General features: G+C 35.1%; 76 protein-coding genes and 5 tRNA genes (2 of these 81 only partly in view). 76 read left to right on the top strand and 5 right to left on the bottom strand.

What is annotated here, in order from left to right:
* The 8 genes in view from FHQ18_RS04935 to FHQ18_RS04900 are tightly spaced (at most 60 nt apart) and all read left to right on the top strand, a layout consistent with a single transcriptional unit that may run on beyond the window.
* Positions 1-43: the final stretch of a F0F1 ATP synthase subunit B gene (locus FHQ18_RS04935; RefSeq protein ID WP_149266057.1), read on the top strand. Its footprint begins 518 nt before the window's first position; the window shows 43 of its 561 coding nt (coding positions 519-561); the start codon falls outside the window, past its left edge; it ends in the stop codon at positions 41-43.
* 2 nt (positions 44-45) lie between these two features.
* Complete coding sequence (atpH, locus tag FHQ18_RS04930) at positions 46-582, top strand: ATP synthase F1 subunit delta (RefSeq protein WP_246798664.1); 537 nt, start codon at positions 46-48, stop codon at positions 580-582.
* 22 nt (positions 583-604) lie between these two features.
* A complete protein-coding gene (gene atpA / locus FHQ18_RS04925; protein WP_149266055.1) occupies positions 605-2,113 on the top strand; it encodes a F0F1 ATP synthase subunit alpha in 1,509 nt (502 codons plus the stop codon).
* Between the two features lie 13 nt (positions 2,114-2,126).
* Positions 2,127-2,984 (top strand): ATP synthase F1 subunit gamma, encoded by an 858-nt coding sequence (gene atpG / locus FHQ18_RS04920; protein ID WP_149266054.1) that lies wholly within the window; start codon positions 2,127-2,129, stop codon positions 2,982-2,984.
* Between the two features lie 22 nt (positions 2,985-3,006).
* The gene (gene atpD / locus FHQ18_RS04915; RefSeq protein ID WP_149266053.1) at positions 3,007-4,413 is read left to right on the top strand and encodes a F0F1 ATP synthase subunit beta; all 1,407 of its coding nucleotides are present in this window, start codon (positions 3,007-3,009) and stop codon (positions 4,411-4,413) included.
* A gap of 2 nt (positions 4,414-4,415) precedes the next feature.
* Positions 4,416-4,832, top strand: coding sequence for a F0F1 ATP synthase subunit epsilon (locus tag FHQ18_RS04910; protein ID WP_149266052.1), 417 nt, complete (start codon positions 4,416-4,418; stop codon positions 4,830-4,832).
* Between the two features lie 25 nt (positions 4,833-4,857).
* A complete protein-coding gene (locus FHQ18_RS04905) occupies positions 4,858-5,559 on the top strand; it encodes a tRNA1(Val) (adenine(37)-N6)-methyltransferase (protein WP_246798648.1) in 702 nt (233 codons plus the stop codon).
* A 60-nt stretch (positions 5,560-5,619) separates the two neighbouring features.
* Positions 5,620-5,925 carry an MTH1187 family thiamine-binding protein gene (locus tag FHQ18_RS04900; protein WP_149266051.1) on the top strand — a complete coding sequence of 102 codons (306 nt, stop codon included), beginning with the start codon at positions 5,620-5,622 and terminating at the stop codon, positions 5,923-5,925.
* A gap of 143 nt (positions 5,926-6,068) precedes the next feature.
* Here FHQ18_RS04900 and murI read toward each other — a convergent pair whose 3' ends face one another.
* The 4 genes from murI to FHQ18_RS04875 all read right to left on the bottom strand — a co-directional run bounded on the left by murI (position 6,069) and on the right by FHQ18_RS04875 (position 8,962).
* On the bottom strand, positions 6,069-6,839 hold the full coding sequence (murI, locus tag FHQ18_RS04890) for a glutamate racemase (protein ID WP_149266049.1): 771 nt from the start codon (positions 6,837-6,839) through the stop codon (positions 6,069-6,071).
* A 135-nt stretch (positions 6,840-6,974) separates the two neighbouring features.
* A complete protein-coding gene (locus tag FHQ18_RS04885; RefSeq protein ID WP_149266048.1) occupies positions 6,975-7,235 on the bottom strand; it encodes a hypothetical protein in 261 nt (86 codons plus the stop codon).
* Between the two features lie 81 nt (positions 7,236-7,316).
* Positions 7,317-8,090 (bottom strand): nucleoside triphosphate pyrophosphohydrolase, encoded by a 774-nt coding sequence (mazG, locus tag FHQ18_RS04880; RefSeq protein ID WP_149266047.1) that lies wholly within the window; start codon positions 8,088-8,090, stop codon positions 7,317-7,319.
* 8 nt (positions 8,091-8,098) lie between these two features.
* Positions 8,099-8,962 (bottom strand): radical SAM protein, encoded by an 864-nt coding sequence (locus FHQ18_RS04875; RefSeq protein ID WP_149266046.1) that lies wholly within the window; start codon positions 8,960-8,962, stop codon positions 8,099-8,101.
* A 139-nt stretch (positions 8,963-9,101) separates the two neighbouring features.
* On the opposite strand from FHQ18_RS04875, the gene FHQ18_RS04870 reads away from it, so the two are divergent.
* The 54 genes from FHQ18_RS04870 to FHQ18_RS04605 all read left to right on the top strand — a co-directional run bounded on the left by FHQ18_RS04870 (position 9,102) and on the right by FHQ18_RS04605 (position 44,042).
* Positions 9,102-9,821, top strand: a complete 720-nt coding sequence (locus tag FHQ18_RS04870) for an SDR family oxidoreductase (protein ID WP_149266045.1) — start codon at positions 9,102-9,104, stop codon at positions 9,819-9,821.
* Positions 9,822-9,932: 111 nt separating this feature from the next.
* Positions 9,933-10,400, top strand: coding sequence for a universal stress protein (locus FHQ18_RS04865; protein WP_149266044.1), 468 nt, complete (start codon positions 9,933-9,935; stop codon positions 10,398-10,400).
* A 149-nt stretch (positions 10,401-10,549) separates the two neighbouring features.
* A tRNA-Thr gene (locus FHQ18_RS04860) sits at positions 10,550-10,622 on the top strand.
* A gap of 10 nt (positions 10,623-10,632) precedes the next feature.
* Positions 10,633-10,715: transfer RNA gene (locus FHQ18_RS04855), tRNA-Tyr, on the top strand.
* A 6-nt stretch (positions 10,716-10,721) separates the two neighbouring features.
* Positions 10,722-10,795 (top strand) — tRNA-Gly (locus FHQ18_RS04850).
* 66 nt (positions 10,796-10,861) lie between these two features.
* A tRNA-Thr gene (locus FHQ18_RS04845) sits at positions 10,862-10,935 on the top strand.
* 26 nt (positions 10,936-10,961) lie between these two features.
* A complete protein-coding gene (tuf, locus tag FHQ18_RS04840; RefSeq protein ID WP_149266043.1) occupies positions 10,962-12,152 on the top strand; it encodes an elongation factor Tu in 1,191 nt (396 codons plus the stop codon).
* Between the two features lie 13 nt (positions 12,153-12,165).
* On the top strand, positions 12,166-12,315 hold the full coding sequence (gene rpmG / locus FHQ18_RS04835) for a 50S ribosomal protein L33 (RefSeq protein ID WP_149266042.1): 150 nt from the start codon (positions 12,166-12,168) through the stop codon (positions 12,313-12,315).
* Positions 12,316-12,318: 3 nt separating this feature from the next.
* A tRNA-Trp gene (locus tag FHQ18_RS04830) sits at positions 12,319-12,394 on the top strand.
* Positions 12,395-12,414: 20 nt separating this feature from the next.
* Complete coding sequence (secE, locus tag FHQ18_RS04825; RefSeq protein ID WP_188020342.1) at positions 12,415-12,597, top strand: preprotein translocase subunit SecE; 183 nt, start codon at positions 12,415-12,417, stop codon at positions 12,595-12,597.
* Positions 12,598-12,600: 3 nt separating this feature from the next.
* Complete coding sequence (nusG, locus tag FHQ18_RS04820) at positions 12,601-13,125, top strand: transcription termination/antitermination protein NusG (protein WP_149266041.1); 525 nt, start codon at positions 12,601-12,603, stop codon at positions 13,123-13,125.
* 14 nt (positions 13,126-13,139) lie between these two features.
* Positions 13,140-13,565 (top strand): 50S ribosomal protein L11, encoded by a 426-nt coding sequence (gene rplK, locus FHQ18_RS04815; protein WP_149266040.1) that lies wholly within the window; start codon positions 13,140-13,142, stop codon positions 13,563-13,565.
* Positions 13,566-13,584: 19 nt separating this feature from the next.
* Positions 13,585-14,286: a 50S ribosomal protein L1 gene (rplA, locus tag FHQ18_RS04810; RefSeq protein ID WP_149266039.1), complete on the top strand. Its 702-nt coding sequence runs from the start codon at positions 13,585-13,587 to the stop codon at positions 14,284-14,286.
* A gap of 100 nt (positions 14,287-14,386) precedes the next feature.
* The gene (gene rplJ, locus FHQ18_RS04805; RefSeq protein ID WP_149266038.1) at positions 14,387-14,908 is read left to right on the top strand and encodes a 50S ribosomal protein L10; all 522 of its coding nucleotides are present in this window, start codon (positions 14,387-14,389) and stop codon (positions 14,906-14,908) included.
* Between the two features lie 14 nt (positions 14,909-14,922).
* Positions 14,923-15,309: a 50S ribosomal protein L7/L12 gene (rplL, locus tag FHQ18_RS04800; RefSeq protein WP_149266037.1), complete on the top strand. Its 387-nt coding sequence runs from the start codon at positions 14,923-14,925 to the stop codon at positions 15,307-15,309.
* 78 nt (positions 15,310-15,387) lie between these two features.
* Complete coding sequence (rpoB, locus tag FHQ18_RS04795) at positions 15,388-19,338, top strand: DNA-directed RNA polymerase subunit beta (protein ID WP_149266036.1); 3,951 nt, start codon at positions 15,388-15,390, stop codon at positions 19,336-19,338.
* 17 nt (positions 19,339-19,355) lie between these two features.
* Entirely contained in the window at positions 19,356-23,417 is a 4,062-nt protein-coding gene (gene rpoC, locus FHQ18_RS04790) for a DNA-directed RNA polymerase subunit beta' (RefSeq protein ID WP_149266035.1), read from the top strand.
* A gap of 99 nt (positions 23,418-23,516) precedes the next feature.
* A complete protein-coding gene (rpsL, locus tag FHQ18_RS04785) occupies positions 23,517-23,888 on the top strand; it encodes a 30S ribosomal protein S12 (RefSeq protein ID WP_149266034.1) in 372 nt (123 codons plus the stop codon).
* A 23-nt stretch (positions 23,889-23,911) separates the two neighbouring features.
* Positions 23,912-24,382 carry a 30S ribosomal protein S7 gene (gene rpsG / locus FHQ18_RS04780; protein WP_149266033.1) on the top strand — a complete coding sequence of 157 codons (471 nt, stop codon included), beginning with the start codon at positions 23,912-23,914 and terminating at the stop codon, positions 24,380-24,382.
* Positions 24,383-24,397: 15 nt separating this feature from the next.
* Positions 24,398-26,473 carry an elongation factor G gene (gene fusA, locus FHQ18_RS04775; RefSeq protein ID WP_149266032.1) on the top strand — a complete coding sequence of 692 codons (2,076 nt, stop codon included), beginning with the start codon at positions 24,398-24,400 and terminating at the stop codon, positions 26,471-26,473.
* Positions 26,474-26,490: 17 nt separating this feature from the next.
* Complete coding sequence (tuf, locus tag FHQ18_RS04770; protein WP_149266031.1) at positions 26,491-27,681, top strand: elongation factor Tu; 1,191 nt, start codon at positions 26,491-26,493, stop codon at positions 27,679-27,681.
* 11 nt (positions 27,682-27,692) lie between these two features.
* The gene (gene rpsJ / locus FHQ18_RS04765; RefSeq protein WP_149266030.1) at positions 27,693-28,001 is read left to right on the top strand and encodes a 30S ribosomal protein S10; all 309 of its coding nucleotides are present in this window, start codon (positions 27,693-27,695) and stop codon (positions 27,999-28,001) included.
* Between the two features lie 15 nt (positions 28,002-28,016).
* Complete coding sequence (rplC, locus tag FHQ18_RS04760) at positions 28,017-28,661, top strand: 50S ribosomal protein L3 (protein WP_149266029.1); 645 nt, start codon at positions 28,017-28,019, stop codon at positions 28,659-28,661.
* A 9-nt stretch (positions 28,662-28,670) separates the two neighbouring features.
* A complete protein-coding gene (gene rplD / locus FHQ18_RS04755; protein ID WP_149266028.1) occupies positions 28,671-29,300 on the top strand; it encodes a 50S ribosomal protein L4 in 630 nt (209 codons plus the stop codon).
* The gene (gene rplW / locus FHQ18_RS04750; protein WP_149266027.1) at positions 29,293-29,574 is read left to right on the top strand and encodes a 50S ribosomal protein L23; all 282 of its coding nucleotides are present in this window, start codon (positions 29,293-29,295) and stop codon (positions 29,572-29,574) included. Before rplD ends, rplW begins: the two co-directional genes overlap by 8 nt.
* Positions 29,575-29,586: 12 nt before the next feature.
* A complete protein-coding gene (gene rplB, locus FHQ18_RS04745) occupies positions 29,587-30,411 on the top strand; it encodes a 50S ribosomal protein L2 (protein ID WP_149266026.1) in 825 nt (274 codons plus the stop codon).
* Positions 30,412-30,422: 11 nt separating this feature from the next.
* Complete coding sequence (gene rpsS, locus FHQ18_RS04740) at positions 30,423-30,704, top strand: 30S ribosomal protein S19 (protein ID WP_149266025.1); 282 nt, start codon at positions 30,423-30,425, stop codon at positions 30,702-30,704.
* 11 nt (positions 30,705-30,715) lie between these two features.
* Positions 30,716-31,048 (top strand): 50S ribosomal protein L22, encoded by a 333-nt coding sequence (rplV, locus tag FHQ18_RS04735; RefSeq protein ID WP_149266024.1) that lies wholly within the window; start codon positions 30,716-30,718, stop codon positions 31,046-31,048.
* Between the two features lie 13 nt (positions 31,049-31,061).
* Entirely contained in the window at positions 31,062-31,736 is a 675-nt protein-coding gene (gene rpsC / locus FHQ18_RS04730) for a 30S ribosomal protein S3 (protein WP_149266023.1), read from the top strand.
* Entirely contained in the window at positions 31,723-32,148 is a 426-nt protein-coding gene (gene rplP, locus FHQ18_RS04725) for a 50S ribosomal protein L16 (protein ID WP_149266022.1), read from the top strand. Before rpsC ends, rplP begins: the two co-directional genes overlap by 14 nt.
* Positions 32,148-32,354: a 50S ribosomal protein L29 gene (gene rpmC / locus FHQ18_RS04720; RefSeq protein WP_149266021.1), complete on the top strand. Its 207-nt coding sequence runs from the start codon at positions 32,148-32,150 to the stop codon at positions 32,352-32,354. The genes rplP and rpmC overlap by 1 nt, the downstream gene beginning before the upstream one ends.
* Positions 32,344-32,613 carry a 30S ribosomal protein S17 gene (rpsQ, locus tag FHQ18_RS04715; protein WP_149266020.1) on the top strand — a complete coding sequence of 90 codons (270 nt, stop codon included), beginning with the start codon at positions 32,344-32,346 and terminating at the stop codon, positions 32,611-32,613. The genes rpmC and rpsQ overlap by 11 nt, the downstream gene beginning before the upstream one ends.
* A 12-nt stretch (positions 32,614-32,625) precedes the next feature.
* Positions 32,626-32,994 carry a 50S ribosomal protein L14 gene (gene rplN / locus FHQ18_RS04710; RefSeq protein ID WP_149266019.1) on the top strand — a complete coding sequence of 123 codons (369 nt, stop codon included), beginning with the start codon at positions 32,626-32,628 and terminating at the stop codon, positions 32,992-32,994.
* Positions 32,995-33,005: 11 nt separating this feature from the next.
* Entirely contained in the window at positions 33,006-33,335 is a 330-nt protein-coding gene (gene rplX / locus FHQ18_RS04705) for a 50S ribosomal protein L24 (protein ID WP_149266018.1), read from the top strand.
* A gap of 15 nt (positions 33,336-33,350) precedes the next feature.
* Positions 33,351-33,890: a 50S ribosomal protein L5 gene (gene rplE, locus FHQ18_RS04700; RefSeq protein WP_149266017.1), complete on the top strand. Its 540-nt coding sequence runs from the start codon at positions 33,351-33,353 to the stop codon at positions 33,888-33,890.
* A gap of 15 nt (positions 33,891-33,905) precedes the next feature.
* Positions 33,906-34,091: a type Z 30S ribosomal protein S14 gene (locus FHQ18_RS04695; protein WP_149266016.1), complete on the top strand. Its 186-nt coding sequence runs from the start codon at positions 33,906-33,908 to the stop codon at positions 34,089-34,091.
* A gap of 35 nt (positions 34,092-34,126) precedes the next feature.
* Entirely contained in the window at positions 34,127-34,525 is a 399-nt protein-coding gene (gene rpsH / locus FHQ18_RS04690) for a 30S ribosomal protein S8 (protein WP_149266015.1), read from the top strand.
* A gap of 9 nt (positions 34,526-34,534) precedes the next feature.
* Positions 34,535-35,071: a 50S ribosomal protein L6 gene (rplF, locus tag FHQ18_RS04685; protein WP_149266014.1), complete on the top strand. Its 537-nt coding sequence runs from the start codon at positions 34,535-34,537 to the stop codon at positions 35,069-35,071.
* 11 nt (positions 35,072-35,082) lie between these two features.
* Complete coding sequence (rplR, locus tag FHQ18_RS04680; protein WP_149266013.1) at positions 35,083-35,448, top strand: 50S ribosomal protein L18; 366 nt, start codon at positions 35,083-35,085, stop codon at positions 35,446-35,448.
* An 18-nt stretch (positions 35,449-35,466) separates the two neighbouring features.
* Positions 35,467-35,952 (top strand): 30S ribosomal protein S5, encoded by a 486-nt coding sequence (rpsE, locus tag FHQ18_RS04675; RefSeq protein WP_149266012.1) that lies wholly within the window; start codon positions 35,467-35,469, stop codon positions 35,950-35,952.
* Between the two features lie 12 nt (positions 35,953-35,964).
* Entirely contained in the window at positions 35,965-36,414 is a 450-nt protein-coding gene (gene rplO / locus FHQ18_RS04670) for a 50S ribosomal protein L15 (protein ID WP_149266011.1), read from the top strand.
* Positions 36,415-36,417: 3 nt separating this feature from the next.
* The gene (secY, locus tag FHQ18_RS04665; RefSeq protein WP_149266010.1) at positions 36,418-37,731 is read left to right on the top strand and encodes a preprotein translocase subunit SecY; all 1,314 of its coding nucleotides are present in this window, start codon (positions 36,418-36,420) and stop codon (positions 37,729-37,731) included.
* Positions 37,728-38,375, top strand: coding sequence for an adenylate kinase (locus tag FHQ18_RS04660; protein WP_149266009.1), 648 nt, complete (start codon positions 37,728-37,730; stop codon positions 38,373-38,375). Before secY ends, FHQ18_RS04660 begins: the two co-directional genes overlap by 4 nt.
* Positions 38,375-39,118, top strand: a complete 744-nt coding sequence (gene map, locus FHQ18_RS04655) for a type I methionyl aminopeptidase (RefSeq protein WP_149266008.1) — start codon at positions 38,375-38,377, stop codon at positions 39,116-39,118. The genes FHQ18_RS04660 and map overlap by 1 nt, the downstream gene beginning before the upstream one ends.
* A gap of 10 nt (positions 39,119-39,128) precedes the next feature.
* Positions 39,129-39,350: a translation initiation factor IF-1 gene (gene infA / locus FHQ18_RS04650; RefSeq protein WP_149266007.1), complete on the top strand. Its 222-nt coding sequence runs from the start codon at positions 39,129-39,131 to the stop codon at positions 39,348-39,350.
* Positions 39,351-39,359: 9 nt separating this feature from the next.
* Positions 39,360-39,473: a 50S ribosomal protein L36 gene (rpmJ, locus tag FHQ18_RS04645; protein ID WP_149266006.1), complete on the top strand. Its 114-nt coding sequence runs from the start codon at positions 39,360-39,362 to the stop codon at positions 39,471-39,473.
* An 11-nt stretch (positions 39,474-39,484) separates the two neighbouring features.
* Positions 39,485-39,853 carry a 30S ribosomal protein S13 gene (gene rpsM, locus FHQ18_RS04640; RefSeq protein WP_149266005.1) on the top strand — a complete coding sequence of 123 codons (369 nt, stop codon included), beginning with the start codon at positions 39,485-39,487 and terminating at the stop codon, positions 39,851-39,853.
* A gap of 20 nt (positions 39,854-39,873) precedes the next feature.
* On the top strand, positions 39,874-40,254 hold the full coding sequence (gene rpsK / locus FHQ18_RS04635) for a 30S ribosomal protein S11 (protein ID WP_149266004.1): 381 nt from the start codon (positions 39,874-39,876) through the stop codon (positions 40,252-40,254).
* A gap of 12 nt (positions 40,255-40,266) precedes the next feature.
* Entirely contained in the window at positions 40,267-40,893 is a 627-nt protein-coding gene (gene rpsD / locus FHQ18_RS04630) for a 30S ribosomal protein S4 (RefSeq protein ID WP_149266003.1), read from the top strand.
* A gap of 19 nt (positions 40,894-40,912) precedes the next feature.
* Positions 40,913-41,929, top strand: coding sequence for a DNA-directed RNA polymerase subunit alpha (locus FHQ18_RS04625; RefSeq protein ID WP_149266002.1), 1,017 nt, complete (start codon positions 40,913-40,915; stop codon positions 41,927-41,929).
* Positions 41,919-42,335 carry a 50S ribosomal protein L17 gene (gene rplQ / locus FHQ18_RS04620; protein WP_149266001.1) on the top strand — a complete coding sequence of 139 codons (417 nt, stop codon included), beginning with the start codon at positions 41,919-41,921 and terminating at the stop codon, positions 42,333-42,335. Before FHQ18_RS04625 ends, rplQ begins: the two co-directional genes overlap by 11 nt.
* Positions 42,336-42,341: 6 nt before the next feature.
* Positions 42,342-42,923 (top strand): ATP-binding cassette domain-containing protein, encoded by a 582-nt coding sequence (locus FHQ18_RS04615; protein ID WP_149266000.1) that lies wholly within the window; start codon positions 42,342-42,344, stop codon positions 42,921-42,923.
* Positions 42,920-43,516 carry an ATP-binding cassette domain-containing protein gene (locus FHQ18_RS04610; RefSeq protein ID WP_149265999.1) on the top strand — a complete coding sequence of 199 codons (597 nt, stop codon included), beginning with the start codon at positions 42,920-42,922 and terminating at the stop codon, positions 43,514-43,516. Before FHQ18_RS04615 ends, FHQ18_RS04610 begins: the two co-directional genes overlap by 4 nt.
* Positions 43,488-44,042, top strand: coding sequence for a class II aldolase/adducin family protein (locus FHQ18_RS04605; protein WP_149265998.1), 555 nt, complete (start codon positions 43,488-43,490; stop codon positions 44,040-44,042). Before FHQ18_RS04610 ends, FHQ18_RS04605 begins: the two co-directional genes overlap by 29 nt.
* A 13-nt stretch (positions 44,043-44,055) precedes the next feature.
* Here the strand turns inward: FHQ18_RS04605 and FHQ18_RS04600 are convergent, their stop codons facing one another.
* Complete coding sequence (locus FHQ18_RS04600) at positions 44,056-45,243, bottom strand: IS110 family RNA-guided transposase (protein WP_149265355.1); 1,188 nt, start codon at positions 45,241-45,243, stop codon at positions 44,056-44,058.
* Between the two features lie 301 nt (positions 45,244-45,544).
* Here FHQ18_RS04600 and FHQ18_RS04595 point away from each other — a divergent pair, with 301 nt between their 5' ends.
* From FHQ18_RS04595 to pilM, 14 genes are all read left to right on the top strand, one after another.
* On the top strand, positions 45,545-46,309 hold the full coding sequence (locus tag FHQ18_RS04595) for a sugar phosphate isomerase/epimerase family protein (protein ID WP_149265997.1): 765 nt from the start codon (positions 45,545-45,547) through the stop codon (positions 46,307-46,309).
* Positions 46,296-47,567 (top strand): glutamate-1-semialdehyde 2,1-aminomutase, encoded by a 1,272-nt coding sequence (hemL, locus tag FHQ18_RS04590; protein WP_149265996.1) that lies wholly within the window; start codon positions 46,296-46,298, stop codon positions 47,565-47,567. Before FHQ18_RS04595 ends, hemL begins: the two co-directional genes overlap by 14 nt.
* 3 nt (positions 47,568-47,570) lie before the next feature.
* Positions 47,571-47,900, top strand: a complete 330-nt coding sequence (locus FHQ18_RS04585; RefSeq protein ID WP_149265995.1) for a P-II family nitrogen regulator — start codon at positions 47,571-47,573, stop codon at positions 47,898-47,900.
* Between the two features lie 2 nt (positions 47,901-47,902).
* A complete protein-coding gene (locus tag FHQ18_RS04580) occupies positions 47,903-48,130 on the top strand; it encodes an AtpZ/AtpI family protein (RefSeq protein WP_149265994.1) in 228 nt (75 codons plus the stop codon).
* Positions 48,120-48,479 (top strand): ATP synthase subunit I, encoded by a 360-nt coding sequence (locus FHQ18_RS04575; protein WP_188020341.1) that lies wholly within the window; start codon positions 48,120-48,122, stop codon positions 48,477-48,479. The genes FHQ18_RS04580 and FHQ18_RS04575 overlap by 11 nt, the downstream gene beginning before the upstream one ends.
* Positions 48,463-49,134: a F0F1 ATP synthase subunit A gene (gene atpB / locus FHQ18_RS04570; RefSeq protein WP_149265992.1), complete on the top strand. Its 672-nt coding sequence runs from the start codon at positions 48,463-48,465 to the stop codon at positions 49,132-49,134. The genes FHQ18_RS04575 and atpB overlap by 17 nt, the downstream gene beginning before the upstream one ends.
* A 22-nt stretch (positions 49,135-49,156) precedes the next feature.
* Complete coding sequence (gene atpE, locus FHQ18_RS04565) at positions 49,157-49,480, top strand: ATP synthase F0 subunit C (RefSeq protein WP_223144585.1); 324 nt, start codon at positions 49,157-49,159, stop codon at positions 49,478-49,480.
* A 45-nt stretch (positions 49,481-49,525) separates the two neighbouring features.
* Positions 49,526-51,049, top strand: a complete 1,524-nt coding sequence (locus FHQ18_RS04560) for a cytochrome c3 family protein (protein WP_149265991.1) — start codon at positions 49,526-49,528, stop codon at positions 51,047-51,049.
* Between the two features lie 42 nt (positions 51,050-51,091).
* Positions 51,092-51,760, top strand: a complete 669-nt coding sequence (locus FHQ18_RS04555; RefSeq protein ID WP_149265990.1) for a rhomboid family intramembrane serine protease — start codon at positions 51,092-51,094, stop codon at positions 51,758-51,760.
* Between the two features lies 1 nt (position 51,761).
* Positions 51,762-51,986 (top strand): HypC/HybG/HupF family hydrogenase formation chaperone, encoded by a 225-nt coding sequence (locus FHQ18_RS04550; protein WP_149265989.1) that lies wholly within the window; start codon positions 51,762-51,764, stop codon positions 51,984-51,986.
* The gene (hypD, locus tag FHQ18_RS04545; protein ID WP_149265988.1) at positions 51,973-53,058 is read left to right on the top strand and encodes a hydrogenase formation protein HypD; all 1,086 of its coding nucleotides are present in this window, start codon (positions 51,973-51,975) and stop codon (positions 53,056-53,058) included. The genes FHQ18_RS04550 and hypD overlap by 14 nt, the downstream gene beginning before the upstream one ends.
* A 6-nt stretch (positions 53,059-53,064) precedes the next feature.
* Positions 53,065-54,048, top strand: a complete 984-nt coding sequence (gene hypE, locus FHQ18_RS04540) for a hydrogenase expression/formation protein HypE (protein ID WP_149265987.1) — start codon at positions 53,065-53,067, stop codon at positions 54,046-54,048.
* Between the two features lie 246 nt (positions 54,049-54,294).
* The gene (gene hisI / locus FHQ18_RS04535; RefSeq protein ID WP_149265986.1) at positions 54,295-54,636 is read left to right on the top strand and encodes a phosphoribosyl-AMP cyclohydrolase; all 342 of its coding nucleotides are present in this window, start codon (positions 54,295-54,297) and stop codon (positions 54,634-54,636) included.
* Between the two features lie 2 nt (positions 54,637-54,638).
* On the top strand, positions 54,639-55,152 hold the 5' end (the start) of the coding sequence (gene pilM, locus FHQ18_RS04530; RefSeq protein ID WP_149265985.1) for a type IV pilus assembly protein PilM. 524 nt of this gene lie beyond the right edge of the window; only the first 514 of its 1,038 coding nucleotides appear in the window; its start codon is at positions 54,639-54,641; the stop codon falls past the right edge of the window.

The raw sequence follows: 55,152 nt of genomic DNA, 5'->3' as shown, positions 1-55,152 counted from the left end.
AACTAGAGAGTATATTAAAAAGTTATTAGAGGTGCAAAATTGATAGTGACAATAGTTGCAAAAAGATATGCAAATGCACTATATGAATATGCGAAAGAAAAAAATAATGTAGAGCAGATTTTAGATGAGCTAAAATCGTTGGTTGATTTGTATGAAAGCTCAGCGGATTTTCAAGAATTAGTAAAAAATCCGTTAATTAAGAGAAGTGAAAAAGAAAAGGTTTTTGAAGAGTTAAAGAATAGGAATGCTATTAGTGAAACACTTTATAATTTTCTTTTGATGTTAACTGAGAAAAATAGGTTAAATTTGATTGTAGAGATTTATATGCATTATAGAATTCTTCTTATGGAAGATAGGGGTGAAGTTGATGCATATGTAAAAATTGCAGATGATTATGATGATGTATTGAAGAAAGAGATAGGTGATGTTCTCTCCAAAGTTACAGGTAAAAAAGTGAATTTGAATATTGAAATTGATAAAACTATATTAGGCGGATTTGTAGCACAAGTTAAAAGCAATATGTATGATGCAAGTATAAAAGGTCAGTTGAGAAAATTAAAAGAGACTTTATTACAAGTATAAATAAAAAAAGGAGTTATGCTGTATGCAAATAAGGGCTGAAGAGATAAGCAAAATCATTAAAGAACAAATTGAACATTTTGAACAAAAAGTTGAAATGGAAGAGATCGGTACTGTTATAAGTGCCGGTGATGGTATTGCAAAGGTCTATGGTCTTGATAATGCTATGGCTGGAGAGCTTGTTGAGCTTCCAGGTGGTGTTTACGGTATTGTTTTTAACCTTGAGGAAGATAATGTTGGTATCGTTATTATGGGTGCATATGAGCACATTAAAGAAGGAGATGTGGTAAAGAGAACCGGAAGGATTGCTTCTGTTCCTGTTGGTCCAGAACTTATAGGACGAGTTGTAAACCCATTAGGTCAGCCTATTGACGGTAAAGGACCTATCGATGCCAAAGAGTACGACGTTATTGAGAAGATAGCTCCAGGTATTGTTAAAAGAAAACCGGTTCATGAGCCTCTTCAAACCGGTATTAAGGCAATAGATGCCATGATACCTATCGGTAGAGGCCAAAGGGAATTAATCATTGGTGACAGGCAGACAGGTAAAACTGCTGTGGCAATTGATACAATCATCAACCAAAAAGGTCAGAATGTTATCTGTGTTTATGTTGCCATTGGACAGAAGAGATCAACAGTGGCAAGGGTTGTTGATACCCTTGAAAAACATGGTGCTATGGACTACACAATTGTTGTTGCTGCTACTGCAAGTGATCCTGCACCATTACAGTTTATTGCTCCTTTTGCTGGTTGTACAATGGGTGAGTATTTTAGAGATAGAGGCCAGCATGCATTGCTTATTTACGATGATCTTTCAAAACATGCTGTAGCATACAGGCAGATGTCACTTCTTCTTAGAAGACCACCTGGTAGGGAAGCTTATCCTGGTGATGTATTTTATCTTCATTCAAGATTATTGGAAAGGGCAGCTAAGTTTAATGATGAAAATGGAGCAGGTTCATTAACAGCTCTGCCAATTATTGAAACACAGGCAGGGGACGTTTCTGCATATATTCCTACAAACGTTATTTCTATTACAGATGGTCAGATCTATCTTGAAACAGACCTTTTTTATGCAGGGATAAGACCAGCAGTAAACGTTGGTTTGTCTGTATCAAGGGTTGGTGGTTCTGCACAAATTAAGGCTATGAAGCAGGTGGCTGGTCGCCTTCGTCTAGATCTTGCTCAGTACAGAGAATTGGCAGCATTTGCTCAATTTGGTAGTGACCTTGATGCAGCCACAAGGGCTCAGCTTAACAGAGGTGAAAAGCTTGTTGAGATCTTGAAGCAAGGACAATATCAGCCAGTTCCAGTAGAAGAGCAAGTATTAATTATATTTACTGGTGTTAATGGTTATCTTGATGATATTCCAACTAAGAGCATTCAGAGATTTGAGAAGGAATTTCTTAGTTATGTGAAGACTAATAAGCCTGATATATTAGAGGATATAAGAACTAAGAAAGCATTGGATGACGAATTAACGAATAAAATGAAAGCTGCTATTGAAGAATTCAAAAAGCAGTTTAGCGCATAATTAGGAGATTAGAATGCCCGGAATGAGGGATATTAAAAGGAAAATACAGTCAGTAAAAAGTACTCAGAAAATTACAAAGGCCATGAAAATGGTTTCTGCCGCCAAATTGAGAAAGGCGCAGGAAGCCATGGAGGCCGCTAGGCCTTATGCTAATAAAATATATGAAGTAGTTTCGTCTATTGGGAAAAGAGTAAATCCGGAGCTTCATCCGTTTTTACAGCAAAAGGAAGAGATAAAAAATATCTGTCTGGTAATGTTTACTTCTGATAGAGGATTGTGTGGAGCATTTAATGCAAATGTCATTAAAGCTGCAAACAGATTTGTAGAAGAGAATAGTGATAAAAATATTAAGTTAATATGTGTAGGTAGACGAGGCTACGATTTCTTTAGAAATAGAGATGTTGAGATAGTGGAGAAATATACAAATTTCAGTGGAAAAGTAACCTATGATGATGCCATTGACATTGGGAAGGTTATAGTTGATAAATTTTTGGAAGGAGAATTTGACGAAGTTTATCTTCTTTTTAATGAGTTTAAATCCATTGTATATCACGTACCAAAAGTAGTAAAAATGCTTCCACTATCTTTTGATAAAGAAGAAGATGAAGTATTGATAGACTATCTTTATGAACCAAAACCGGATATATTGTTAAAAAATATAATGCCAAAATTTATAAACTTTACAGTTTACAGAGCATTGCTTGAATCAATTGCTGGTGAGCATGGTGCTAGAATGGCAGCTATGGATAATGCAACAAGAAATGCCGGTGAGCTTATTGATAAATTAGTGTTGAGTTTTAATAAAGCTCGTCAGGCAGCAATTACAAAAGAAATACTTGATATAGTTAATGGTGCTGAAGCATTAAAATAATGAAATTTATGGGGTGTATATAATGGCAAATGTAGGTAAAATTGTTCAGATTATCGGTCCGGTGGTGGACGTAAAATTTGAATCAGGGAATCTCCCTGAAATTTATAATGCTCTTAAAATTGAGGATAAGGTTCATAACCGTGTGATCATTTGTGAAGTTGAGCAGCACTTAGGTGAAAACACTGTAAGATCTGTTGCGATGACTTCTACAGACGGTCTTGTAAGAGGAATGGAAGTAATTGATACAGGTAGGCCAATTACTGCACCTGTTGGTAAAGGCGCATTGGGTAGAATTTTAAACGTTGTAGGTGAGCCTGTGGACGAAGCTGGTGAAGTTAAGGCTGATGATTACTGGCCTATCCACAGACCAGCACCAAAGCTTGAGGATCAGGAAACAGGATATGAAATCCTTGAGACTGGTATTAAAGTTATTGACTTGTTAGAGCCTTATACAAAGGGTGGTAAGACAGGTCTTTTCGGTGGTGCTGGTGTTGGTAAAACAGTATTGATTATGGAATTGATTAACAACATTGCAAAACAGCACGGTGGTTATTCAGTATTCTGTGGTGTTGGTGAAAGGACAAGGGAAGGTAATGACCTCTGGTTAGAGATGCAAGAAGCAGGAGTTCTTGACAAAGTTGCACTTATTTATGGTCAGATGAACGAACCACCTGGTGCAAGGATGAGGGTAGGTCTTACAGGTTTGACCATTGCAGAATATTTTAGAGATGTGGAAGGGCAAGACGTTCTTCTTTTCATAGATAACATTTTCAGATTCTCTCAGGCAGGTTCTGAGGTTTCAGCGTTGCTTGGACGTATGCCTTCAGCGGTTGGTTATCAGCCAACACTGGGTACTGAAATGGGTGAGCTGCAAGAAAGGATTACATCTACTAAAAAAGGTTCTATTACATCAGTTCAGGCTGTATACGTACCTGCTGATGACCTTACTGACCCAGCTCCAGCTACAACATTTGCTCACCTTGATGCTACAACAGTTCTTTCTCGTCAAATTGCTGAGCTTGGTATTTATCCTGCTGTGGATCCATTGGATTCTACATCAAGGATACTTGATCCAAATATTGTTGGTGAAGAGCATTATTCAGTAGCAAGGGGTGTTCAGGCAGTTCTTCAAAGATATAAAGAGTTGCAAGATATTATTGCTATTTTGGGTATGGAAGAATTGTCAGAAGAAGATAAACTTATAGTTTCAAGGGCAAGGAAAATACAGAGGTTCTTGTCACAGCCATTCCATGTTGCAGAGCAGTTTACTGGTATGCCTGGAAAATATGTACCATTAAAGGATACAATAAGAGGATTTAAAGAGATTCTTGATGGTAAATGTGATGATCTTCCAGAACAGGCATTTTACATGGTAGGTGGAATTGAAGAGGTTTATGAGAAGGCTGAGCAACTGAAGAAAAGAGGATAAAAATGGCAGATAAATTGCAGTTTATACTGGTTTCTCCAGAAAGAGAACTGTTGAATGAAGAAGTTGATGAAGTTATTGCTCCTGGCGTAGAAGGTGATTTTGGTGTATTGCCAGGGCATACACCTTTTTTAACTGCCTTAAGAGTTGGTGAACTTGTATATAAAAAAGATGGGCGTGAAGAATATGTAGCAATTGACAGAGGGTTTTTGGAAGTTTCAGATGACAAGGTAACTGTTTTGGCTGAGAGTGCTGAGCTTGGACGTGAGATTGACTTGGAAGAGGCTATAAGGAGAAAACTTGAAGCTGAGAAAGCACTTGAAGCAGCAAGAAGAGAAGATGAGATTAAGTTCAGAAAAGTGGAAGCACAGCTGCAAAGAGAATTGTTAAGAATCTCTGTAGCTGAAAAATATAGAAAATAGGCGGCCAGCAGGCCGCTTTTTTATTATGATTGAATTTACGATCGATTCAATCATTTATAGCGATGTTAAAATTGTCCAACCTGTAAATGGATTTAGATTTTCAGTAGACTCACCTTTGTTATATCGATTTATAAGGGAAAAAGCTGGAGTAAAGAATATCCTTGATATTGGTAGTGGTAGCGGAATTCTTTCTGTACTTTTGCTAAAAAAGTTTTCGAAAGCTCAAATTGATGCTGTGGAAATAGATAAATTGATGTTTGAATGTCTGTGTAAGACGGTGGAAATTAACGGTTTATCCGATAGAGTAAAGCCATATCATTGTGATATTTTTAAATTTAAACCTTCCAAAAAGTATGATTTAGTTGTTTGTAATCCGCCATACAGAAAAATTGGTACAGGTAGGTTGTGTAAAGAAGATAGAGAAAATATAGCAAGATTCAATGAAAGTATGAATATTGAAGATTTAATGGATTATGTAAGTAAGGTGCTGAAGAATAGAGGATTATTTTATATGAGTTATGATGCAGATATGTTAGTGGATATAATTTACTTTGGAAGGAAAAAAAGGCTTGAGCCAAAGAGGATTAGATTTTTGCACTCTTCTCTTGAAAAGCAAGCAAGATTGGCATTTGTAGAGTTTATATTGGGTGGTGGTGCTGAATTGAAAATTGAGCCACCTCTTATTCAAAAAAGTGAAGAATTTGAAAATCTATTGAAATCAAAATAAAATCACTTAACTTTTCAGTAGATAGCGTTGGATATTCTTATTAAGTATGTGGAGGGAAGAATGAGTGCGATGGCGTTTTTTAGTATTACCCCCATAGGTAAAGAGGAAAGTGTATCTAAATATGTGGCAAGAGTTGTAAAAAAAGTTGAAGAAAGTGGTTTGCAATGGACACTTACACCTATGGGAACAATAATTGAAGGAGAGACATTGGAAGATGTTTTGAAAGTGATAAATGAGGGTGCAGAAGAGCTGAAGGATTGTAATAGACTGTCGATTTCAATAAAAATAGATTATCGTAGAGATAGGCAAAGTGGAATGGGAAATAAAGTTAAGAGTGTAATGAACAAGATTGATGAAGTCAGATAAAAGAGTAAATTGCCATAAATGTAAAGGATTTTATATAACCTGGGATAAAAATTTCCCTTATGGATGTAGAATTTTAGGATTTAAGTCGAAATATTTGCCATCGGTGGAGGTATACAGAAGTTCAGGTGTGAAATGTATGTATTTTACTCAGAAATAGAAATAATTTTGTATGGTATTTGACCAACGAGGGTGTTTTTTAAATTTTCAAAAGACTGAGAATAATCAGTTATGTGAATCAACCTTTTTCCTGAATTATTAAAATTTATTTTAAGTTTTTCAATATCTTCTATGATTGCAATGGAAGAATCTACTATATTAATGTTTGTGAAAATTTCCTTAATTTGATTTTTTAATAAAGGATAATGGGTACAACCTAAAATTATTGTGTCTATATTTTTTGAGATAAAATCTTCAAGGTATTCTTTAATCATTAGTGTGGCAACAGGATGGTTATATAAACCTTCTTCAACTATGGGTACGAATAGTGGACAGGCTTTTTGGAATATCTGAATGGATGGATCAATTTCTTTGATACCGTGTAAATAAGCGTTGCTATTAACGGTAGCTTGTGTACCGATTATAAGTATTTTTTTGTTTTTAGTTGTTTTTAAAGCGGCTCTAATACCTGGTTTAATTACACCTATCACAGGAATTTTAAACTTTTCCTTTAAAGCCTCAATGGCACAACTTGAAGCACTGTTACATGCAATGATTAAGGCTTCTATGTTATAATGATTGCACAAATATTGGGCGCACTCAATACTGTATTTGATTATGGTATCTTTAGACCTTATGCCGTAAGGAACTCTAGCCGTATCACCTAAATAAAAGATGTCAAGTGTTGGAAAACAATTAGCAATACTTTTAAAAACAGTTAATCCGCCAACCCCTGAATCAAATACACCAATTGCCATAAAATACCTCAATATTTATTTTGAAGGGTATATTACTTTTTATTTTTAAGTTTGCAACAAAAGAATTTGATAAAATTAGGGGAGAAGGACGCTCAATTTATAGTAAATTGAGCGCATAAAATTTTGATTTAATGATTAAAATTCGATATCACATCCGCCAGCACAACCGGAACATCCATTAGCAGTGCAGGAAACTTCGTTAATATAGAGCTCAATCCATTTGAAGAATTCCATATTCAACCATTTTTTATCATCATCTGATAACTTATTAAAACCATTATCAAACATTTTTTTCAGTTCATCCAATTGTTTCAATTCCTGTTCGTCAAGTTCCTCAGCAAAGTCTTCCACGATTGTTATTTCTTTTTTTAATTCAAGTAAATCTTCTCTACTCATTTTAATCTCCTGTTATTTTTAAGACTAATCTACTCTTATTTAGATTTAATGCAATAAAAATATTGCAGAATATTAAATTTATTATTTTACTTTTTTCGCTTCTTTCCATAGTTGTTCTAATTCATCTAGAGTTGCATCTTCAGGAGACAAACCTTTTTCGGCAAGTCTATTTTCAATATGCTTGAAGCGATCCACAAATCTGTTGTTTGCTTTTCTTAAAGCTTCATCCGCATTTACATTCAAAAATCTGGACAAATTTATGAGTGCAAATAATAAATCACCAAATTCGTGCTCAATATCATTTAAGTTTCCTGTTTTGATGGCGTCCTGCAACTCGTTGAATTCTTCATGAACTTTCATCATACATTCGTCACTGCTTTGCCAGTCAAAACCGACCTTTTTGGCTCTTTCTTGCAATTTGTAAGAACGCTGAATGGAAGGCATTTTTGCAGGGATATCATCTAATATTGATCTTTTCCCTTTCTTTTTTTCTTCAGCCTTGATTTTTTCCCAGTTTATCAGGACTTCATCCGTACTTTTAACTTTTATGTCTCCGAAAACATGTGGATGCCTTCTTATCAGTTTTTCTGAAATTGTATCGATAACCTCATTTAATGTGAAAAGCCCTTCTTCTTCAGCTATGATAGAATGAAATAGTACATGTAATAAAATATCTCCAAGTTCTTCTTTGATATTATTGATATCTTTTCTATCCAGAGCATCTATAAATTCAAAGACCTCTTCGATTACATAATCTTTGAGAGAATATAAGTTTTGTTCTCTATCCCACGGACAACCATCGGGAGCTCTTAATTTTTTTATGATATTTACTAAATTTCTAAATTTTTTTTCCATTTTTTCTCCTAATCGATTATTTTAAAATTTAATCGTTTGGCGTGATGTAATATAATATTATATTCCAGATCATTAATTCTTCTGCTCAATTTTTCATATGAATAAGCTTTATTAGCAGGATAATATTGATTCATTATATTAATATGGATGTCCGAGCTTGTTGCAGAGCGTATTAAATTTAGTGCTTTAATACTGTTTTCAACATAGTTTGGCAAGATTAGGTGTCTGATTAAAACCCCTTTTTTGGCAATACCATTTTCTAGGATTAACGGTCCCACTTGATTATACATTTCGGCTAAAGAGTTTTTTGCATAAAAAGTATAATCGTTGATTTTCGATAATTCTTGAGCAAGACTATCATCACCGTATTTAAAGTCAGGCATATAAATATCTATTAAGCCGTCAAGCAGTCTTATAGTTTGAGGAAGTTCATAACCACCGCAATTGTAAACAACAGGTATCGATAATCCTTTTTTTAATGCGATATAAACCGCTTCAGCTATACTGTGTATGACATGGGTCGGTGTTACTAAATTGATATTATGTACACCTAAATTTTCCAACCTCAAAAAAAGATCTGCCAGCATTTCGGGAGTATATATATTACCTGAAACGTCTTGGCTTATCTCGTAATTTTGGCAAAAGACACATCTTAAGTTACAACCAGCAAAGAAAATTGTTCCACTTCCATTGGTACCGCTGATTACAGTTTCTTCACCATAATGTTTTCCGAATGAAGCGACTACAGCTTGATCTTTTATCAGGCAAAATCCGACATCTGTTTTTCTGTTAACTCCGCATTTATTTGGGCAGAGAGAGCATTTTTCTATGTTTTTTTTGAGTTTATTTATATTGAGAATAATTTTATTCATATGAAAAGTATATCTTATTTGAAAAGATTTGTTAAGAGGATTTCTGTAAAAGATAGGGATAAAAATTGCAAATATCTATATTGCAAATATTATTTTAAAAAGTAGATTAGTTAATAAATAAAATTCGTAGGAGGGAATAATGAAAACTGTACTGATAACTGGAGCAAGTAAAGGGATTGGCTACCACCTTGCTAAAAAAATGGCAGATCAAAAGTTAGTTGATAAAATGGTTCTTGTTGCAAGGAGTATGAGTACAAAGGATGATTTAAAAAAATATTTTGAAGATAGAGGAGTTGATTATCTTTTTATAGATGCAGATCTTTCTAAAAGGGAGGATGTGGATAGATTATATGATAGTGTTAAGAAAAAAGGGTGGAAAATTGATGTTTTGGTGAATAATGCGGGTAGAGGTATATTTAATTTTATAAAAGACGAAAGCTTTGAAACAATAAATGAGATTATCAGCTTAAATGTTACGGGATTGATTTATTTAACTTCATTATTTATTGAAGACTTAATCGATAATAAAGGTACAATAGTGAATATCGCATCTGTTGCTGGAAGAAAAGGGTTTGCAGGCTTGTCTGTTTACTGTGCTACTAAATGGGCTGTTGTTGGTTTTTCGGAAAGTTTAAGAGATGAATTATGCTCCAAAAATGTGAGGGTTATTACAGTAGAACCTGGACTTGTGGATACGGATTGGGGTGAAAACTTACCTGAAAGCTTTGAGAAATACAAAAAAAGCGTAGATATGTTAAAACCTGAGGTTGTAGCTGAGACCATACTGTTTGCATTAAAGCAACCAGCAAGTGTCAGCTTAAATGAAATTTTAATCAGACCCACAAATCAACCAAGATAAAGTAAGATTGTAAAATTTTTAATACGTAGATATTTTTTTAAGTGAGGTATTTATTTGATGATTTGATTTTATATGCTATAATTTTATTAAAATAGTTAGAGAGGTGTTTTTATGGTGGATATTAAAAAAATCTTATGTCCGGTTGATTTTTCTGAAACCTCAAGATTTGCATTAAGATATGCCATTGATTTTGCAAGGGTTTTTGATGCTGAGCTTGAGATTTTCCATGTGATTTTTGATGAAACCCAGATTGTAGCGTTTTATCTTCCACAAGTGACTTTTCAAAACTTTGATAAAGAACTTGAGGAAGCTGCTAAGAAAGAGATGGACAAACTAATTGATGATTTTTCGGCTTTAAATGAGATAAAATACAGTACTAAATTTGCGAAAGGTACACCATTTTTAGAGATAATAAATGAAGCTAAAGAGAATAAGTTTGACATGATTGTAATAGGAACACATGGAAGGTCAGGTCTTGAGCATGTGTTATTTGGATCCACTGCGGAGAAAGTAGTAAGAAAATCACCATGTCCGGTGTTTTCTGTCAGACTTAAGGAGCATAAATTTGTGATGCCTTAAATTTATTGAATTTAATGAGAGGTTGAATTGTTGGTATCTAGTAAAATGTTTTGATTTATCAATTTTATAAAAATTTTTATAAAATTATATAAAAGTACTTGACAAGATATTCTTTTTTTTATAGTATCCACATCCGCTAAAAAAAATAAGCTGGCGTAGCTCAATCGGTAGAGCAGCTGACTTGTAATCAGCAGGTTGGGGGTTCAAGTCCCTTCGCCAGCTTTTCTGGAAAGGGGAGATACCCAAGCGGCCAAAGGGGGCAGACTGTAAATCTGCTGGCGTTTGCCTTCGGAGGTTCGAATCCTCCTCTCCCCATGTAAAGCGGGTGTAGCTCAGCTGGCTAGAGCATCAGCCTTCCAAGCTGAGGGTCGCGGGTTCAAATCCCGTCGCCCGCTTTTTTAAATATGGAATAAAGAGGGCGAAGTGCGCAGTGTCTTCGCCTGATTTTTTTGTATATGGGTGCCCACGTGGCTCAGTCGGTTAGAGCGCGTCCTTGGTAAGGACGAGGTCACCGGTTCGATTCCGGTCGTGGGCTTTTTTAAAGACGCTGGAGGGAGAACTATGGCAAAGGCAAAGTTCGAGAGGAAGAAACCTCACGTAAACGTAGGTACAATAGGTCACGTAGACCATGGTAAGACGACATTGACAGCAGCGATTACAAGAGTGTTGTCTACTAAAGGTTTTGCAGAGTTTACAGATTATGATAATATTGATAAGGCTCCAGAGGAGAGAGAAAGAGGTATTACAATTGCGACAGCTCACGTAGAGTATGAGAGTGAGACAAGACACTATGCACACGTAGACTGTCCTGGTCACGCTGACTACGTAAAGAACATGATTACTGGTGCTGCACAGATGGATGGTGCTATCTTGGTAGTGAGTGCAGCAGATGGTCCAATGCCTCAGACAAGAGAACATATTCTTTTGGCTAGACAGGTAGGTGTTCCATATATTGTAGTATTTATGAACAAAGTAGATATGGTAGATGATGAGGAATTGCTTGAGTTAGTAGAGCTTGAGGTTAGAGATTTACTTAGCACTTATGAGTTCCCAGGTGATGAAGTGCCAGTAATTAAAGGTAGTGCATTGAAAGCGTTGGAGAATCCAGAAGATGAGAAGTGGGCACAGCCTATCTGGGATTTAATAAAAGCTATGGATGAGTATATTCCATTGCCAGAGAGAGATATAGATAAGCCATTCTTGATGCCAATAGAGGACGTATTTAGTATTTCAGGTAGGGGTACAGTTGTAACAGGTAGAGTAGAGAGAGGTAAAGTTAAAGTAGGAGACGAAGTAGAGATCGTAGGATTGAGAGAGACTCAGAAGACAGTAGTTACTGGTGTAGAGATGTTCCGTAAGATTTTGGATGAGGGTGTAGCTGGAGATAACATTGGTGTGTTATTGAGAGGTATTAAGAAGGATGAGGTTGAGCGTGGTCAGGTATTGGCTGAGCCAGGTAGTATAACACCACACAGGAAGTTTAAGTGTGAGGCGTATATATTGACTAAGGAAGAAGGTGGACGTCATACCCCATTTTTCAGTGGATACAGACCACAGTTCTACTTTAGGACAACAGACGTTACAGGTGTGATTACATTGCCAGAGGGCGTAGAGATGGTAATGCCAGGGGACAACATCAGCTGTGAGGTAGAGTTGATCCAGCCAATCGCGATGGAGCAAGGGTTGAGATTTGCTATTCGTGAAGGTGGTAGGACAGTAGGTGCTGGTGTTGTTACTGAAATTATTGAATAGAGGTTAAACAGTTATGAGAGAAATTATAACGCTCGCTTGTACTGAGTGCAAAAATAGAAATTATACTACAACAAAAAATAAGAAAACAATGCAGGGAAAACTCGAATTAAAAAAATATTGTAAACACTGTCGTAAACATACTCTGCATAAAGAAACTAAATAGAGCAGGCCAGTAGCTCAATTGGCAGAGCACCGGTCTCCAAAACCGGGGGCTGGGGGTTCGAGTCCCTCCTGGCCTGCCATTTTCTTAAGAGGTATAAAAGTGGAAAAGCTTAAAAAATTTATTCAAGAGGTAAAAGAGGAGCTTAAGAAGGTAGTTTGGCCTACGAAGAATGAAACTATACAGATAACAGTAGTGGTTGTTGTTATGGTGATTCTTGTGTCTGCGTTTTTGGGTGTTGTAGATGTGGCTCTTTCTAAAATAGTAAAAATGATTGTAGGGTAAGTTATGGCTAAGCAATGGTATGTAGTGCATACGTATTCCGGGTTTGAGAAAAGAGTAAAACAGCTTCTTGAGGAAAAGGTAAAAAATCTAGGTATTGAAGATCAAATAGATGAAGTGTTGATCCCTACTGAAGATGTAATTGAGCTTAAGAAGGGTAAGAAAAAAGTAAGTAAGAAGAGGACTTTTCCTGGTTATATTCTTGTTCATATGGAGATGAATACAAAAAACTGGCACATTGTTAAAAGTGTTCCAAAAGTTACGGGGTTTGTTGGAGGTATAAATCCTGTTCCTATCCCAGAACAGGATGTGAAAGCAATGCTTGACCTTGTGAAAGCCCAAGCTCCAAGGCTTGCATCTAAATTTATTAAAGGTGATAAAGTTGAAGTTATTGATGGGCCATTCCAGGGCTTTACAGGGGTAATTGAAGAGGTTAATCCAGAGAAAGAAAAAGTTAAGGTTATTGTTAGTATCTTTGGTAGGCAAACACCTATTGAACTGGATTTCTTACAGGTTAAAAGAATCGGTTAGTATTGGAGGAATAGATGGCAAAAAAAGTGTTAGGACAAATTAAGTTACAGATACCTGCAGGCAAAGCAAATCCATCACCACCTGTAGGTCCTGCTTTGGGTCAGCGTGGTGTTAATATTATGGAATTTTGTAAAGCATTTAATGCTGCTACTCAAAATATGGGTGATGTAACTGTTCCTGTTATTATCACCGTATATGAGGATAGAAGCTTTACCTTTATAACTAAAACACCACCTGTATCAGAGCTTATTAAAAAAGAGTTAAAAGTAGAAAAGGGTTCAAGTAACCCAAAAAGAGATAAGATTGGTAAGCTTACAAAGGAACAGCTCAGAAAAATTGCTGAGATTAAACTGCCTGACTTGAATACAAAAGATATTGAAAAGGCAATGAAAATTGTTGCAGGTTCTGCAAGAAGTATGGGTGTTGAAACTGAATTATAAAGTTAAGGAGTGAATAGATATGCCAAGAAGAGGTAAAAAATATTTAGAAGCATTGAAGCAGGTCGATAAAGATAAAGCATACGATCTGCGAGAGGCTATAGACCTCGCCAAAAAAATTGCTTTTGCAAATTTTGATGAAACTGTTGATGTGGCAGTAAAACTTGGGGTAGATCCTCGCCATGCTGATCAAATGGTGAGAGGATCTGTTAGTTTACCTCATGGCACAGGTAAGCAGGTAAAAGTGTTGGTTTTTGCCAAAGGTGAAAAGGCAAAAGAAGCGGAAGAAGCAGGAGCAGACTTTGTAGGTGATGAAGATCTTGCAAAGAAGATTCAGGAAGGCTGGCTTGATTTTGACAAAGCCGTAGCCACCCCAGATATGATGCCAGTGGTAGGTAAGTTGGGTAGAATTCTTGGTCCAAGGGGTTTGATGCCAAACCCAAAAATAGGAACTGTTACAAATAATGTAAAAGAAATTGTTCAGCAATTAAAAGCAGGTATGATTGAGTATCGTGTTGATAAAGCAGGTATTGTTCATGCACCTGTTGGTAAAAAAAGTTTTGACACTGAAAAGTTGTTGGAAAATATTATCACACTTATGGATTCTCTTATTAAAGCAAAACCTGCATCAGCTAAAGGGCAATATGTAAGAGGAATGTATATTTCTACTACAATGGGCCCTGGTATAAAAGTAGATCATCAAAAGGTAGTGAACGAGCTCTAAATATGAAAAAACTCTGGTTGAAGAAGCAGGTAGCGTATGCTGTAAATCCTGCGGAAACCGGTTTGTATAGATTCAGCCGGAGTTAATTAGGAGGCTAAAATTGAAAAAAAGTGACAAAATAGCACTTGTCAATGATTTAACTGAGAAGGTTTCTAAAGCAAATGCACTTTATTTAGCTAATTATAAAGGGCTTACTTATAATGAGCTTAATACTATAAGACAGGCCCTTAAAGTACAGGGAAACGACTTTAGAGTCGTTAAAAATAGACTTTTAAAGATTGCTTTAAAAAATAATAATATAGAAAATCTTGATGCTCTGCTGGTGGACCAAACAGCAGTAGCTATAATTTTTGATGAACCTACCACTGCGGCAAAAGAGTTTAAAAAATTTGATAAAGAGTTCAAAAGTTTCGAAATAAAGGGTGGCTATATTGACGGTCAGGCTTTAAGTAAAGAGGAAGTGATTGCTCTTGCTGATATTCCAAGCAGAGAAGAACTTCTTGCAAAAATGCTCGGAAGTATGTCTGCTCCAGCAAGAAACTTTGTATCGCTTCTTGCCAATATTCCAAGAAGCCTGCTTAATGTGCTTAATGCAATTAAAGAAAAAAAAGAAAATAATTAAATGGAGGCTCTGATATGTCTATTACAAAGGAACAAGTAATTGAATTTATTGAAAATATGTCTGTTTTGGAATTGGCTGAGTTTGTAAAAGAGCTTGAAGAGAAATTTGGTGTTTCTGCTGCAGCACCTGTTGCAATGGTTGCAGGTGTACCAGGTGCAGCTGGTGGTGCTGAAGCAGCTGCTGAAGAAAAGACAGAATTTGATGTAATTCTTCAAAGTGCTGGAGATAAGAAAGTGCAAGTTATCAAAGTTGTTAGAGAGATTACAGGTCTTGGTCTTAAAGAAGCTAAAGCTCTTGTTGATGGTGCACCAAAACCAGTTAAAGAAGGCGTTTCTAAAGAAGAAGCAGAGCAAATCAAAACTAAGCTTGAAGAAGCTGGCGCAACTGTTGAAATCAAGTAATAATACTTTCTTAAAAACTTTAGGGGGCGTAATGCCCCTTTTTTTATCAACAATAAACTGTTCCGGTAGGTGAAAAATATGGAAAATATCATTAAACCTATAGAGAGGTTTAATTTTTCAAAAATTAAAAAGGTTTTAGAAGTACCTGACCTTTTAGAAGTACAAAAAAAATCGTATGCTGAATTTTTACAGATGGATAAAGATCCTAGTGAGCGTGAAGATAAAGGACTTGAGGCTGTTTTTAAAGAGGTTTTCCCTATTACTGACTTTAATGAGATGTCTGTGCTTGAATATGTGAGTTATTCCATTGAGAGTCCAAAGTATACTCCTAGGGAAGCTTTAGATAGAAATACAACTTATGCTGCACCTTTAAAAGTTAGGGTAAGACTTGTTAATTATGATATAGATGAGAATACAGGTGAGAAATTCGTAGTTTCAGCAAAAGAATCTGATGTTTATTTGTGTGATATTCCTCTTATGACTGAAAGGGGAACATTTGTTATAAATGGAGTTGAAAGAGTAATTGTTAATCAATTACATAGGTCTCCTGGTATATTCTTTGAGGATACAACTGCAGATAAAAGTGTTGTTGAAAAACATTTATACAGTGCGAGAATAATTCCTTATAGAGGTTCATGGATAGATTTTGAATTTGATAATAAAGATGTAATGCATGTTAGAATTGATAAAAAGAGAAAGATTATTGTTACTACTCTGTTAAAGGCTCTAGGGTATACTGATAAAGATATTCTTGAAGCTTTTTATGAAACTGAAAAAGTATTTATTAATGATGAGGGGATGTTTATAGAATTTGACCCTGAGAAAGTGTTAGGGAGGAGATTCTCATTAGATATTAAAGATGAATTTGGCGAGATAATAGTTAAAGCAAATCACAAAATAACAAAAGCTGCAAGAAGAAGATTAGTGAATGCTGGGATTAAATTTATCCCAGTTACTTTTGATGACATTTCTGATACCTTTATTGCTGAAGATATTATAAATGAAGATGGTGAAATTATTGCAGAAGTAAACCAAAAGATAACAGAGGAGCTTCTGGATCAAATAAAAGCTGAAGGTATCAATGAATTCGAAACACTTTATATTGATAGAAGTACATATGACTCTGTAATTCGTGATATTCTTGAAATAGATAAAACTTCTAATAGAGAAGAGGCTCTTCTTGAAATTTATAAGAAAATGAGGCCCGGTGAGCCTGCATCCATAGAAACTGCTGAAGCATTTTTCGAGAATCTCTTCTTTAATCCGAAAAGGTATGATTTATCAAAAGTTGGAAGGCTCAAAATAAATAAAAGATTAGGTTTAGATTTACCTTTAGAGCATACGGTTTTAACGAAAGAAGATATTTTGGAAACTGTTAAAACTCTTGATAAGATCCGTAGAGGGCTCGATACGATAGATGATATCGATCATTTAGGACATAGAAGGGTTAGAGCTGTTGGAGAACAGTTGCAGAATTTTATCAGAATCGGTTTAACTAGAATGGAGAAAACTGTAAGAGAGAGGATGAGTATTCAGGATGTGGATGAACTTACTCCACAAGATCTTCTCAACGCAAAACCTCTCTCAGCTACCATAAAGGAATTTTTTGGAAGTTATCAGCTTTCTCAATTTATGGATCAAACAAACCCACTTAGTGAAATTACACATAAGAGAAGATTGTCTGCTTTGGGTCCTGGTGGTTTAAATAGAGAGAGAGCAGGGTTTGAAGTAAGGGACGTACATACATCACATTATGGTAGAATATGTCCAATTGAAACACCTGAAGGTCCAAACATTGGTCTCATCACTTCATTGACTACTTATGCAAGGGTTAATGAGTTTGGTTTTATAGAAACTCCATATAGAAAAGTTGTGGATGGAAAAGTTACTGATGAGGTTGTGTATCTATCTGCTATAGAAGAAGAGGAATATTATATTGCGCAAGCTAATGCCCCATTAAATGAAGATGGTACCTTTGTTAGGGAGTATGTAGCTGCAAGACATAAAGGTGAGTTTGTAACAGTACCTGCAAGTAGTATTCAGTATATGGACGTTGCCCCTATGCAGATTGTTTCTGTATCAAGTTCGCTTATACCATTCCTTGAACATGACGATGCGAACAGGGCATTGATGGGTTCTAACATGCAACGTCAAGCTGTTCCTCTCGTTAGGACAGATGCTCCAATAGTAGGTACTGGAATGGAAAGAAAAGTTGCCGTGGACTCTGGGGCTGTTGTTGTTGCTAAAAATGCTGGTATTGTGGAGTATGTTGACGCAAGAAAAATTGTTATACGATATGAGAAAGGTGATAATGATTTTGGAATAGATACATATGAACTTATTAAGTATAAAAGATCCAACCAGGATACATGTATAAATTACAAGCCTATAGTTAAGAAAGGTCAGTATGTTGATAAAGGACAAGTAATTGCTGATGGTCCAGCTACTGATAGAGGGGATTTAGCTTTAGGTAGAAACGTTGTTGTAGCGTTCATGCCTTGGATGGGTTACAACTATGAGGACTCTATTCTTGTCAATGAAAGACTTGTTAAAGAAGATGCATTTACATCAATTCATGTGGAAATTTTTGAGATAGAAGCAAGAGATACAAAGCTTGGACCTGAGGAAATTACACGAGACATACCAAATGTAAGTGATGAAGCTCTCAAAGATTTGGATGAAAGTGGTATCATCAGAATTGGTGCATATGTAAAAGAAGGTGATATACTTGTAGGTAAAGTAACACCAAAAGGCGAGTCACAGACTACTCCAGAAGAGAAGTTGTTGAGGGCAATTTTTGGGGAAAAAGCTGGTGATGTAAAAGATGCGTCATTGAGGGTGCCACCTGGTATAAGGGGTACTGTTATAGATGTGCAAGTATTGACAAGAAGAGGCGTTGAAAAGGATGAGAGAACAGAGTTAATAGAATCATCTGAGTATGAAGCAATTAAGAGAGATTACGAGCAAGAAGTTGCAATTATTGAGGAAGGAAGAAAACAAAAGATAATTAAGCTTCTTACAGGTAAAAAACTTATAGAAGATTTTGTGGGTGATGATATTACCCTAAAAGAAGGAACTATATTAACTGAAGATATTTTAAAAAGCCTTGATTATACATCACTGAGTATGCTCCCAATAGAGAATAAGGCGGAGTTTGATGAAAAGTTATCTCAGTTAAATTTAATTTACTTCGATAGAATCAAAAGGGCTGAAGAGAAATTTAAAGATAGGAAGAAGAAGATAGAAAAAGGTGATGAACTTCCTGCTGGTGTATTAAAGCAGGTGAGAGTATATGTGGCGATAAAAAGGAAACTAATGGTGGGCGACAAAATGGCTGGTCGCCATGGTAACAAGGGTGTTATTTCAAGAATACTGCCTGAAGAAGATATGCCATATCTTCCTGATGGTACTCCTGTTGACATAGTGCTTAACCCACTTGGTGTTCCATCTCGTATGAACGTTGGGCAGATACTTGAAACACATCTTGGTATAGCTGCAAAAGCATTGGGATTATACATAGCAACACCAGTTTTTGATGGTGCTAAAGAGAGTGATATAAAAGAGATGCTTAGAAAAGCTGGATTGCAAGAAGATGGACAAACAGTGCTTTATGATGGAAGAACTGGAGAACCATTTGATCAGGAAGTGACTGTAGGTGTAATGTATATGCTTAAACTTCACCATTTGGTTGAGACAAAAATACATGCGAGATCAACTGGTCCATACTCCCTCGTAACACAACAACCATTGGGTGGTAAAGCACAGTTTGGTGGTCAAAGGCTTGGTGAGATGGAGGTATGGGCACTTGAAGGTTATGGTGCTGCATACTTGTTACAAGAAATGTTAACAGTTAAATCTGATGATGTGGAAGGTAGAACTAAGGTTTATGAAGCTATAGTTAATGGTAATTATTCATATAAACCTGGTTTACCTGAATCATTTAATGTGCTTATAAAAGAATTACAGGGGCTTGCTCTTGATGTGGAACTAATTAAGAGTGAAGACCTTGAAAAAGAAAGTAATGAATAAGATTTGTGGAGGGCTAAGTGGCTGTTAAAAGAGTAAACCCTTTTGAAATTGAAAAAGGCCCTATAGAATTTGATGCTATTAGGGTAAGAATAGCATCACCTGAAAAAATCAGGAGTTGGTCTTCAGGTGAAGTTACAAAACCTGAGACCATTAATTATAGAACATTTAAACCAGAAAGAGACGGGCTATTTTGTGCGAAGATTTTTGGACCTGTTAAGGACTGGGAGTGTTTGTGCGGTAAATATAAAAGAATGAAACACAGAGGGATTGTTTGTGAAAAGTGTGGTGTAGAGGTTATTCAGTCAAAAGTAAGACGTGAGAGAATGGGGCATATTGAGCTTGCCACTCCTGTTGCTCATATTTGGTTTTTTAAAGGGTCTCCAAGTAGAATTGGGTCTATTCTTGATCTTAATATTAAAGATATTGAAAGGGTTCTCTATTTTGAATCTTACATTGTGATTGATCCTAAGAATACTACGCTGAAAGAAAAAGAAATTTTGAGTGAAGAGAGATATCGTAAACTGGTTGAGGAATATGGTCCAAACGCCTTTGTGGCTAAAATGGGCGCAGAAGCTATTAAGGAACTTCTAAAGAAAGTGGACTTAGATATCCTGATTATGGAGCTTAAAAAAGAGCTTCATGAAACAGGTAGTCAGCAGAAAAAGCTTAAGATTGCAAAAAGATTAAGGGTTATAGAAGGGTTCAGGAAAAGTGGAAATAAACCAGAATGGATGATTCTGGATGTAATTCCTGTAATTCCACCAGAATTGAGACCACTTGTTCCCCTAGATGGTGGTAGGTTTGCAACAAGTGATTTGAATGATCTTTATAGAAGAGTAATAAACAGAAATAATAGATTGAAGAAATTGATGGAGCTTAATGCTCCCGAGATAATTATCAGAAATGAAAAAAGGATGCTTCAAGAAGCAGTTGATGCTCTTTTTGATAATGGAAGAAGAGGAAGAGTAATCAGAGGTTCCAATAAGAGACCTCTTAAATCATTGAGTGATGTTATTAAAGGTAAGCAGGGAAGATTTAGACAAAACCTCCTTGGTAAAAGGGTGGATTACTCTGGTAGATCGGTTATTGTGGCTGGTCCACATTTGAAAATGCATCAGTGTGGTCTACCAAAAGTAATGGCGTTAGAACTATTTAAGCCATTCTTGTATTACAAACTAGAAAAAGAAAAAGGATATGCTGCTACCATTAAACAGGCTAAAAAAATGGTAGAAGAGCAACGTCCAGAAGTTTGGGATATTCTGGAAGAGGTTATTAGGGAACATCCTGTTCTGTTGAACCGTGCACCTACACTTCATAGACTTGGTATCCAAGCATTTGAGCCAGTGTTAGTGGAAGGTAAAGCTATTCAACTTCACCCTCTTGTTTGTCCAGCATTTAACGCTGACTTTGACGGTGACCAGATGGCTGTACACGTGCCACTTTCCATTGAGGCTCAAACTGAGGCAAGAGTGTTAATGCTCTCCTCATATAATATTCTTTCTCCTGCTCACGGACGTCCTCTTGCTGTGCCAACTCAAGATATGGTCCTTGGGTGTTATTATCTTACAAGAGGGTTAAAGAATGCGAAAGGGGAAGGAAAACTCTTTGCTTCTCCAGAAGAAGTATTGATTGCATATGACAATAATGCTGTCGATATACATGCAGAGATCAAAGTACGTATAGATGGAAAAATTTATGATACAACAGTTGGTAGAGTAATTTTCTATCAGATAGTGCCTAAAGGGATTGAGTTTGAAGCTGTAAATAAAGTGCTTGATAAAAAAGAGCTTACTAAGCTTGTAGAGTACTCATACAAAAAGCTTGGAAACTATGATACTGTTAGATTCCTTGATGTTTTGAAGGATCTTGGCTTTAAGTATGCGACAAAAGCAGGTTTCTCCATTTGTATTGATGACTTAATGATTCCAGCGGAGAGAGAAACACTTATTAAAGAGGCAATGGATAAAGTAAGAGAGATTGAAGAGCATTACAGGGAAGGTGCATTAACTGCAGGTGAGCGTTATAACCAGATTATCGACGTATGGTCATCAACCAACGATAAAGTTACAGAATATTTAATGAAAACCCTTGCATCTCAGGGTGGTGATAAATCTGCTGAAAACAAGCGTGATAAGTTTTATAATCCAGTGTATGTAATGGCACATTCTGGTGCTAGAGGTTCTAAAGCTCAGATTAGCCAGCTTGCTGGTATGAGAGGTCTGATGGCGAAACCATCAGGTGAAATTATTGAAACACCAATTACAGCTAGTTTTAGAGATGGATTGACAGTGTTACAATACTTCATTTCTACACACGGTGCGAGAAAAGGTCTTGCGGATACAGCATTGAAAACTGCTAATGCTGGTTATTTGACAAGAAGACTTGTAGATGTATCCCAAGATGTGATTGTTACAGAAGAAGATTGTGGAACAATTCGTGGTATTGAAATGACTGCTCTTATGGATGGAACAGAGGTTGTAGAATCACTTGGAGAGAGGATTTTTGGTAGATATACACTTGAGGATATATATGACCCAGTTACTGATGAACTAATTGTGGAAGCTGATCAATTAATTACTGAAGAAATAGTTGAAAAAATAGAGAAGGCAGGTATCGATAGAGTTAAAGTTCGCTCAGTGCTTACCTGCGAGTTGGAGTTTGGTGTTTGTAAAAAGTGTTACGGAATGGATCTTGCCACTCGAAGAGAGGTGGAAATTGGTGAAGCTGTGGGTATTATAGCTGCTCAGTCTATCGGTGAACCTGGTACACAGCTTACCATGAGGACCTTCCATATCGGTGGTGCTGCTTCTACAACAGCTGAACAGTCGACGCTAAATGCGAAATTTGGTGGTACAATTAAGTTTGAAGATGTGAGATATGTGAAAGATAGAAATGGAATTAATGTAGTATTAAACAGAAATGGTGTTCTTCATATTGTTGATAAAGATGGTAGATCTATTGAGAAATACAACATATCTTACGGAACGAGACTGCTTGTCAATGAAGGTGATACAGTAAAACAGGGTGATTTACTTGCAGAATGGGATCCTTTTGCAGCAGTTATTATGACAGAGTTTGAAGGACGAGTTGCTTTTGGTGATATTATTGAAGGGGAGACACTAAAAGAAGATATTGACCCAATTACTGGTTTGGCTCAAAAAGTTGTAATTTCAAATACAAAAGAAAAGAGACAGCCCAGAATTTCTATTAAAAACAAAGATAACAAGACAATACAGAGATACATCTTACCTGTTGGTGCAATGATTATGGTAGAAGAAGGGGAAGAGGTATATCCAGGTGATGTAATTGCTAAGATACCAAGAGAAACTCAGAAGACTAAAGACATTACAGTTGGTTTGCCAAGAGTGGCAGAGTTGTTTGAAGCTAGAAAACCAAAAGAACCTGCTATTATTTCTGAAATTGATGGTGTAGTTAAGATAGAAAGTGGCGCAAGAGGTATGAGAAAGATTATTGTAGAGAATGAGGAGACAGGAGATAAAAAAGTTTATAATGTTTCGATACAGAGATATATCAATGTTAGGGATGGAGATAGAGTAAAAGCTGGTGAAGCCCTTGTAGATGGTTTGGTAAATCCTCACGATATACTTGCTGTTCTTGGTGAGGAAGCATTACAGAAGTATCTTGTGAGTGAAATTCAAGAGGTTTACAGAAAACAAGGGGTAAATATAAATGATAAGCATATTGAAATTATTGTAAGACAGATGATGAGAAAGGTTATTATTGAAGATCCAGGTGATTCAGATTATATGCCTAATGAAGAAGTTTACAAACATGAGTTTAAAAAGTTACAAGAGGAATTATTAAGAGAAGGGTTAAGACCACCTCAAGGTAGACCAATACTACAGGGTATAACAAAAGCTGCATTGAATACAGAAAGTTTTATATCTGCTGCAAGTTTCCAGGAGACGACTAAAGTGCTTACAGATGCAGCTTCAAATGGAAAGATAGATTACTTGAGGGGCTTGAAAGAAAATGTTATTATGGGTAAATTGATACCTGCGGGAACAGGAGTGAAACATTTACGCAATAAAAAATTTAAGTTTAAAAAAGCAATTTAATAAAATTCTTGACATTGAAAAAAAGGGTTGATAATATCTAACGCTCATTTTATGGGGTTAGAAATATAGTTATGTTTATGATAAATTTGGAGGTGTTAAGTGCCAACTCTGAACCAGTTAGTTAGGAAAGGTAGAAAGAAAGTTGTAAAGAAAACAAAGTCGCCTGCGTTGCAAGGGAATCCTCAGAAAAGAGGTGTTTGTGTTAGGGTGTACACTACTACCCCGAAAAAACCAAACTCAGCTTTGAGGAAAGTGGCGAGAGTAAGGTTGACAAATGGAGTGGAAGTGACTGCATATATCCCAGGTATCGGTCACAACTTACAGGAACACTCTGTTGTGCTTATTAGGGGTGGAAGGGTAAAAGACCTTCCAGGTATACGTTATAAGATAATTAGAGGTGCTCTTGACGCGGCAGGAGTTGCTGATAGGAAGCAAAGTAGATCAAAATATGGCGCTAAAAAGCCAAAGTAAAATAATGTAAGAAGGGTGTAGCTATGGCAAGAAGAAGAGTTGCTAAAAAAAGAGATGTTCTTCCTGATCCAGTATATAATGAAGTGCTGGTTACAAAGTTTATCAATAATTTGATGTATGATGGTAAAAAGACTCTCGCTGAAAAGATTTTTTATAGTGCAATGGATTTAATTAAAGAGCGTAAGGGTGAAGAAGGTATAGAAGTTTTTAAGAAAGCAATTGAGAATGTAAAACCAATTCTTGAAGTTAAATCAAGAAGAGTTGGTGGTGCTACTTATCAGGTGCCTATTGAAGTGAGACCTGATAGACAAGTTTCCCTTGCAATAAAATGGATTATAAAAGCTGCTAGAGAGCGTAGAGAAAGAACTATGGTTGAAAGATTAGCTAATGAGCTTATGGATGCATATGAAAATAAAGGAGCAGCTATTAAGAAAAGAGAAGATACCCATAGGATGGCAGAAGCTAATAAAGCCTTTGCTCATTTTAGGTGGTAATTAGGAGGAACAAACGTGGCAAGGAAGTATCCATTAGAGAAACAAAGAAATATAGGTATTATGGCTCATATTGATGCTGGTAAGACTACAACTACTGAGCGAATATTGTATTATACTGGTGTGAGCTATAAAATTGGTGAAGTTCATGAAGGTACAGCGACAATGGACTGGATGGAGCAGGAGAAGGAAAGAGGGATTACTATTACATCTGCTACCACCCAGTGTTTTTGGAATGGATATAGAATAAATATTATCGATACACCAGGACACGTGGATTTTACAATTGAGGTTGAAAGATCTTTGAAAGTGCTTGATGGTGCTGTTGCTGTTTTTTGTGCTGTTGGTGGAGTTGAACCACAGTCAGAAACAGTTTGGAGACAGGCTGATAAGTATAGAGTTCCAAGAATCGCTTTTGTGAATAAAATGGATAGAGTAGGTGCTGACTTTTTTAACGTTATTCAGATGATGATTGATAGATTGGGTACAAAACCTGTAGCTATTCAGTTGCCTATTGGTTCAGAAGATTCTTTTGTTGGAGTAATTGACCTTGTTAAAATGAAGGCAATTATGTGGACAGGCGATGAGCTTGGGGCTAAGTATGATGTGGTGGATATTCCAGAAGAATATATAGATCAGGCAAATGAATATAGAGAAAAGCTTATTGAAACTATATGTGAAGTTGATGATGAGTTGATGGAGAAGTATTTTGAAGGTGAAGAGATTACTGAGGAAGAGATTGTTGCAGCTTTAAGAAAAGGGACAATTAATATAGATTTTACACCTGTATTATGTGGTTCAGCATTCAAAAATAAAGGTGTTCAGCCTCTTCTTGATGCAGTAGTTGCTTATTTACCATCACCTCTTGATATTCCTCCTATTAAAGGTATTAATCCAAAAACAGGTGAGGAAGTTGAAAGAAAAACCTCAGATGATGAACCTTTTGCAGCACTAGCATTTAAAATACTAACTGATCCGTATATGGGGCAGTTGACATATTTTAGAGTGTATTCTGGACGTTTAGAGGCTGGAAGTTATGTTTTAAATGCTACAAAGGATAAAAAAGAGCGTGTTGGTAGATTGCTCAAGATGCACGCTAATAAGAGGGAAGAGATAAAAGAGATTTTTGCAGGGGATATTTGTGCAACAGTTGGCTTAAAATATACTACAACAGGTGATACTCTCTGTGATGAAAATAATCCAGTAGTTCTTGAGTCTATAGAGTTTCCAGAGCCTGTGATATCTCTTGCTATTGAACCTAAAACAAAAGCAGATCAAGATAAACTTTCAAATGCATTGAACAAACTTGCTATGGAAGACCCATCTTTTAAGGTAACAGTTGATGAGGAAACAGGTCAGACAATAATTGCTGGGATGGGTGAACTACATCTTGAGATTATTGTTGACAGATTAAAGAGAGAATTTAAAGTAGATGCTAATATTGGTAAGCCACAAGTTGCATTTAGAGAGACTATAAGAAAGCCTGTAAAAATTGAAGGTAAGTATATTAAACAAACAGGTGGTCGTGGTCAGTATGGTCACGTGTGGCTTGAGATTGAACCTATTGAGCCAGGTAGCGGATTTGAATTTGTAAATAAAATTGTAGGTGGTGCAATACCTAAGGAATATATCCCTGCAGTTGAAAAGGGTGTTTTAGAAGCAATGGAAACAGGTATTCTTGCAGGATATCCTGTAGTTGATGTTAAAGTAACACTTTTTGATGGTTCATATCACGAAGTGGATTCATCAGAAATGGCTTTTAAAATTGCTGCTTCAATGGCTTTTAAAGATGGTGCTAAGAAAGCCGATCCTGTATTGCTTGAGCCTATTATGAAAGTAGAAGTTGTTGTTCCTGAAGAGTATACCGGTGATGTAATGGGTGATCTTAACTCAAGACGTGGACGTGTAGAAGGTATGGAAATAAGAGGAAATGCTCAGGTGATTAGATGTTTTGTTCCACTTAAGGAAATGTTTGGTTACGCTACAGTATTGAGATCTCTGACACAGGGTAGAGGAACATACACAATGATGTTTGACCATTATGAAGAAGTTCCAGCTAATATTGCTGATGAAATAATTAAGTCTAGGACATAGAAATATAGGAGGAAAAAATGGCAAAGGCAAAATTTGAGAGGAAAAAACCTCACGTAAACGTAGGTACAATAGGTCACGTAGACCATGGTAAGACGACATTGACAGCAGCGATTACAAGAGTGTTGTCTACTAAAGGTTTTGCAGAGTTTACAGATTATGATAATATTGATAAGGCTCCAGAGGAGAGAGAAAGAGGTATTACAATTGCGACAGCTCACGTAGAGTATGAGAGTGAGACAAGACACTATGCACACGTAGACTGTCCTGGTCACGCTGACTACGTAAAAAACATGATTACTGGTGCTGCACAGATGGATGGTGCTATCTTGGTAGTGAGTGCAGCAGATGGTCCAATGCCTCAGACAAGAGAACATATTCTTTTGGCTAGACAGGTAGGTGTTCCATATATTGTAGTATTTATGAACAAAGTAGATATGGTAGATGATGAGGAATTGCTTGAGTTAGTAGAGCTTGAGGTTAGAGATTTACTTAGCACTTATGAGTTCCCAGGTGATGAAGTGCCAGTAATTAAAGGTAGTGCATTGAAAGCGTTGGAGAATCCAGAAGATGAGAAGTGGTCACAGCCTATCTGGGATTTAATAAAAGCTATGGATGAGTATATTCCATTGCCAGAGAGAGATATAGATAAGCCATTCTTGATGCCAATAGAGGACGTATTTAGTATTTCAGGTAGGGGTACAGTTGTAACAGGTAGAGTAGAGAGAGGTAAAGTTAAAGTAGGAGACGAAGTAGAGATCGTAGGATTGAGAGAGACTCAGAAGACAGTAGTTACTGGTGTAGAGATGTTCCGTAAGATTTTGGATGAGGGTGTAGCTGGAGATAACATTGGTGTGTTATTGAGAGGTATTAAGAAGGATGAGGTTGAGCGTGGTCAGGTATTGGCTGAGCCAGGTAGTATAACACCACACAGGAAGTTTAAGTGTGAGGCGTATATATTGACTAAGGAAGAAGGTGGACGTCATACCCCATTTTTCAGTGGATACAGACCACAGTTCTACTTTAGGACAACAGACGTTACAGGTGTGATTACATTGCCAGAGGGCGTAGAGATGGTAATGCCAGGGGACAACATCAGCTGTGAGGTAGAGTTGATCCAGCCAATCGCGATGGAGCAAGGGTTGAGATTTGCTATTCGTGAAGGTGGTAGGACAGTAGGTGCTGGTGTTGTTACTGAAATTATTGAATAGAGGTTAAAGGAATGGAAAATCAAAAGATCCGTATAAAATTAAAATCATTTGATAGCAGGATCATTGACAAAGCAGTAAAAGATATTGTAAATACAGCAAAGAGGACCGGCGCGCGTGTTGTCGGTCCTGTACCTTTGCCAACTAAAAAGGAGATTTTTACAGTTATTAGATCTCCTCATGTTAATAAGAGGTCTAGAGAGCAGTTTGAATTAAGGACGCATAAAAGACTTATAGATATTTATGAGTTTAATCCACAAACAATTGATGCATTAATGAAGTTAGAGTTATCAGCTGGTGTGGATGTGGAAATAAAATTATAAAAGGTAGGGCAGGATATGTTGAACGGATTGTTAGGTAAAAAAATTGGGATGACCCAAATTTTTACTTCGGAAGGTACAGTAATTCCTGTAACAGTGTTGCAATTAGGTCCTTGCGTTGTAGTACAGAAAAAAACAAAAGAGAAAGATGGTTACAATGCCCTGCAGTTAGGTTTTGAAAAGCTTGTTAAAATTAAAAAAGTTAACAAGCCTATGCTTGGCCATTTTAAAAAACATAATGTTGAGCCATTGAAATATTTAAAAGAAGTAAAAGTAGATAACCCTGATGAATATAGTGAAGGTCAGGAAGTCACTGTGGAAATATTTAAAGAAGGTGACTTTGTGGATGTTCAGGGAATCTCTAAAGGTAAGGGGTTCCAAGGGGTTATTAAAAGGCATGGATTTGCAGGTGGACCTGCTTCACATGGTTCAAAATTTCACAGGGCACCTGGTTCTATCGGGATGTGTGAATTTCCTGGTGAGACTCCTAAAGGGAGAAAGATGCCAGGTAGAATGGGTGGTGACAAAGTCACAGTTATGAATTTAGAGGTAGTAAAAGTTATACCTGATAAAAATCTTGTGTTGGTTAAAGGTGCTGTTCCTGGACATAACAATAGTGTTGTGTTTGTAAGAAAAGCAATTAAAGCAAGGAAGAGAGCGTAAGAGGTTGCCATGGCTGTGTTAGAAGTGTTAAATCAAGAAAATAAAAAAGTGAAAGATATTGAAGTGAGTGATGAAATATTAAACTATCCTGTGAAACCATGGTTGATGCACGAAGTAGTAGTAATGCAGCTTGCATGCCGTCGTGCAGGAACACATTCTACAAAAACACGCGGCGAAGTAAGTGGTGGTGGTAGAAAACCATGGAGACAAAAAGGGACAGGTAGAGCAAGGGTTGGTTCAATTAGATCACCACTTTGGGTTGGTGGTGGAACAATTTTTGGACCTAAGCCAAGAGATTATTCTTATAAGATGCCTAAGAAAAAGGTAAAGAATGCTTTAAAATCAGCATTAAGGGCCAAGCTTAATGATGGGGCATTGAAAATTATTGATAGTTTAACTGTAGAAAATGGGAAAACCAAAGAAGCAGTAGCTATTTTGAATAATTTTAATGCAGATAGGAAAGTACTGATTGTTTACAATGAAGTAGATGAAAAAGTAATTAGGGCATTCAGGAATTTGCCTTATGTAAAGTTATTAAATGTAAAAGGGCTAAATGTATATGATGTAATCAACGCAAGGACAATATTGATGCTAGAGGATTGCCTTCCAAGGATTACGGAGGTCTTAGCAAATGCTTAGTATTTACGATATTATTAAAAAACCTATAGTTACAGAAAAAGCGATTGATCTTAAGGAAAAGTATAATCAAGTTGTATTTGCAGTGGATAGAAGAGCTAACAAATATCAGGTAAAAGAGGCTGTTGAGAAACTCTTTAATGTAAAAGTTAAAGATGTAAGGTGTATGAATTACAAAGGGAAAAAGAAAAGATTTGGGCTTATAATGGGTAGAAGAAAAGATTGGAAAAAAGCTATAGTTGTATTGGAAAAAGATCAAAAATTAGAGTTTGTGTAAGAGAGGCTAAGGATGGGTATTAAGACATATAAACCAACATCTCCAGGTATGAGATTTAGGACTGGTTCAGATTTTGCAGAAATTACAAAAACTGAACCAGAAAAATCTCTTGTTGTACCACTTAAGAAAAAATCTGGAAGAAATAATTATGGAAGAATTACTGTAAGACATAAAGGTGGTGGTCATAAGAGACTTTATAGAATTATCGATTTTAAGAGAGATAAGGATGGCATTCCTGCAACTGTTAAGTCTATTGAATATGACCCAAATAGAAGTGCAAGGATTGCTCTCCTTGCATATTCTGATGGTGAAAAAAGGTATATTATAGCACCATTGGGCATTAAAGTTGGTGATACAATTTTAAGCGGTCAGGGTGCTGATATTAAGCCAGGTAATGCGTTAAAATTGAAAGATATACCTGTTGGTACAGTTATTCATAATATTGAGATGAGACCTGGTAAAGGTGGACAGCTTGCTAGGTCAGCTGGTACATATGCTCAGCTTTTATCAAAGGAAGGTAAGTACTGCCACGTAAGATTACCTTCTGGTGAAATCAGATTAATATTAGCTGAATGTAAAGCTACTATTGGTCAGGTATCTAACCCTGATCATGAAAATATTAAAATTGGTAAAGCTGGTAGGAGTAGATGGCTTGGTATTAGACCTACTGTTAGGGGTACAGCAATGAACCCAATTGATCACCCACATGGTGGTGGTGAAGGTAGGTCAAAAGGTGGTCGCCATCCTGTAACTCCTTGGGGTAAACCTACTAAAGGTTATAAGACACGTAAGAAAAATAAACCTTCGGATAAATATATTGTATCCAGGCGTAAATAAAGGAGGAAAGTGTGCCTAGGTCATCTAAGAAAGGACCCTTTGTTGATGAGCATTTGTTAAAAAAGGTATTAAAAGCTAAGGAAACTGGTGATAAAAAAGTTATTAAGACATGGTCTAGAAGAAGTACAATCATTCCTGAGATGGTTGGATTGACCTTTGCAGTGCATAATGGTAGAAAGTTTGTTCCTGTGTATGTAACTGAGAATATGGTTGGGCATAAGTTAGGTGAATTTTCTTTTACCCGTACTTTCAAAGGTCATAAGAAAGAAGATAAAAAAGTTAAGGGCAGATAGAGAGGATTCCGATGGTAGCTAAAGCAGTAGGAAAATATTTTAGGATATCACCAAGAAAGGCGAGGCCAGTTGCTGATTTGGTAAGAGGTAAAAATGTTGATGAAGCTATGGCAATTTTGAAATTTACAAATAAAAAAGCAGCAGGTATGATTGCTAAAGTTTTAAAATCAGCAATGGCTAACGCAGAAGAGAATCATGGCGTTAAAGATGTTTCTAAATTGTATATTAAAGAAATTAGAATTGATGGTGGTCCAACATGGAAAAGATATATGCCTAGAGCCTACGGTAGAGCCACATTAATAAGAAAAAGGACCAGCCATATAACAATTGTTCTGGCAGAATAGGTGGAGGTGAATAGTGGGTCAGAAGGTTCATCCTATAGGATTTAGATTAGGGATAAATAAAGATTGGAAGTCAGTATGGTTTTACGGTAAAAAAGAATACCGTGAAAAGTTGATGGAAGATCTTAAAATTAGAAAATTTTTAAAGGAAAGATTAAAGCAGGCTGGTCTATCTAGCATTATTGTAGAAAGAATGGGCTCTAAATTAAGAATTATTTTGAATACAAGTAGGCCTGGTATTGTTATTGGGAAAAAAGGTGCAGAGATAGAGAATTTAAAGAAAGAATTAAAGAAATTGACTGAAAACGATGTTACTGTTGTTATTAGAGAGGTTAAAAAGCCTGAAATTGATGCACAGCTAGTTGCTGAAAATGTTGCTATGCAGATTGAGAGAAGGGTTGCTTTTAGAAGAGCAATGAAGAAAGCTGTGTTGCAAGCATTAAAAGGTGGAGCTCAAGGGATTAAAATAGCATGCTCAGGAAGACTTGCTGGTGCTGAAATGGCAAGGACTGAATGGTATATTAGAGGTAGAGTGCCTCTTCAGACAATTAGAGCAGATATAGATTATGGTTTTGCTGAAGCGTTGACAACATATGGAATTATTGGCGTAAAAGTATGGATATTTAAAGGTGAAATTGTTGAAAAAAAAGAGAAATTAGCAGCGGGAGTAGATAGCGATGTTAATGCCTAAGAGATTAAAATATAGGAAGGTTTTCAAAGGCAGAATAAAAGGGAAAGCCACTAAAGGGAATAAAGTAGAATTTGGTGAATACGGCTTGCAGGCTATGTCAAAAGGGAAAATTACAAGTAGGCAAATTGAAGCTGCGAGGATTGCCATTACTCGTTATGTTAAGCGTGGAGGAAAGGTTATTATTAGAATTTTTCCTCACAAGCCTATAACAAAGAAGCCTGCTGAAACAAGGATGGGTAAAGGTAAAGGTGCTGTGGAATATTATGTAGCACCAGTAAAAGAAGGTACAATGCTTTATGAAATTTCTGGTGTTACTGAAGCACAAGCTCGTGAAGCTTTCAGACTCGCCTCACATAAATTGCCTGTTAAATGTAAATTTGTTAAAAAGTCTGATTTTGAGGAGGTTGAGTAATGAAAGCTTCTGAATTGAGAAAATTGAGTATAGATGAGCTCAGGAAAAAAGAGAGAGAGCTCAAAGAAAATCTCTTCAGATTAAAGTTTAAACTTGCTACAGGTGATTTAGAAAACACAGCACAAATTAGGGAAACCAGAAGAGATATAGCAAGAATTAAAACAATTTTGAGAGAATATGAATTAGAGGGGCAATATGGAAAGTAGGAAAAGAAGGAAGATTAGAAGGGGTGTAGTTGTCAGTGACAGAATGGATAAATCTGTTGTTGTAAAAGTAGAAACATTAAAGTTGCACCCAAAATATCATAAGTTTATTAGAAGAAGTAAAAAGTTTATGGCACATGACGAGAATAATGAGTGCAGAATTGGTGATATTGTTGAGATTATAGAGACTAGACCTCTCAGTAAGAGAAAAAGATGGCGTGTCAGTAAAATAATTGAAAGACCCGCCAGTTTAAATGATTAATGGGAGTAGCTTATGATACAGATGCAGACAAGATTAAAAGTTGCTGACAACTCAGGTGCTAAAGAAATTATGTGTATTAAAGTATTAGGTGGTAGTAAGAAAAAATATGCCACTGTTGGTGATGTTATAGTGGCAAGTGTTAAATCTACCATACCTGATAGTAATATTAAGAAAGGATCTGTGGTTAAAGCTGTAGTTGTGAGAACAACTAAGGAAAGAAGACGTCCCGATGGTACATATATTAAATTTGATGAAAATGCTGCAGTTCTGCTTAATAAAAACTTAGAGCCTATTGGGACAAGGGTTTTTGGACCTGTAGCTAGAGAGCTTAGATCTAAAGGGTTTTTAAGAATAGTTTCAATGGCGCCTGAAGTTCTTTAGGAGGAAATTAGATGGCTGTTAAGTATAAATTGAAAAAAGATGACGAAGTTGTTGTTATTGCAGGCAAAGATAAAGGTAAGACTGGTAAGATATTAAAAGTAGATAGGAAAAAAGGAAAAGTAATTGTTGAAAATGTAAATGTTGTAAAAAGACATATGAAACCAAACCCACTGAATCCTGATGGTGGGATTATAGAGAAAGAAATGCCTGTAGATATTTCAAATGTTATGTACTTTTGTAAAAAGTGCGATAAAGGTGTTAGATTAGGTTATAAGCTTTTAGATGATGGTAAAAAGCAAAGATTTTGCAAAAGCTGTGGCGAGATTGTAGATAAAGATTAATGGTGGAGCGGTGAAATGAGTGTTTTACTGGAAAAATATAAAAAAGAAGTTATCCCATATTTAATGGAAAAATTTGGGTACAAAAATGTTATGCAGGTACCCAAAATTGAAAAAGTTGTTTTGAATATGGGAGTTGGTGAGGCTATTAGCAATCCAAAAGTGCTTGAGAATGCTGTTAATGATATGATGCTGATTGCTGGGCAAAAACCAGTGGTGACAAGAGCTAGGAAATCAATTGCTGGTTTTAAATTAAGAGAAGGGATGCCTATTGGTTGTAAAGTGACATTGAGAGGTGTAAGAGCCTACGAATTTTTGTATAGGCTATTTAACATCGCATTGGCAAGGGTTCGTGACTTTAGAGGAGTAAATCCAAACTCCTTTGATGGTAGAGGTAATTATGCAATGGGAATTAAAGAACAGATTGTATTCCCTGAAATAGACTACGATAAGATAGATAAAATCCGTGGATTTGATATTATTATTACTACTACTGCCGAGACAGATGAAGAAGCTAGAGAGCTTCTTAAGGCCTTAGGCATGCCATTTGCAGAATAACCAGGAGGAAAAAGGGTGGCTACTAAAGCAAAATATTATAGTGCATTTAAAAAGAAAAAATTTAAAGTAAGAGAATATAACAGATGTCCAATTTGTGGTAGGCCAAGAGCTTTTATTAGAAGATTTAATATGTGCAGGGTCTGCTTCAGAAAATTAGCTTCTGAAGGCTTGATCCCTGGTGTTAGAAAAGCTAGTTGGTAACACAATAGGATATCGATTACAAAAGGAGAGAGAGTATGGTAATGACTGATCCTATTTCTGATATGCTTGCAAGAATCAGAAATGCAACAATGGTAAAAAAACAAGAAGTTGCTATTCCTTATTCAAAACTTAAGGAAGCAATTGCTGAAATTATGAAAGAAGAAGGGTATATTAAAAATTACAGAATTCTTAATGAAGGTGTAAAGAAGAGTTTATTATTATACCTCAAGTATGATGCTGCTGGTGAATCTGTTATTAGAGGATTGAAAAGAATTAGTACACCTGGTAGAAGGGTGTATGTAAAATCAAAAAACTTAAAGCCAGTGTTGGGTGGTCTTGGCACAGGTATAGTTTCTACTTCCCGTGGAATTAAAACTGTTAAACAATGTATTAAGGAAAAAATTGGCGGCGAATATATTTGCCAAATATGGTAGGAGAGGGAAATGTCGAGAATAGGAAAAAAACCAATTAGCATACCAAGTGGTGTAAATGTTAAGGTTGAAAACAATAAAATAATTGTTGAAGGTCCTAAAGGGAAGTTAGAAAGAGAATTACATCCAAAAATAAGCGTTGAAATTACTGATAAAGAAATTCTTGTGAAAAGACATGATGATAATAAAGAATCAAGAGCTTTCCATGGCCTTTACAGAAGCCTCATAAATAATATGGTTGAAGGGGTTTCTAAAGGCTTTGAAAAGAGGTTAGAGATTGTAGGTATTGGTTATAGGGCTGCATTGAAAGGTAAAGCATTGGATTTATCATTAGGTTTTTCACACCCAGTTGTGGTTGAACCACCTGAGGGTATAGAGTTTGTTGTTGAAAATCCTCAGAAGATAGTTGTAAAGGGGATTGATAAACAGCTAGTAGGTCAGGTGGCAGCAAATATTAGAAAAATTAGAAAGCCTGAGCCATATAAAGGAAAAGGGATTAGATACGAAGGTGAACACATTTTAAGAAAAGCTGGTAAATCCGCTAAATAAGGGGTGGTAAAGTGGCAAAGTTAAGTAGAAGTGAAGCTAGATTAAAAAGACATAAAAGGATTAGAAAAAAAGTTTTTGGGACTGTTGAAAGACCAAGACTATGCGTGTTTAAAAGCAATAGGTATATATATGCGCAAATAATTGATGACGTAAATGGTAATACACTTGTAGCTGCAAGCTCTCTTGAACCTGAGATGAGAGATAAGTTTAATGGTAGAGTTAATCTTGAGTCTGCTAAAGCTGTGGGTAAAATTATAGCTGAGAGAGCTTTAGAGAAAGGTATCAAGAAAGTTGTTTTTGATAGAGGCGGCTACATTTATCATGGTAGAGTAAAAGCTCTTGCAGATGCAGCAAGAGAAGCAGGGCTTGAATTCTAATAGGAGGAAGAGCTAAATATGAGCGAAAAACAATTAGTAGATAAAGTAGTACATATAGGTAGGGTAACTAAGGTCGTTAAAGGTGGTAGAATTTTTAGATTTACTGCTACTGTAATTGTAGGAGATTATAACGGCCGTGTAGGAATTGGACATGCAAAAGCTAGAGAAGTGCCTGATGCTATAAGAAAGGCACTTGAAGCTGCGAAAAAGAATATTGTTGAAGTACCAGTTGTTAAAGGTACTATACCTCATGAAGTATTAGGAAAGTATGGTGCGTCTGAGATAATTATGAAACCAGCTGCTCCTGGTACTGGTATAATTGCAGGTGGTGTAACTCGTTCACTCTTTGAGCTAGCTGGTGTTCAGAATATTCTTGCAAAGTCTATTAGAAGCCGTAATCCACTTAATATGCTTTATGCTGTTATGGATGGATTTAAAAAGATGAGGACATTGGAAGAAGTTGCTCAGTTAAGAGGAAAAACAATTAAAGAAATAATTAGCTAAGGGGTGATATAAATGGAACTTCATGATTTAAGGCCAGCTAAAGGTGCAAAAAAAGATAAAAAAAGAGTTGGTAGAGGTACCGGTAGTGGCTTAGGAACCACTGCTGGAAAAGGTACAAAAGGTCAAAAGGCAAGATCTGGTGGTGGTGTAAGACCAGGTTTTGAAGGTGGTCAAATGCCACTTTACAGAAGATTGCCAAAAAGAGGATTTTCTAATAAGAAATTTGCTAAAGAGTTTGAGATTGTTAACTTGGAACAGATAAATGCGAAGTTTAATGATGGCGAAGTTGTCAATATTGAATCTTTAGTAGCTAAAAGATTGGTTAAAGGGAATAAGGACGGAGTAAAGGTCCTTGGTAACGGTGAAATAACAAAAAAATTGGTGTTTGAAGTTGATAAAATATCTAATTCCGCAATTGAAAAAATAAAAAATGCTGGTGGGGAAATCAAAAATCTGGGGTAATAAATGAAAAAAATAGAAGAAATCTTTTCGATTCCTGATTTACGAAAAAGGGTATTATTTACCCTTTTTTTATTGATTGTTTATAGAATTGGTACTCACATACCCACTCCTGGGATTAATGCAGATGCACTAGCTCAGTTTTTTGCAAGACAAACTGGGACTCTATTAGGTTTCTTTGATATGTTTACAGGAGGGGCGTTAAAAAGACTGACTGTTTTTGGCCTTGGAATTATGCCTTATATCTCTGCAGCGATTATTTTGGAATTGTTAACAGTAGTATCACCTGGTTTAGCTGAATTAAAAAAACAGGGGACTCAAGGTAGGGAAAAGATAACAAAGTATACAAGATATGGTACAGTACTTATTAGTGCAATTCAGGGGTTGGGAATTGCTATTGGATTAGAAGCTATGAGCGCTCCTGACGGTAGTAGTGTTGTTCTGTTTCCTGGTTGGGGATTTAGATTAACTACGATGATTACTCTTACCACAGGTACAGTGTTTCTTATGTGGCTGGGTGAAAAAATTACAGAAAAAGGGATTGGTAACGGTATATCTTTAATCATTTTTGCTGGTATAATTGCGAGATTTCCCGCCGCTGTAATTAATACAATAAGACTTTTACAGACAGGTGAACTGCAGCTTATTACGCTAATAATAGTGTTAGCAATAATAATTGTTGTAACAGCAGCTGTAATTTTTATGGAAATTTCATATAGAAGAATTCCTATTCAATATGTAAGGCGTGGTACATATGCTGGTATGAGAAGCAGTGTAACAAGCTCTTATTTACCTATCAGGTTAAATCCAGCAGGTGTTATACCAATAATTTTTGCTGCATCTATAGTTGCATTTCCAAGTACACTGTCAAGCTTTGCAAAAAATCCTATACTTGCTAAAATTGGTTATTATTTTTCTCCTAGCTCAATATTTTATTATCTATTCTATGTTGCGTTAATAATATTTTTCACATACTTTTATACATCGATCATTTTTAACCCAGATGATATAGCTGATAATATTGAAAAAAGTCATGGTGTAATTCCAGGTAAACGTCCAGGTAAGCCTACTGCAGAGTTTATCGATTATGTTCTTTCAAGGCTTACATTTGTAGGTGCTATATATTTAGCAATTGTTGCTGTTTTACCACAGCTTATCATCAGGAATTTTAATATGCCATTTTATTTTGGTGGCACAAGTTTACTTATTGTGATAGGTGTTGGGTTAGATGTAATGCAGAAGATTGAATCACATTTAATTTCTCATAATTATGACGGATTTATAAAGAGTGGGAAAATCAAAGGGAGAGGTTACGTATGATTAATATTGTATTTTTAGGTCCTCCTGGAGCTGGTAAAGGAACTCAATCAGCAAAATTAGTTGAAGAATATGGAATCGTTCAGATTTCTACAGGCGATATATTAAGAAAAGCAGTAAAATCGGGAAGTGAACTTGGTAAACTTGCAAAAAAATACATGGATGAAGGTAAATTAGTACCTGATGATGTAATTATTGGTATTGTGAAGGCAAGATTACAGCAGGATGATTGTAAAAATGGTTTCATTTTAGATGGTTTTCCAAGAACAATACCTCAGGCAGAAGCATTAGATAATATGCTTAAGAATGAATTAAATATTGAGTTAACTCATATTATTAGTCTAAATGTGCCTGATGAGCTTATAATGGAGAGATTGACAGGGAGAAGAAGTTGTTCTAAGTGTGGTGCAGCGTATCATATTAAGTATAACCCACCTAAGAAAGAAGGTATTTGTGATGCATGTGGTGGTGAGTTGGTTCAAAGAGATGATGATAAAGAGGAGACTATTAATAAAAGATTAAAAGTTTATCATGAACAAACTGAACAATTGCAGGAATATTATAAAGATTCTGGTAAGTTCTTTGAAATTGATGGTGTTGGTGAGCAAGAAATAATATTTGAGAGAATAAAAGAGATAGTGAAATAATGGTAATATTAAAATCTAAAGCAGAGATTGAAAAGATTAGAAAAGCGTGCATAATTGTTAAAGAGGTTTTAGAAAAACTAGAAAGTATTGTAAAACCAGGCATTAAAACAAAAGATATTGACAAATTCGCAGAAGATATTATAAATAAGCGCTCTGCGATACCTTCTTTTAAAAATTACAGAGGGTATCCAGCTGCTACTTGTGTATCTGTAAATGAAGTGATTGTACATGGGATACCTTCTGATTATGTGTTGAAAGAAGGAGATATTGTTAGTGTAGATGTAGGTGTTTATAAAGATGGATTTCATGGCGATGCTGCAAGAACTTATATGGTTGGTAATGTATCAGATGAAGCAAAGATGCTAGTTGAAGTGACGAAAAATTCTTTCTTTGAAGGGATAAAAAAAGCTAAAATAGGTAATAGACTACTTGATATTTCACATTCTATACAATCCTATGTTGAAAAACATGGATTTAATGTAGTTAGGGATTTTTTCGGTCATGGTATAGGCAGGAATTTACATGAAGATCCAACAATACCAAATTTTGGAAAACCAAATCGTGGAGTTAAATTAAGGGCTGGCATGGTGTTAGCTATAGAACCTATGGTTGTAATAGGAAATTATGAAGTTGTAACCCTCGACGATGGCTGGACTGCCGTTACAAAGGATGGAAGTCTAGCAGCACATTATGAAAATACTATTGCCCTGACTGATAACGGGGTAGAAATTTTAACATTATGAAAGGCTGTGTATGAGTAAAAAAGGGGATGTTATCGAGGTAATGGGTACTGTTGTAGAGGCACTGCCTAATGCAATGTTTAAGGTTAAGCTAGAAAATGGTCATATTGTATTAGCTCATTTATCAGGTAAAATGAGGATGAATTATATTCGTATTTTACCAGGTGATAAGGTTACTATTGAGCTATCAGTTTATGATTTAACAAGAGGAAGAATAATTTATAGACATAAGTAGGAGTGCAGTATGAAGGTTAGAGCAAGTGTTAAACCAATTTGTAATAAGTGTAAAGTAATAAAAAGAAAAGGGATAGTAAGAATAATTTGCGAAAATCCTAGGCATAAGCAAAGACAAGGATAAGGAGGAATTTGGTGGCAAGAATAGCTGGTGTGGATATTCCTAACAACAAAAAGGTGGAGATTGGGCTCACTTATATTTTTGGTATAGGTAGAAGTACAGCAAAGAAGATAATTGATGAAACAGGCGTTGATGCAAATAAGAGGATAGGTGAGCTTACTGAGCAGGAGATTTCTGTTATTAGACAGTATATCGATTCAAACCTCAAAGTGGAAGGTGAACTGAGAAAAGAAGTAGGTTTGAACATTAAAAGGTTAATGGAGATTAATTGTTATAGAGGCTACAGGCATAAAAACAATATGCCATGTCGTGGCCAAAAAACGAGAAGTAATGCAAGGACTAGACGCGGACTTGCAGGAAAACGTGGTATTAAGAGAAAATAATATAGGTTTTTGGAGGAGAAATGGCAAAGCCAAGGAAAAAGAAAGAAAAAAGAAATATTCCTAAAGGAATTGCGCACATAAAGTCAACTTTTAATAATACTATAATTACATTTACTGATGTTAATGGTAATGTAATTTGTTGGGATTCAAGTGGTACTGCAGGATTTAAAAATGCTAGGAAATCAACTCCTTATGCAGCACAACTTGCTGCTGAAAGCGCTGCAAAAAAAGCTATTGAAAATGGTATCAGGGAAGTTGAAGTAAATGTAAAAGGTCCTGGTGCTGGTAGAGAAAGTGCAATAAGAGCAATACAGGCTGCGGGTATTAAGATTGCAGTTATTAGGGATGTTACTCCTATCCCGCATAATGGTTGTCGTCCAAGGAAGAAAAGAAGAGTATAATGGAGGTTAAAATTGGCTAGATATACAGGTCCTGTCTGCAAGCTATGTAGACGTGAAGGAATGAAATTATACCTTAAAGGTGAAAGATGTTTTAAAGATAAGTGTGCTTTTGAGAAAAAAGGTTATCCTCCAGGTCAACATGGTCAGGTTAGAAAGAAAATTTCAGATTATGGATTGCAGTTGAGGGAAAAACAAAAAGTAAAAAGAATATACGGTGTACTTGAAAAGCAGTTTAGAAGATATTTTGAGAAAGCATCACGTATGCAGGGAATTACTGGTGAAAATCTTTTACAATTACTAGAAAGAAGGTTGGATAATATAGTTTATAGAGCTGGTTTTGCAAGAAGTCGTAAAGAAGCAAGACAGCTTGTTAGACATAATCATTTCTTGGTAAATGGTAAAAAAGTAAATATACCTTCTTATCTTTGCAAACCTGGTGATGTTATAGAAGTTAAAGAAAAAAGTAGAGATATAGCTGCTATTAAAGAATCTGTTGAAACTGCTGAAGGTAGAGGCTTACCTGAGTGGATTAGCCTTGACAAAGCAAACTTTAAAGCAACAATTAACAGGTTGCCTGTAAGATCAGATATAAGTTATGAAGTACAGGAGCACTTGATAGTAGAGTTGTACTCTAAGTAAGATAACTGGAGGAAACCTAATGGTTTTAATGGATTTTAGAAAAGTAATGAAGCCTAAGAAAATTGAGCCTGTGGGGGAAGTTACTGACAGGTATGCTAAGTATGTAATTGAACCTTATGAAAGAGGGTTTGGTATTACAATTGGTAATGCTTTGCGTAGGGTGCTTCTATCTACAATTGAAGGTACAGCTGTTGTTGGAGTAAAAATTGATGGTGTTTATCATGAATATGACACTATTAATGGTGTATTAGAGGATGTAGTTGATATAATTTTGAATATAAAGCAACTTGAATTGAATCTTTTAGAGCACACCACTAAGCGTGTTTATATTCATAAAAAGGGTGAAGGTGAAATTAAGGCAAAGGATATTCAGAGTGATGGTAGTGTTGTTGTTTTGAATCCAGAACAACATATTGCTACTATAACAAACCCTGAAACTGAAATATACATGGAATTGTACGTTGAGCGTGGTATTGGATATGTTCCATCAGAAGAGATAAAAAACAAATTTGATGATGTAAATGTAATTCCTGTGGATGCAATATATTCACCAATTAAAAAAGTGAATTATATTGTAGAGAATGCAAGGGTTGGGCAAAGTACTGATTATGATAAACTCATATTTGAACTTGAGACTGATGGTTCAATTAAGCCAGTTGATGCAATAGCTTTTGCTGCTAAGATTATAAAAGATCAAATGGAATTCTTTATTAATTTTGATGAACCGGTATATGAAGAAGTGGAAGAAGAAGAGAAGGAAGATAACACATATATTTTAGAACTTCTTGATAAGAGTATTGAGGAGTTGGAGCTTTCTGTTAGAGCATATAACTGCCTTAAGAATGCAAATATTAAAACTCTTGCTGATCTCTGTGAAAAAACAGATGCTGAACTATTAAAAACAAAGAACTTCGGTCGTAGGTCACTGGAAGAGATTAAAAAAGTGCTTGCAGAATTAGGTCTCAGCCTCGGTATGGATTTAGAGGCTGTGGGATATGTGAAAAAAGAAGTAGAGGGAGAAGAAAATGCGTCATAGAAAAGCAGGAAAAAAGCTAGGGCGTCCTACTGCACATAGAGTTGCAATGCTTAGAAATATGACAATATCACTTGTTAATAATGGTAGAATTGAAACTACCTTAACTAGAGCTAAAGCATTAAGAGGTTTTGTAGAACCATTAATAACTTTGGGTAAAAGAGGTGATTTAGCCGCAAGAAGATTGGCTTTGCGCAAATTACCAAATAAGGATGCTGTACATAAAATATTTGATGAAATAGCTCCTATTTTTAAAAACAGGCCAGGTGGATATACTAGAATTATCAAAACCGGTTTTAGAAAAGGGGATAACGCAAGATTAGCAATTATTGAATTTGTAGATAAACCTGGTGAAGCACCAGTAGCTAAAGAAACTAGCGAAACAGAAAAGACTGAAGATCAAGGATAAAAGAGGGTGAAAAGCCCTCTTTTTTTATTTCTAAATAATCTAACTTTTTCCTACAAAAACAAAAGAATTTTTTCTAATTTTAATTTCCAGGCTGAATTTGATAATATTCTATTAGTTAAAGGGGATGTTGGTAGTGGTAAAAGTACTTTATTAAAATTAATCTACGGATATTATCAACCTGAATCTGGAAAAGTATCTTTAAGTTGTGAAAATAACAAAACAATTCTAAAAAAATATTTTATCCACTCCAATTCATCCTTCAATTTTGTTACTGGATTTATTAAAGATGAAATGAATCTTTTGGGCGTAGTTGATGTGCAAATGAATTTGGATTTGGATTTATCAAAGCATATCAGCGAATATTCTGGTGGTGAGTTAAAAAAGATAGCTGTAAACATGGCATTAGCGTTGGATTCTAATGTAATTATAATGGATGAGCCTTTTGAAATGCTTGATGATAATGAAGTTATAAAAGTGAAAGATGCTATTTTGGATGCAGTGAGTAAATATTCCGATAAATTTTTTATAATTGCAACTCATGAAGATTTGTTGGATGAATATGCGGATGAAATTTTGTATTTGAAATGAAATATATGCTTGAAATCAATAATCTTATAAAAAAAATAAATGGCAAAAAAATATTGGATATAGATAACATATTTATAGAAAAGAATAAAATAATTGCTGTTTACGGATTGAACGGGTCTGGTAAGACGACATTCTTTAATATAGTTGCTGGTGTTGATGAAAATTTTATCGGAAGTTATAATTTGCATTGTGAAAAACTGGGGTATATAGTTCAGTTTGTAGAAAATATTGTTTGTAAAAGAAATATTTTTTCAGAAATCAACTCTATTGTTAAAAATATTAGTATAACGGAAGAAATTTTGCAGAAATTAGGAATTTATGAAAGAAAAGATGATTCTCCATTTAATTTGAGTGATGGGGAAAAGAGGGTTATGTTTATTAAATCTGTTTTGGCTGTTTCCGAATGTATTTTGGCTGATGAACCTTTTGCAAATCTCGATAAAAAAAGTAAGGAAATGATAAAAAAATCTTTTAAAGAATCAAAAGAAAATGGTAAAACAATTATTTATAGTGCAAATAGAATTCATGATACTAAAATTGCAGATATAGTGTTGGAGTTGAAGAATGGAAAACTTAAAAAAAGAGATAATTAAATTCGGGAAAAAAGTGGTGGGGGAAGGGTTGTGTACATCATTTTTTGGAAACATATCCGTTAGAACTAATAATAAAATCCTTATTACCGCAACAGGGACAATGCTTGACGAACTCGATGATAGTAAAATAATAGTTTGTGATTTGAATGAAGATAAATGTGAGAATGCATCATCGGAATTAATTGTTCATAAAAATATTTATTTGAAAAATGATAATATTAAAGCCATATTGCATACACACTCTTTCTATTCTGTATTGATGGCATCGCTTGAGGAAGAGTTGTCTTTTGATGAATATGAATTTGGTGAAATTATAGGAGAAATTAAAATTGTTGAGGGAAAAAGTGGTAGCATGAAATTGGCAGAAAATATAGGCAAGGTAGTTACATCTACTAATATAGTTGTTGTGAGAAACCATGGTGTATTTGGTTGGGGAAATAATTTGGCGGAATGTTTTATTCGGGTTTCAGCTCTGGAATTTTATTCTAAAATGAAATTTTATAAGAAATTAATTAGTCAACTATAAATATTAAAAATTATTAAGATAATTTAGGCATATGAAAAACCTCTTTTTTTGTAAGCATGGCATAAAGTACACGCACAAGTTTGTTACACAATGCAATCATAGCTTTTCTATGAGGCATACCTTCCTCCTTCTTTTTCAAATAATACGCTCTAAAATACTCATTAAACTTCATAACACCACTTGCCATAAGATAAAGAATACGCCTAAGGGACCGGGATCCTTTTTTACTTATTCTGCCGTTACTATACATACTTCCGGATTGTTTAATAGCAGGATCTATCCCGGCATAGGCAGCAAGTTTACCTTTGTTGGCAAATCTGTTTATATCTTTAATTTCTGCAAGAAAATGGGCAGCGGTAATATCATTAATTCCTTTGATAGAAGTAATAATCTCCATATCATCTTTTTTGGAAGATTTTATTTTATCAATAAATTCCTTCGTAATATTATCAAGTCGGCTATTAAGAAATATGAGCATTTCAACATCTTCTTTGATGACAGTAGCCCAGATATCAGAGGAAATACCAATGGAGGATTTAGCAAGGGATATGAGCTTCTGAGGGGTAATATTTGACTTATGTGCAAACTTCAATTCATCAAGAATCTTTTGAATATCATCTTCATTAGCATTCCTGATGATTTCAGCTGTAGGCATATGTTTAAGGATATGCAAAATGGATTGAGTAAATACATTGGCATTTGCCACAAGTTCAGGAAATACTACAGTAAGATGCTGTTTAAGCTGAGTCTTAACTCTTGCAATCTGCTGAGTAATATGTTCTCTCATCCTGGCAAGTGCGATAATATCATTGGACTCAGGAAGAGCAAAATAATTGAAATGTTCAATATTCTTAGCTATAAATTTAGCAATGATAACAGCATCAATTTTATCGGTTTTGGTTTTTCTGAGAGTAACGGATTGGGCAAATTTTTTGATGAGAGCTGGATTAATAAGACAGACATCTTTCTTTTTGGATACAAGGGATGCTAAGAGGTTAATGTGATAGCTGCCAGTAGATTCAAGAGCAATGATAGAGGAGTCATACTTTTTAATCAAGTCATAGAAGCTGTTAAAACCATCAATGTCCATTTGAAATTCAGCTTCTTTGAGAAGTTCAAGCTTATTGTTAATAATAGCGCAATTAAACTTATCTTTGGAAACATCAACACCTATAAAGAAAGCAAATTTGTCATTTTTCATGTCAAACCTCACTTAAAATATTTTAGTCCCGAATCCAAACTCCCGTTTGACAGTGGCTTGATAGCCAAATCAACCAATAGGGACTTTCGGGACGGGGGACAGACTAAATATGAAGCTTTTAAGCTTATTCCCACTGTAGTCCTCTGTCCCATTCTTAATTCATTACATAATATAATTTTCTTATACAACAAAAAAACGTAGGAGTTCTCACTGAAAAAGTGAGAACTAATTATTAAATAAATAATTTTTATAGGGATATTGAAATAAATCAATTATTATAAATTAGTTGCCACTTTTTTAAGTGGCAACTAAGTGGGGTATTAAATTGTATTTAGCTAGAATACCTTTTAAAGTAATTGAGAAATATACAAGGTATATTCTGGAAAATGATGTAAATGTTGAGCTAACACTTGAATTTGATGATATTGATAAAGAAATTAATGTGAAAAATTTAAAAAAGAATATAAAGACGGTACATTTACCGTTTTTTGATATTCATTTAGGTAGTAAAAACAGATATGTCAGGGATCTATCATTTCAAATTTTGCTTAAAAGTATTGAAGCAGTAAAATATTTGGAAGTAGAAAATGTTGTAATGCATCATAACTATATTCCATATCATTATGCTTTCATGGAAGATGAATTTGTTGATAGGTTTTGTGGAGAGCTATTAAATATTTTGAAAGAGACGAACCCTAGTTTTACCATTTCACTGGAAAATGTTTTTGAAGAAACCCCTGAAGTGATTTATAAGATTTTGAAAAATATGGATGATAAGAGGGTGGGGATTTGCTTTGATTTTGGGCATTTTAATCTTTTTTCAAAGGTTTCTGTGGAATATTGGGTAGAAAAGTTGAAAGATTATATTTATGAATATCATATTCATAACAATTTTGGTGTTAGGGATGATCATAATAGTGTGGATAAGGGAAGCTTTGATTTTAAAAAGGTTTTCAAACTTTTTGTTCCTAAGTTTTTAGTGTTTGAAAATAATAATATTGATGATTTTGAAAGGTCTGTTAAAATAGTTAAAAAAGTAGTGGAGGAGAGTTATGAATATTTTTGAGGAATCCAAAAAATTTATTCCGGGTGGGGTTAATTCACCTGTTAGAGCATTTGGTTCTGTAGGTGGTGAACCGGTTATTATAAAGAAAGGTGAGGGTTCGAAAATTTATGATATAGATGGTAAAGAATATATTGATTATGTTTGTTCCTGGGGACCTTTAATATTAGGTCACAGTGATTATAGGGTTGTAAAAAAGTTAAAGGAAGTGATTGAGAATGGTACAAGTTTTGGTGCGCCTACGGAGCTGGAATTAGAGCTGGCTAAATTGGTGGTAGATTATGTTCCATCTATAGAGATGGTGAGGATGGTAAATTCAGGTACTGAAGCTGTTATGAGTGCAATCAGACTTGCGAGGGCATATACAAATAGGAAAAAAATCATCAAATTTGAAGGGTGCTATCATGGCCACTCTGATAGTTTGCTTGTGAAAGCAGGTAGTGGAGCATTGACGTTTAACCAGCCGAGCAGTCCTGGTGTCCCTGAGGAATTTGCAAAATTAACATTGATTGCCGATTACAACGATATTGAGTCAGTAAAAAAACTTTTTATGGAAAACAAAGGTGAAATTGCATGCGTTATTATTGAACCGGTTGCAGGTAACATGGGGGTTGTGTTACCAAAAGATGGATTTTTGAAAGAGTTGGAGGAATTGTGTAAAAATGAAGGAGCTCTTTTGATTTTTGATGAAATTATTACAGGTTTTAGATTGTCAAAAGGTGGAGCGCAAGAGTATTTCGGAATTAATCCGGATTTAACCACTCTTGGTAAGATAATTGGAGGCGGGTTACCTGTTGGTGCATACGGTGGTAAAAAAGAGATTATGGAGATGGTTTCACCCGTTGGACCAGTTTATCAAGCAGGAACTCTTAGTGGAAATCCTTTGGCAATGGCTGCTGGAATTGAGACATTAAAGATTTTAGGGGAGCCAGGTTTTTATGATAATTTAAGGGCAAAAGCAAACAAACTTTGGGAAGGCTTTGGCGAAAATTTAAAAAGATTAAATTTAAAGTTTGCTTTCAACAGCATAGAGTCAATGGCATGTATGTTTTTTAAAGATGGTCAGGTTGAATCGTTTAAGGATGCTGTGCAATCTGATACAAAACTCTTTGCAGAATTTTTCCATAAGATGTTAGATAAAGGGGTAAATTTAGCACCCAGTCAATTCGAAGCGATGTTTGTTTCTATGGCGCATAGTGATGAAGATTTAGAGAAGACTATTAAGATACATTTTGAAACTTTGAAAGAAATGTTTGGTTAACTGATGAAACTTGTTTTTATAGTGATAAATAAAACTGAATTATTAGAAGAGGTCCTTGAATATATGGTAGAAGCTGGTATAACAGGGGGAACCGTATTTGATTCTGTGGGAATGGGAAAAATTCTTGTATACGATATTCCCATTTTTGCAGCATTTAAAGAATTGATGATAGGGAGTAAAGCTTCTAATAAAACAATAATAACTTCTGTAGAAGATGATCGATTAGATGAGTTTATAGAAGGTCTTGACAAAATTTTGCATTTTGATGAACCTGGCACCGGGGTTTTGTTTGCAATAGATATTTATAAAAGTAAAGGATTGCCGAAGGATTAAAAATGAAATTAAATAAGAAAATGAGAAGTTTGTTGAATGCAAGTTCCATTGGGATTTCGGTTGTGGCAGCCATTTTAATTGGAACTGCAATGGGAGTATACCTTGATAAAGTTTTTAATACAAAACCTTATTTAACTATGGTGTTTATGGTTTTGGGGATAATTGCCGGTTTTAAAAATATTATTTATTTTATAAAAAGAACCGACCTTTACGATGAAAATGGAGATTAAAGTTTTAATAATTTCGTTGATTTTTTTTGTAATTTTGTATACTGTATGCAGACTACTGATTGATAATGGATTTGTAAAAAACTTTACGTTTGGTTATCTCACTACTGTATTAAATTTTGTGCTTATGAGTAGGAAGTTGAGAAAAGTGTTTAGTGGGGATTTTAATAGTTATAGTTTGTTTGGATATGTTTTTAGGTTAAGTTTTATATTGTTGCTGTATGTTATATGGTTTCAAAATCAAAAGGTAAATATATGGGGATTGTTGGTGGGTATCTCTCTTATTCCCCTTACAATTCCCCTTGTAGTAATTATTGATGAGAGGAGGAAAACGGATGGAACATCCACTTAATATCTTTTCATTTTTACCGCATGAAATTCAGGCAAAGTATATTCATGTGTTAATGACATTTATAGTGGTGTTGATAACCTTTGTTATTGGTTCAATTGCCAGTAAAATGAGAAGTGAGATTCCTTCAAAAGGGCAAAACATTTTTGAGTTGCTTGTTTCAGGGATCTACAATATGGCCATTGATATCATGGGTGAAGAAGGGAAACCATATATCCCATTAATATTTGCTATAGGCCTTTATGTGTTTTTTTCAAATGTTTTGGGGCTTATCCCTGGCTTTCTTTCTCCAACATCTAATTTAAACTCTACGGTTGCACCCGCAATTATTGTATTTTTAGTTTACAATTTTATCGGATTTAAAAAGCATGGCCTTGGCTATATTAAACATTTTATGGGGCCTATGCTTGCGTTGGCACCATTGATGCTTATAATTGAATTAATTGGGCATTTATCAAGGCCATTGTCTTTATCTATGAGGCTTTTTGGTAACATCTTTGGAGAAGATTTAGTTATAGCGATTTTATTTGTATTGGTGCCTTATCTGGTTCCATTGCCAATGTTTTTTATGGGAGTTTTTACAAGTGCATTGCAGACTTATGTATTTATGATGTTATCAATGATTTATATTAGTGGTGCTCTTGAAGAAGCACACTAAAACAATAAAAAGGAGGAAGTGCATGAAGACACTCAAAGTACTTTTTAACACTGCTTTAATTATGGGGCTTTTTGCTCTTAGTGCATTTGCATCAGAAGGTGCAGCTGCAGGTGGTAATTATAAGTGGGCTATTTACCTTGCTGCAGGTCTTGGTATCGGTATTGCAGCTTTTGGTACCGGTCTTGGGCAGGGTAGAGCTGTTGGAAGCGCAGTTGAAGGTATTTCAAGAAACCCAAGTGCTTCTGGTAAAATTATGACATCTATGATCGTCGGTCTTGCGATGATCGAATCTCTTGCTATTTACGCATTGGTTATCTGTTTGATCCTATTATTCGTTGTTAAGTAATATAATTTAAGAGGGGCAATGCCCCTCTTATTTTGGAGGACTGTTATGTGGGAGAAACTAAAGAGTTTTATCAGAAAAGATCCAGTTGTCTTTGTAATTATTATTACTGTTATTATTATCGGTTTTGTCTTTGCGAATGTTAAGGTTTTACATTATACATCTGAGTCAGAATTTTGTGGTAAATGCCATCCAGAGCAGAAGGTTGGACCTTTGGGGGAGTATTACACATGGTCTAAAAATATACATTCAACTGCTGAAGTTGAATGTATTGATTGTCATGGGGAGCCAGGATTTATCGGTTATATGAAAGCAAAAATTGGTGGCTTAAAAGATGTTTATGGTGAAATGATTTTATCTGATGAACATAAATTAGAAGTATTAGCTGAAGGAGCATCAAATAAAAAGAAAGCTGCTGAGTTGGTTCCAAATGAGACATGCATGTTCTGTCACACTGATTCAATTAACGCTAAGATTAGAAAAGAACGTGTAATGAGTGTAGGTGTGAAATTTAGAAAAATTGATAATGTGGTAAATCCTAGGTTTAGAGAATCCTTCGGCAGACCTGATATATTAACTGAGGATACAAGGGTAGGTGTTACCCCTAATCATAAAAAACATATCGATGCTGGTTTAAATTGTGTAGATTGTCACTTGGGCGTTGCTCACGGTGGGGATTTCCATAATTTACCAAAAATGGAAACATGCTTTGAATGCCATTATAAAGTGAAAAAAGAGAATAAAACTGCTAAGGTTCCTGATAATATGGACTGTGTTGCATGCCATACAATGCAGGATAAAATTCAAAAAGGCGTATTTGTTAAAGGATTGGAAGAAACACCATGGTATATGGCAGACTTAGACTGTACTGATTGTCACAAAGATCCATTTGTAAGACCAAACACAGATACCTGTACTTCTTGTCATGATGAAAGCTATGGAGAAATGCTTATAGATACACAGAAAGAGTTTCTTGAAAAGTTATCAAAATTGCAAAAAGTAAGAGACAAAATGTTTGATGAAAGGCTAGAAATGCCTGCAGGAAAGCGTAAGCTGTTTAATGAATTTCAATATTATGTAAGAATATTGGAAATGGATGGCTCTAAAGGGTTTCATAATCCAGAATATTTTGATCTAATTATTGAAAAGGCTAATGAATTAATTGAGAAAATCGAAAATTATGTTGAGTCTGAGGAAGTAGAAGTAACAGCACATGAGGCACCTGTAAAAGAAGTTGAAAAGACTGAATTACATGAGAATAAAGAAGAAGCTAGTAAAGAGCTTAAGGCTGATAATCCTGCAGAACTCGTTGAAATAGCTCCTGAGACAGTGAATATTGCAGAAAACCATGATATTGAGACTACTAAAAAGCCAGTTATTTTCCCTCATAAAAAGCACTATGAAATGTTTAAATGTCAAGAGTGCCATAGTAATCCAGAAGATGGCACGTTAAAAGTTGAGATTAAGGTGTTAAAAGGAACAAGTAATACATTCCATAAAGAGCTCTGTTTTCCATGCCACAAAGAATATAAAGTTAAAAAAGGAACAAGTTGTAATACGTGTCACAAATAAAAATTTAGCGGGCTGCCCGCCCGCTTTTTTTATGGAGTCTAAGTGTTTCCTTTAAAAGATTCGATCCCTTCAAGTAGAACTCCTATAATTAATTATTTGATTATTATTATTAGTGTACTTGTTTTTATTTATGAAAAGAATTTGGGAACTAAATTATCTCTTTTTTTTGTTAATTATGGTGTTGTACCTGTAAAATTATTTGCACCATTACATGATGTATCATTATGGGAAAAGATAATACCTTTTTTTACATCTATATTTATTCATGGAGGTTTTTTCCATTTATTATTTAATATGTATTTTTTATATGTTTTTGGTGATAATGTGGAAGATGAGTTTGGTCATGTGAAATATTTTTTATTCTACATTTTTTGTGGTTTAACTGCGGCAATTACTCAAGTTGTTATGTACCCTCAATCAAGTATACCAATGATTGGAGCAAGTGGTGCTATCGCTGGTGTTATGGGTTCATATTTTATTTTATTCCCTCAGGCAAAAGTTAAGACGTTGATTTTTATATTGTTTTTTATTACAGTAATAGATGTCCCAGCTGTTGTTTTTTTGGGATTATGGTTTTTTATTCAATTTTTAAATAGTATGGTTCAGAGTACACTTGATAGTGCTGGTGGAGTAGCTTGGTGGGCACATATTTCAGGATTTGTTACAGGGGTTATTATCTCTATAATATACAAGATTAGAAAGGGGTATTAATATGTGTTTGGGTTTACCTGGTAAAGTTATTGAAATTAAAGAGTTTTCGGCGATTGTAGATATTGCCGGAACAAAGAGAGAAGTTTCTACGATGATGTTAGCTGAAAATGTTGAAGTTGGTGATTATGTGATGGTTCATGTGGGATTTGCTATTGCAAAAATGGATCCTGAAGAAGCAGAAGAGACTTTGAAAACAATTATAGAGTATGCCGATGAAATTGATTGATAGTTTTAGGGATAAAGAAAAAGTTGATATTTTACTAAAGCAAATAGATAAACTTAACATAAAGGATAAGGAATATAGGTTTATGGAGGTGTGTGGAACACACACCATGTCCATTTCAAGATTTGGATTAAGAACATTACTTCCAGAGAATATACTTCTCATTTCAGGTCCAGGCTGTCCTGTATGTGTAACATCGCAGGGTGAAATAGATGCTATATTCGATTTGGTCAAAAACAATGATGTGATTATTGCAACTTACGGTGATTTACTTAAAGTGCCAGGAAGTAATGGTGAAAATTTATATATTCTTCGTAGTATGGGTTTTGATATAAGAGTTGTTTTTTCACCGTTGGACGTTATTGAAATTGCAAAGAATACGGATAAAGAAGTTGTATTTTTAAGTATAGGTTTTGAGACAACAACACCCCCTTCAGCAGGTTTAGTGAAGCAGTTAGTGAAAGAGAATATTAAAAATGTATCACTTTTTGTTATGAATAAAACGATGCCAAAGGTTTTAGATTTTATAGCAAATCAAGAAAACGTTATGGTTGATGGATTTTTGTGTCCTGGTCATGTTTCAGCTATTACTGGTGAAAGATTATACGAGCCATTAGTAAGAAGTGGTTTTGCGTGTGTAATTTCTGGATTTGAGCCAGTTGATGTTTTAATGAGTGTAAAATTACTCATGGAACAGGTGAATAAAGGAGAGTTCTGGGTAGAAAACAATTATGGTAGAGTGGTGAAGAGAAACGGTAATGAATTAGCAATGAAGTTAATGTATGAAGTTTTTGAGGATAGTGATGCTTATTGGAGAGGGATTGGTGTTATTGAGGGGAGCGGTTTAATGCTTAGAGCTAATTATAAAGATTTTGATGCAATGGAAAAATTTAATATTGAAGTTGATTATAGTAAATCCTTACCTGGGTGTAGATGCGGTGATGTTTTGTTGGGTAGAATAAAGCCTACGGATTGTTCACTTTTTGGTAATAGGTGTACTCCTGAGGATCCTTATGGCCCGTGTATGGTCTCAAGTGAAGGATCTTGTGCTGCATATTACAAATATGGAGGATGATTAACAGTGAGATTTATAAACAAAAGTGTCGGAAGTGGCGGTAAAGGAACTAACGATTTTATTAAAAACGTAATATTTGAGTACTTTGGAAATAGTTTCTTAGAAGAATTAAGAGACGGTGCTTTAATAAACTTAAAAAAAGAAAGTATAATAACTAGCACAGATTCGTTTACTGTGTTACCTGAATTTTTTCCAGGGGGCGATATTGGAAAACTGTCTATTTATGGGACATGTAATGATGTAGCAGTTAGTGGTGGAATACCAGAATATTTGACACTATCTCTTATTATCCCTGATGGATATGAAATGGAAAAGCTTTTGATGATTTTTGATTCAATGAAAAGAGCAATTGATGAAGTTGGAGTTAAAATAATATCAGGAGATACCAAAGTAATTGATGGAATAAGTTCTCTGATTGTAAATACAACAGGTTTTGGTGAACTTAAAAGTGATTTAAACTGTTATGATAGAATAAAAGTTGGTGACAAAGTTATTTTTTCTTCAGATATAGCAAGGCACTCGGTTGCTGTATTAATTGCGAGAAATGAACTGGGTTTTAGTAGTGATATAGAATCGGATTGTTGTAATTTATATGAGATTATAAGAAAACTAGATTATAGTAAGATCAAGTTTGTTAGAGATGCTACTAGAGGTGGTGTGGCTGCGGTATTGAATGAAATAGCTGATAAAAGTGGAAAAGGATTTTTGATTAAAGAGCAGAATATCCCTATTTTAGAAAGCGTGAATTATTTTTGTGAGATGTTAGGTTTTGATCCATTGCAGATGGCAAATGAGGGGGTTGCAGTAATTGTTGTAGATAGAGATTATGCAGATGAAGCCCTCGCAATAATTAAAGAATCTAAAAATGGTAAAAATGCAGCAATAGTGGGTGAAGTAACAGATAATACAAAGGTAGTACTGGAAACTAAAGTAGGAGGTAAAAGGTATATTGAAATACCTGCTGGTGAGCTTTTGCCTCGTATTTGTTAGTGTAGTAGCTTGCAGCTCGAAAAAATCTGACTTAATTGAGCAGAAATGTGGATTATGTCACAGTGCGAAAATTGTGTATAAGCCTAAAGGAATTAATAATTGGGAAAGAATAATATATGCAATGAAGAGGCGTGGGCTACAACTGGCACCTGCTGAAGAGAAAGAAATATTAAAAATTCTCAATAAAATTAAATAATTATATATAATTATTCTTGCTAAAGTTTAAAAGTATGTTAAAATTTTATTATGAATGCTCTAGAATCTGCAATATCTAAGATTGATTGGAAAAAAATGAATGGTTTAGTTCCTGTTATTGTACAGGATGTTAAAACAAATAATATTTTAATGCAGGCATATGTAAATCAGGAAGCTCTAAAATTAACAATCGAAACGGGGAAATGTCATTATTTCTCAAGAAGTAGAAAATCAATATGGCAAAAGGGGGAGACATCTGGTAATATACAATATATAAAAGAAATTTATGTAGATTGTGATGGAGATTGTATCTTATACAGAGTAGTCCAAAAAGGTGTTGCTTGCCATACAGGTGAGTATAGTTGTTTTTTTGAAAAGATATATGGGGATTAGATATGTTTAAAAAGAAGAATGTGATCGGTATTGATATTGGAAGTGATGCCATAAAAATTGTAGAATTAAAAAGTAAAAAAAATGGTTTTGAACTGACTAATGCTATTGTGGAAGATCTTCCTGAAGATGTCATATCTGAAGGTTCCATTGTTGATTATAACGAAGTTATTACAGCTATAATTAATGCGTTTAAAAAAGGGAAGTTTAGTCACAAAAATGTTGGTGCGGCATTAAAAGGTAATGATGTAATTGTAAAAAGAGTTCAGGCAAATGTTCCAGACAGAAAGACGTTTGATGAAACTTTTAGATGGGATGCTGAACAGTATATTCAGATGAATATTGAAGATGTTAATATTGATTATGAAATTATAGACTTTGATGAGACTATTAATCAAGCAGATGTTATTTTGGCGGTTGCAAGAAAAGATTTAATTGCTGATGCTATATCTGTACTCGAATCTGCAAAATTAAAACCAACTATCATAGATCTAGAAGTTTTTACTTTAATGAATTGTT

Origin of the sequence: Deferribacter autotrophicus, assembly GCF_008362905.1 — a bacterium.
In the GTDB taxonomy this organism is placed as follows: domain Bacteria; phylum Chrysiogenota; class Deferribacteres; order Deferribacterales; family Deferribacteraceae; genus Deferribacter; species Deferribacter autotrophicus.
This window is presented reverse-complemented; position numbering and strand designations above follow the sequence as displayed.

Coding starts and splice junctions, on each gene's coding strand:
- atpA (WP_149266055.1), top strand. CDS start 605: ATGCAAATAAGGGCTGAAGAGATAAGCAAAATCATTAAAGAACAAATT.
- atpG (WP_149266054.1), top strand. CDS start 2,127: ATGCCCGGAATGAGGGATATTAAAAGGAAAATACAGTCAGTAAAAAGT.
- atpD (WP_149266053.1), top strand. CDS start 3,007: ATGGCAAATGTAGGTAAAATTGTTCAGATTATCGGTCCGGTGGTGGAC.
- FHQ18_RS04910 (WP_149266052.1), top strand. CDS start 4,416: ATGGCAGATAAATTGCAGTTTATACTGGTTTCTCCAGAAAGAGAACTG.
- FHQ18_RS04905 (WP_246798648.1), top strand. CDS start 4,858: ATGATTGAATTTACGATCGATTCAATCATTTATAGCGATGTTAAAATT.
- FHQ18_RS04900 (WP_149266051.1), top strand. CDS start 5,620: ATGAGTGCGATGGCGTTTTTTAGTATTACCCCCATAGGTAAAGAGGAA.
- murI (WP_149266049.1), bottom strand. CDS start 6,839: ATGGCAATTGGTGTATTTGATTCAGGGGTTGGCGGATTAACTGTTTTT.
- FHQ18_RS04885 (WP_149266048.1), bottom strand. CDS start 7,235: ATGAGTAGAGAAGATTTACTTGAATTAAAAAAAGAAATAACAATCGTG.
- mazG (WP_149266047.1), bottom strand. CDS start 8,090: ATGGAAAAAAAATTTAGAAATTTAGTAAATATCATAAAAAAATTAAGA.
- FHQ18_RS04875 (WP_149266046.1), bottom strand. CDS start 8,962: ATGAATAAAATTATTCTCAATATAAATAAACTCAAAAAAAACATAGAA.
- FHQ18_RS04870 (WP_149266045.1), top strand. CDS start 9,102: ATGAAAACTGTACTGATAACTGGAGCAAGTAAAGGGATTGGCTACCAC.
- FHQ18_RS04865 (WP_149266044.1), top strand. CDS start 9,933: ATGGTGGATATTAAAAAAATCTTATGTCCGGTTGATTTTTCTGAAACC.
- tuf (WP_149266043.1), top strand. CDS start 10,962: ATGGCAAAGGCAAAGTTCGAGAGGAAGAAACCTCACGTAAACGTAGGT.
- rpmG (WP_149266042.1), top strand. CDS start 12,166: ATGAGAGAAATTATAACGCTCGCTTGTACTGAGTGCAAAAATAGAAAT.
- nusG (WP_149266041.1), top strand. CDS start 12,601: ATGGCTAAGCAATGGTATGTAGTGCATACGTATTCCGGGTTTGAGAAA.
- rplK (WP_149266040.1), top strand. CDS start 13,140: ATGGCAAAAAAAGTGTTAGGACAAATTAAGTTACAGATACCTGCAGGC.
- rplA (WP_149266039.1), top strand. CDS start 13,585: ATGCCAAGAAGAGGTAAAAAATATTTAGAAGCATTGAAGCAGGTCGAT.
- rplL (WP_149266037.1), top strand. CDS start 14,923: ATGTCTATTACAAAGGAACAAGTAATTGAATTTATTGAAAATATGTCT.
- rpoB (WP_149266036.1), top strand. CDS start 15,388: ATGGAAAATATCATTAAACCTATAGAGAGGTTTAATTTTTCAAAAATT.
- rpsG (WP_149266033.1), top strand. CDS start 23,912: ATGGCAAGAAGAAGAGTTGCTAAAAAAAGAGATGTTCTTCCTGATCCA.
- tuf (WP_149266031.1), top strand. CDS start 26,491: ATGGCAAAGGCAAAATTTGAGAGGAAAAAACCTCACGTAAACGTAGGT.
- rpsJ (WP_149266030.1), top strand. CDS start 27,693: ATGGAAAATCAAAAGATCCGTATAAAATTAAAATCATTTGATAGCAGG.
- rplC (WP_149266029.1), top strand. CDS start 28,017: ATGTTGAACGGATTGTTAGGTAAAAAAATTGGGATGACCCAAATTTTT.
- rplD (WP_149266028.1), top strand. CDS start 28,671: ATGGCTGTGTTAGAAGTGTTAAATCAAGAAAATAAAAAAGTGAAAGAT.
- rplW (WP_149266027.1), top strand. CDS start 29,293: ATGCTTAGTATTTACGATATTATTAAAAAACCTATAGTTACAGAAAAA.
- rplB (WP_149266026.1), top strand. CDS start 29,587: ATGGGTATTAAGACATATAAACCAACATCTCCAGGTATGAGATTTAGG.
- rplV (WP_149266024.1), top strand. CDS start 30,716: ATGGTAGCTAAAGCAGTAGGAAAATATTTTAGGATATCACCAAGAAAG.
- rplP (WP_149266022.1), top strand. CDS start 31,723: ATGTTAATGCCTAAGAGATTAAAATATAGGAAGGTTTTCAAAGGCAGA.
- rpmC (WP_149266021.1), top strand. CDS start 32,148: ATGAAAGCTTCTGAATTGAGAAAATTGAGTATAGATGAGCTCAGGAAA.
- rpsQ (WP_149266020.1), top strand. CDS start 32,344: ATGGAAAGTAGGAAAAGAAGGAAGATTAGAAGGGGTGTAGTTGTCAGT.
- rplN (WP_149266019.1), top strand. CDS start 32,626: ATGATACAGATGCAGACAAGATTAAAAGTTGCTGACAACTCAGGTGCT.
- rplX (WP_149266018.1), top strand. CDS start 33,006: ATGGCTGTTAAGTATAAATTGAAAAAAGATGACGAAGTTGTTGTTATT.
- rplE (WP_149266017.1), top strand. CDS start 33,351: ATGAGTGTTTTACTGGAAAAATATAAAAAAGAAGTTATCCCATATTTA.
- rpsH (WP_149266015.1), top strand. CDS start 34,127: ATGGTAATGACTGATCCTATTTCTGATATGCTTGCAAGAATCAGAAAT.
- rplF (WP_149266014.1), top strand. CDS start 34,535: ATGTCGAGAATAGGAAAAAAACCAATTAGCATACCAAGTGGTGTAAAT.
- rpsE (WP_149266012.1), top strand. CDS start 35,467: ATGAGCGAAAAACAATTAGTAGATAAAGTAGTACATATAGGTAGGGTA.
- rplO (WP_149266011.1), top strand. CDS start 35,965: ATGGAACTTCATGATTTAAGGCCAGCTAAAGGTGCAAAAAAAGATAAA.
- secY (WP_149266010.1), top strand. CDS start 36,418: ATGAAAAAAATAGAAGAAATCTTTTCGATTCCTGATTTACGAAAAAGG.
- FHQ18_RS04660 (WP_149266009.1), top strand. CDS start 37,728: ATGATTAATATTGTATTTTTAGGTCCTCCTGGAGCTGGTAAAGGAACT.
- map (WP_149266008.1), top strand. CDS start 38,375: ATGGTAATATTAAAATCTAAAGCAGAGATTGAAAAGATTAGAAAAGCG.
- infA (WP_149266007.1), top strand. CDS start 39,129: ATGAGTAAAAAAGGGGATGTTATCGAGGTAATGGGTACTGTTGTAGAG.
- rpmJ (WP_149266006.1), top strand. CDS start 39,360: ATGAAGGTTAGAGCAAGTGTTAAACCAATTTGTAATAAGTGTAAAGTA.
- rpsK (WP_149266004.1), top strand. CDS start 39,874: ATGGCAAAGCCAAGGAAAAAGAAAGAAAAAAGAAATATTCCTAAAGGA.
- FHQ18_RS04625 (WP_149266002.1), top strand. CDS start 40,913: ATGGTTTTAATGGATTTTAGAAAAGTAATGAAGCCTAAGAAAATTGAG.
- rplQ (WP_149266001.1), top strand. CDS start 41,919: ATGCGTCATAGAAAAGCAGGAAAAAAGCTAGGGCGTCCTACTGCACAT.
- FHQ18_RS04610 (WP_149265999.1), top strand. CDS start 42,920: ATGAAATATATGCTTGAAATCAATAATCTTATAAAAAAAATAAATGGC.
- FHQ18_RS04605 (WP_149265998.1), top strand. CDS start 43,488: ATGGAAAACTTAAAAAAAGAGATAATTAAATTCGGGAAAAAAGTGGTG.
- FHQ18_RS04600 (WP_149265355.1), bottom strand. CDS start 45,243: ATGAAAAATGACAAATTTGCTTTCTTTATAGGTGTTGATGTTTCCAAA.
- hemL (WP_149265996.1), top strand. CDS start 46,296: ATGAATATTTTTGAGGAATCCAAAAAATTTATTCCGGGTGGGGTTAAT.
- FHQ18_RS04585 (WP_149265995.1), top strand. CDS start 47,571: ATGAAACTTGTTTTTATAGTGATAAATAAAACTGAATTATTAGAAGAG.
- FHQ18_RS04580 (WP_149265994.1), top strand. CDS start 47,903: ATGAAATTAAATAAGAAAATGAGAAGTTTGTTGAATGCAAGTTCCATT.
- FHQ18_RS04575 (WP_188020341.1), top strand. CDS start 48,120: ATGGAGATTAAAGTTTTAATAATTTCGTTGATTTTTTTTGTAATTTTG.
- atpB (WP_149265992.1), top strand. CDS start 48,463: ATGGAACATCCACTTAATATCTTTTCATTTTTACCGCATGAAATTCAG.
- atpE (WP_223144585.1), top strand. CDS start 49,157: ATGAAGACACTCAAAGTACTTTTTAACACTGCTTTAATTATGGGGCTT.
- FHQ18_RS04560 (WP_149265991.1), top strand. CDS start 49,526: ATGTGGGAGAAACTAAAGAGTTTTATCAGAAAAGATCCAGTTGTCTTT.
- FHQ18_RS04550 (WP_149265989.1), top strand. CDS start 51,762: ATGTGTTTGGGTTTACCTGGTAAAGTTATTGAAATTAAAGAGTTTTCG.
- hypD (WP_149265988.1), top strand. CDS start 51,973: ATGAAATTGATTGATAGTTTTAGGGATAAAGAAAAAGTTGATATTTTA.
- hisI (WP_149265986.1), top strand. CDS start 54,295: ATGAATGCTCTAGAATCTGCAATATCTAAGATTGATTGGAAAAAAATG.